Here is a 57,671-nt window from a genome sequence, read left to right on the forward strand (position 1 = left end):
TTTAAAAATAATTAAAAATATTCGTTAATTATCATCTTCAGTTTTCAAAGATTAAAAAAATTAATGGTGAAGGGAGGTGGATTCGAACCACCGTACCTTACGGAACAGTTTTACAGACTGCTGCGTTTAGCCACTTCGCTATCCCTCCGAAATTGCTTAACAATTTCAAATTTATTTACCTTAGATATTATAGCACATATAAAAATGAAAAGCAAGCTTTTTTGATTTTTTTTAAATTTTAATTTGGGTTGTTATTTTTGATAGGAATTTGGGGTTTGGAAAAAGATATTTTGGAATTGGATAATGGTGTTTGAAATATTTTTTTTGCAAAATAAAAAATATATTTATGAAGAAATTATCCTAACTAAATATGTTGCTTTCCAAAAAATGTTTTTTAAAAATTATTTTGCAAACCCTTTATAAAAGGTTTTTATATAAGGATGAAAATTAAGAACTGCAGAAAAAAATATAAAAGTTTTGTTTGTTTTTTACTTAGTTTGATTTTTGAATTGTTGCAAGTATTGATGAAGGAAAAAGTTTTTATAAAGCGTTTTGTTTTAATGCAAAATATTTTTGTTGCATCTTTTTTCTAGTGAGCAAAGTTTGGAAAATAGTATAGGTGTTCCCAACAATCCAATATAAAGACAATATTGGGTTAGAACGCGAGAAAAATACCATCATTAAAATCATAACAACACTCATAATTTTCATACTTTTTTCTGATTGTTTAGCTTTTTGTTTTTGTTCTGAAGTCAAATGATAAGAAGGGTTTTTTAAATAATCTGGTTTTTTAAAACTAATTTTATTCAAAATAAACATCGTTGCTCCCACTAAAAAAGAAAGCAAAAAGATAACAAAAGCATTATTGGGATTAGAAGGGTTTAAATTAATGAATCCTAAAAAGGGCTTTTCAATTAATTTATCAGTTGCAAAAATACCTCCAGGAATAATAAAGCGACTTAAGGTTTGATTAATTGCAATAAATAAGGGAAGTTGCAAGAAAGACAATAAAAAGCCCCAAAAAGAAAAATTATTTTTGCGATAAACTTTGAAAATTTCTAACTGCATTTTTTGAGCTGAGGCAGGATCTTTTTTGAGAGCATATTTTTGCTTTACTTTTTCAATTTCGGGCTGAATTAAACTCATATTCATACTCAAAGTACTTGTTTTAGTATAAATAGGCCAAGTTAAAGTACGGATGAAAATAGTAGCTAAAACAATTCCTAACCCTAAGTTGCCAAAAAACATACCAGAAGCACCAGAAACTAAGAAAGTTGAGAAAAAATATAAAAAAGAGCCAATTGAAATTATTAAAACATTCCAAAAATAACCAAACAGGCTCCATTCCAGTCTAGAAGGAAGTTGAATTGGAACTGAAGAATTAGTTATAAAAAGTTTTCTAGATATTGAATGGTCGTTATTGTTGTTTGTAAATTTAATATCAATGTTAGATGAATCATTATTGGAAGTGTTTTTGATATTTTCTGCATAATGATCTTTGTCAAAATCTAATTTTATATTTTCTAAAGAAAGAGGGATTTTGTTTTCAGATGTTCTAAATTCTAATGCATCTTTTAATTCTTTTTTTTGATATTTATTGTTTTGAATATAATCATCATTAGTGCCTGCAGAAACTGTTAAAAAATCCTTCATTAATTTATTTTTGAATTCGGTTTTTTCTTTATCGTTTTTATTTTTAAAAACATCAGCATCTGGTTTAAAAGTTAAAAAATATTCTTTGTTATTTAATTTAGAAGGATCAAAATTAGAAACACCTTCTACTTCAGGATCTGGTTTTTTCATTAAACCAAAAAAATATTTTGCTTGATTTTTTTTATTTAACATACCTTTAAATTCGTCTTGCATAGCTATTTGAATTTCTTTCTTTTTGTTATTGATAACATAAACCACAAAAATATCAGCACATTCATTTAATTTAGATTCATTTAATTTAGAAGGATCTTTATTTGTAAAATATTCTTCATATTTTTCGTTACTTTTAAAAACAAAAACTTTGTCAAAAACTTCTATTTTTTCACGCTTTGGAGGAGTAAGGAGCCAAAAAAATAACCCGAATAGAAAAATTGCTAAAAATAAAAACTTTTTTTTTGAAGAATGATTTCTAACATCCATTTTAATTAACTCCTTATTTTAGTTATTTGAAAGTAATATGCGAGTTTTAGTAGCAAATTGCAAAAAGAAAGTTTTTAATTGTTGAAAAGTTAGGCTTTTGGCTTGAGCTTTAATAACAATAACAAAAAACATTTTGGGGTTAAGGCAAGGAGAAACACTCCTAATAATTGCTCTTAAACGACGTTTAATTAAATTTCTTTCGTGAGCTTTACCATATTTTTTACCAACACTTAAAGCAAATTTAAAATGAGGAAAGGCAGTTTGTTTGACGTAATAAATAATAAAAAGGGAGTTCCCGTATCTTTTTTTAGATTTAAAAACAGGGGTGATTTCGCTTTCTTTTTTAAGAATATATTTTCTTTTCATCTTCTTAATAATCCTAAAATTCTTAACTTTTATATTCAAAACATCAATTAACCATTTTAAAAAATATAAATTCCACAATTATTAATGATACAATAGCAATAAAAAGAAATTTATCAAATAAACACCGAAAAAGCGGTGTTTATTTTTGGTTTGAATTAATCAAAATCAAGTTAGTTTGATTTCAAACTGTTAGTTGCAAACGTCCTTTAGCTCTTCTTCTAGCAAGAACTTTGCATCCTCCAACAGTTGCCATTCTGGCTCTAAAACCATGAGTTCTTTTTCTTTTGATTTTACTAGGTTGATATGTTCGTTTCATAAAAAAACCTCTTTTCTATTTAATACACTTCCTTAATTATATCTTTTTTAGTATGAAATGTCAAGCCTAAAAGTTTTGAATAATTAAAAAATAGTGGTTGTGGGAGTAAAAATGTAAAAAATAAAATGTTTATAAAAAGAAAGAAAATATTTGGAGAAATGATTTAGTATTAAATGTGTTGAAACTTTTTGGTTGGCTTTTATAACAAATCATTTTTAAAATAATTTCAATAAGCTCTAGCAAATAAGACAGTTTGAAGGGCTTTTTTGTTAGTAACAGGGCAGTTAGCAGTAATTAAATTAGTTTCTAAAATAACTCTGGCAGTAGCTCCTGTTTCTTGTTTAATTTGCAATTCGGCATCAGTTCCTGAAATACTCATTGCTACATAACCACCTTGTTTGAGATAAGTTTTAAATTCTTCATAAGTGGTAGCTTGTTTGCGATTTTGTTCTAAATGTTGCAGTGCTTTTTGATACATGTTATTGTGGATGGTTTCAAATAATTGCGGGATTTGAGATGGCAAATCTTTGGTTTTGATATTTTGTTTGGCGAAGTTATATCTTTGAAAAATAGTAACTTCATCATTTTCTAAACCACGTTTGCCAATTTCTATACGCAAAGGAACACCTTTAAGTTCATATTGACTAAATTTCCAACCAGCAGTTTTGTCTTGTAGATCGAGATGAACGCGATAGTTTTTTTGAAGGATGGAAAAGAGGTTTTCGGATGTTTGTTTTACTGCATCATCTTGAGGTTGCAAAGGAATAATTACAATTTGCATAGGAGAAACATAAGGCGGTAAAACTAGTCCTTCATCATCGCTGTGAACCATAATTAAAACTCCAATTAAACGTGTAGAAACACCCCAAGATGTTTGATGAACATATTTTTTTTGATGGTCGCAATCTTGAAATTGGATTTGAAACGATTTAGCAAAATTAGTACCTAAGTAATGAGAAGTCCCTGCTTGAAGAGCTTGTCCGTCATGCATTAACGCTTCGATAGAATAAGTGATGAGGGCTCCAGCAAATTTTTCTGTTTCGGTTTTTTTGCCACATACAAAAGGAAGGGCTAAAAGGTTTTTGCCTAACTTTTGATAAATATCAAGGATGGATAAAGTTTGCTGCATCGCTTCTTGTTCGGTAGCATGCACAGTGTGTCCTTCTTGCCACAAAAACTCTTTACCTCTTAAAAAAGGTTTAGTCGTTTTTTCCCAGCGAACCACATTGCACCATTGATTATATAACTTAGGTAAATCACGATAAGAAGTGATTGTTTTAGAATAAAATTGCGAAAATAAAATTTCTGAAGTAGGGCGAATCACTAGTTTTTCGGATAAGTTTTTTTTGCCTGTAGTTGTTATCATTGCTGCTTCTGGAGAAAATCCTTGAATATGATTTTTTTCTTTGTGAAATAGTTTTTCTGGAAAAACTAACGGAAAATAAACATTTTGATGACCTGTTTTTTGTAAAGTACAATTAAGATGTTTTTGAATATTTTCCCACAAAGCATAACCATAAGGAAGATAGATAATAAAACCTTTTGCCTCAGAATAAGCTATTAATTCAGCTTTAAGACAAACATCTGTATACCATTTTCCAAAATCAGATGAGCGAGCAGTAACTGTTTTAACTCGTTTCATTGTTTTCATTTTTGCATTACCTTTGTTTAGTTATAATATATTATAAATATTTTAATTAATGTGTTATTTGTGTTGGTTTCAGGAAAAGAACAAACTATAAGCAAAAATATTATAACATGAAAAAATAATAAAAAATAAATATTTAAAAGCATAATGATGACTTGTAAATGAAAGTCTTTTGAAAATATTTATTTTTTAAAGAATCTAACAATTCTTTTATTTCGATTTATAATAATGTTGTTATAGTTTGGAAATGACAAGAAATAATTGCAGTTGAGATGATAATTTGGTAATCCATAATAAAAAAAGGGGGGGATAAAAGTTTTTTTATTGATTAAAAAAATACCAGATATTTATTAAAAAATAAAGGATAAAAAAATAAATTCAAAATGGCGGAGCAGAAGGGATTCGAACCCTTGCACCGATTTCTCGGACTACGTCCTTAGCAGGGACGCCTCTTATAGCCACTTGAGTACTACTCCTAAATTATATTGTATAGATTTGCAAAATAAAAAAATAAATAGGTGAATGTAAGCAAATATAAAAAATAAAAATAAAAAAAGAGGGGATGAAAAAAATAGTAATTGAGATGTGTTAAAAAAATATCCCAAAAGTGGATTAAAAAAATAAAATAAATGGAGGCCCTGAACGGATTTGAACCGTTGATCAAGCTTTTGCAGAGCCATGCCTTACCACTTGGCTACAGGGCCAAAAATCGCTTTAATGCGAGTTTGTTATAATTAAATTAATGAGTGACAAATGGTTTCATTAAAGCTTCAATGTCTTTGACTTCTTTAGGGATGTGTTTGGATAAATTAACAGCCCCTTCTTGAGTGATTAAAATGTTGTCTTCAATTCTTACTCCAATCCCTAAATCTTTTAAATATAGACCTGGTTCGACAGTAATTACGCTGTTTGTTCCAATAACACCTGTATAATTACAAACATCATGAATATCTAATCCTAAGTGATGTCCTAATCCGTGATAGCAATATTGATGGATTGTTTCGCCTTCTTTAAGTAAAGACATTTCTTTTAATCCTTGCAATAAAATATCTTTGCCATATTGGTTTAATTGCGTAAAGGTGTGATTCGGTTTTACCCAAGCAATGATTTCTTTGTTAGCTTTAAGAACTAAATTATAAATATCTTTTTGCAAAGAACTAAATTGTCCGCTTACAGGATAACAACGAGTAATATCAGAGGAATAATGATTATAAGTAACGCCAGCATCAAATAATAAAAGGTCGTTGGGTTTTAATTGGCAGTTAGGTTTGTTATAATGCAAAATTAAGGCATTTTTTCCTGAAGCAGCAATGGTTTCAAAGGATTTTTGAGTTTGGTTATTTTCCAAAAAATAATGAAAAAGAGCAGCTATTTGATATTCATACATTCCAGGTTTTAAGTTTTTTAATAAATAATTAAGGGCTTGATGATTGATATCTAGAGTTTTTTGGATTTGGGTTTGTTCGTAAACGCTTTTTGTTTGACGCAAAGAAAATAAAAAAGAAGAGCTATTATAAACTTGCAAAAAAGGATATAAAGAAGTCATTTTTTGACAATGTTCTAAAGCCCAACTTGCTTTTTGGTCTAAGGTTTGCTTGGATAGGTCAAAATAAAAACCTTCTAAAGAATCCACAAAAGAACCTCTCAAAGGATTTATCATCTGAAATAAAAAAGTTTTAAAAGTTAATATGTTTTTGAGGTTTGATAAATTAATTTGAGATATCAAAGAAGCATCAGAAAAACTCAAAATATCTCCATCCCACAAGGCTTTACTAGGGTTATTTTCTTCTAAAAATAAAAAAGTATGAGATAAATTAGGTGTTTTTACCAACAATAAAATAGTGTTTGGTTGGTTAATTCCTGTCAAATAATAAAAATTATGATCAACTTCAAAAGGAAAAGTTTGATCGCCACTCTTAGTAATTGCTTTTCCAGAATAAAAAAGAGCAGCGGTGTTTGGTTTCATTTTTTGGATGAAATTATTTCTATTGTGCAAAAACATAAAAACACGATTTTCCTTTTTTAAGATAGAAATGAAAAAAATATAAGTTCATAAAGAAAACGGAAAAATGTTTAATATTAAAAAATTGGAATAAAAAAGCAGGCAAAAAACTTGGCAAAATAATTTAACTTTTTATTTGAAAAAATTTGATTTTGGGAAGTAATTTAAACTTTTGCTTTGGGAAATAATTCCAAAAATTTTTAATTTTCAAAATAATGTTTCTTTTTTAAAACATTTAAATAATTTGATTTTGGGAAGTAATTTAAACTTTTGTTTTGCGAATTTCTTGGAAAAATATTGAAAAAATTTGTTTGGCTAAAAGTTTTGCTTTTCTAAATATTAAACATTTGTTTTGTTTTTTATTTTTTTTCTCTATGTAGAGTGTGAGTTCTAGAAAAAGGACAGTATTTTTTTAATTCTAAACGTCCTGGGTTCTTTTTTTTATTTTTATCAGTATGATAATTTTCTCTTTTGCACTCTGTACAAACTAATTTTACTAAATCACGCATGTTAATTTTCTCCTAACTAATTAAGAAATATAGTACTATTATATCAAATTTTTTTAATAAATAATAAAGAGTTTTTAAAATTATTATTTTTTAGTTTTTTTATAATGAGGAGTATTTTTTATTAAGTAAACGTTTTTTAATCCATAAAAGAGTATAAGTCATAGAAACTGTAAAGACAAAAAGGCAAGAAAAGACCAAACAAACAAAGTCATAACCTGAATAAACAAAACGATAAAGTTTGTGATGGCGATTTTCCTTATCTTCTAACTTTTGGGCATTTGCAGGATTATTTAATTTTTGTTTAAAAGGAGAAAAGAAAACATAAGGAAACATTTTAAAAGGATCTCTTTTAGCTGCTTGTTTTTCTGAAGTTATAATTGGTTTGTCTTTTTGCAGATCTTGAAAATAATCTTGCATAGATAAAAAGCCAAATAAACTAAAAAAGGTCATATAAAGCAAGGGATGAATAAAAGCTATCCACATTTTTTTATAAGAAATAGCATAAGAATTGACTTTAAAATAAAAATATAGATAACATAAAGGAGCTAAAGTGTGGTGGAGATGAGAAAGAAAAAAAGAAAGACTAAATTTAGGTTCGTAAAAATGTCTACCTTTATCAATTAAAATGTGAAAAATTAAACCTGCCATCAAAATACTAACTAAACATGCAAAAACTACATAATGATACCATTTTTTTTGTCTTACTTTGGTAAAAAATAAAGCATAAACAATTAATACAAATAAATTACTTTGATGGGTAAAATACCAAACTGTTTTGATAAAAGTGTGGTGCCCAGGATAATAATCTTCTTCGTAATCTAAAATGTTGTCTTCTTTTCCTGTGGTGGCAAAATCAATTTCAGACATAAAAGTAGGGGCTTTGTACTTATATTGCAAATAAATTTGTCCTTTGTTAACACATTCTTTAAAATCACGAAAAAAAACAAGCATTAAAGTACAAATAGACAACATTAAAAAAAGAAAAACAACATTGGAATTTTTAAAATAATTTCTTAAAACAATTTTTTTAAATCTTAATTTTCTTTTCATATCGTTCCTTTTTGGTTTAACATTTAAATATTTACAAATGCAATTCAAATAATGGATAATGAAGATAAGTTATAAATTTGATTAATGATAAATTATTGCTGATGAGATTTATTTTTAGAAACAATAGGTTGAATAATGTTTTGTTCTAAGGCTTGGGGAAAAGGATATTTTTCTTCTCTCATTCTTTTAAATAACAAGTAAATAAAACCTCTTTGATAATCAATGCGAGTAATAACTGCTATTTGGGGTTCGTTTTGAACTTTGGCGCGAGTTCCTATTAAATAATTTTTAGCTGTGGGTTGCAAAAGCACTAACCTACTTCCTTATGGGTTCACTTTATCAAAAAGTGTAAATAAAAAAACAAACTAGTTAGTTTGTTTTTTTATTGTAAAATAATAAAAAACTTAATAGTAAAGATTTTAAGAAACGAAAAGATCTTTAAAACTTTTGCTAAATTTGAAAGTAGGAACCTTTTTAGCTGGAATGTCAATAGTTTTACCAGTTCTTGGATTTTTTCCTTCGCGAGCACTTCTGTTTTTTACTTCAAAGGTGCCAAAACCTGTTAAAGTAACTTTTTCATCTTCTTTGAATTCTTGAAGACTTTGAGAAATAACTTCAATAAAGTTATTAAGAAATTTATCAGCTTCTTTTTGACTAACGCCATTTTTTTCAGCTAATTTTCTTAAAAATTCTAATTTGTTCATTTTTTGCCTCCTTTTCTTTTTATTTACGTACTTATTATAACATCAAAAAAATAATTTACAAGCGCAATCCAACAATTATTTTAAATTATTGGTAATTATTTGCATTTTATTCTTAATTGACTGCGGGGGTGTTTGCAAAATGGATTAAAAAAATGGTGGGTGGGTAAAAAAATAATTTAGAATTCACTTTTGAAAGGTCTTTGCATTAAAGTTGCAAAAACAGTGTCAAAGGGCTTGGATTCAAAAATTAATTGATAAGAGGCTTGAATAATGGGCAGATCTAAATTATGTTTTAATTGCAATTGATAAAAAGCATTAAGAGTTTGGAATCCTTCAATGGTTTGCAAAGAAGAGTCAATAATTTGTTGGTAAGTAATGCCTGCAGCAATTTTAGCACCAGCATTAAAATTTCTGGAGTATTTGCTAAAAGCAGTCACAATTAAATCACCTAATCCTGGAAGTCCTAAAACGGTTTGGGGGTTTCCTTGATAAAAAGTAACTAACCGCGACATTTCTAAAATACCACGACTCATCAAAGCTGCTTGAGAATTAATTCCAAAGTTCTTGGCTACTAAAATACCATTAATAAAGGCTAAAACATTTTTAAAAGCACTGCAAATTTCATTTCCTACCAAATCAGAAGAAGTATATACTTTCAAATAATTAGGGCAAGAAAATAATTTTTGAATTTCCAAGGCAAAAGCGGGATTGGAAGAAGCTGCAGTTAACAGAGTTAGTTTGCGTAAAATAACTTCTTCAGCATGCGATGGACCCATTAAGGAAGCAAAATTAGCTAAAAGAGGGGCAGGAATAACTTGTTTGACAATTTCAGAAACACGCAAAAAAGTTAAAGGTTCAATACCTTTAGAAACATTGACAAACGATTTGGGAGTGGTTAACATAAGGGCAATTTGTTTGAGAAGATGACGCATAAATTTCATAGGAACTGCCAAAACTATCAAATCAGAATAATCAAGGGCTTGTTTAAGGCAAGAAACTGCTTTGACATTTACTAGTGGAGCATTAAAAATGGGATGTTTTCCTTGATTTATTTTTTCCACATAAGAAAGGTTAGTGTCATAGAGTAAAACTTGATTGTTGTTATCAGTTAAAACTTGTGCCAAAGTAGAACCCCAAGCACCACTGCCAATAATAGTAATTTTCATAAAATATAGCTTCTTTCTTGTAATCAAAATAGCAAAAACGGTCATGAAAAAAGTTACAGCAAATATGACAAAAGTTTTTTTGATAATTAAAAATAAGGTTGAATTTTTTTCAACCACTATAATTAAATCATAAAATAAGAACAAATAATAAAATACTTGCAAACAAAATGCAAAAAGAAGGAGAAGGAGAAAAAGGGGGATTCAAAATAGTTTTAAAAATTAGACTTTTTTTTATGAAAAATAATTTTGAGGGGTGTTCCTTCTAAATCAAGGCTTTTTCTAAATTGATTTTTTAAAAATCTTTCATAAGAAAAATGAATATGTTTAGGGTCATTAACAAAACAAAGAAATTCAGGAGCTTTGGTTTTAGTTTGAAAAATATATTGAAACTTAGCTTTTTTTTGATTAAAGAAAGTGGGAGGAGTTATAAGAGTTGCTTCTTGTAAAATATCGTTTAAAAGACTAGTGCTAAACTGACTTTTATAATTGTTAAAAACTTGTTTTAAAATAGCAAAAATTTGAGTAAGACGACTTTTTTTCAAAGCTGATAAGAAAATAACAGGCACATAAGATAAAAAAACAAACTCTTGACGAATTTTTTGCTCAAAGTTCTTTAGGGTATTGGTATCTTTTTCTAACAAATCCCATTTATTGACAATAATAATGCAAGCTTTATGATGTTCTAAAATAAACCCTGCAATATTTTTATCTTGTTCTAAAATACCTTCTTTAGCATCTAAAACTAAACAAGCAATATCTGCTTTTTCCAAAGCACCTAAAGCACGCAAAACGCTGTATTTGTCTTCTTGTTCATAAATTTTACCTCTTTTTTTAATACCTGCAGTGTCAATAATTTGGTATTTTTGCCCATCATTTTCAAAAAAAGTATCAACAGCATCGGTGGTAGTTCCTGCCATATCAGAGACAATCATTCTTTGAGATGCTAAAAGAGAATTAGTAAGGGTTGATTTGCCAACGTTTGGGCGTCCCACAACACAAAATTTAATAATGTTGTTGTCTTTTTCTTGGTTTTGGTTTTGTTCTGGTTCTAACAGTTGTTTTTCTGGGATTTCATAATTAAATTCGGAAGGGGGGCTTTGCAAAGGTGTATCTATTGGAAGGTCTTCTAAAAAGGAAGAATCAGAAATTAAAGCAGCATCGCGCATAAGAAAAACAATTTTATCTAACAAATCACCTATACCTATACCATGTTGAGTACTAATTGCAAAAGGAGTATCAAATCCCAGAGCATAAAATTCATAAGTGTTAGATAATAAATTGTGGTTGTCAATTTTATTAACTGCCAAAAGAACTGGTTTTTTAGTTTTATACAAAAGTTTAGCTAAATAAATGTCATTTTGAGTAAGTCCTGTTTGCCCATCAACTACAAAAACAATTACATCAGCTTCATCAACTGCAAGTTGAGCTTGTAATTTAATTTGTTCCAAAAAAGGAGTTGATTGAATTTCGATACCGCCCGTATCAATAACTCCAAATGTTTTAGTAAGCCACTCGGCAGTAGCATAAATGCGGTCCCGAGTAATGCCTGCTTTTTGATGAGTAATAGCGTGTCTTTTCCCAATAATACGGTTAAACAAACTTGATTTGCCAACATTAGGACGACCCACAATAGCAATTTTAAAAGACATTTAAGTTCTCCTTTTTTTATTAATTAAGGCAATAATTTTGGCAATTAATTCATCAATCGATAATTCGGTAGTGTCTAGTAAAATGGCATCTAAAGCTTTAGATAAGGGAGCAAGTTGGCGATGATAATCTTTATGATCGCGTTCCTTGAGTTGTTTCATAATTTGAGCAATGTCTGTGATTTTTCCTTTTTGGGCATCTTCTTGTTGTTTTCTCAAAGCTCTTTTAGTAATGTTGGCAGTAAGAAAAATTTTTAAATTAGCATCTGGCATTACAACTGTTCCAATATCTCTTCCATCCATAATTAAATTAGGAGTATTGGCACAAATTTCTTTTTGCAATTTCAATAATTTAGTTCTTACAGCAGGAATTAAAGCTACTGAAGAGACATGTTTTTCGACGTCCAAAGACTTAATTTTTAAAGAAACTTCTTCTTGATTAAGAAAAATTTTATTACAAGAATAAGAAAGATTGATTTTATCTAAAGCTTGATTAAGACTTTTTTCATGATGCCATGAAACTTTATTTTCTAACAAATATAAAGTTAGTGCCCGAAACATTGCTCCAGTATCAATGTGATTCCAACCTAATTTTTGGGACAACTTTTTACTAATAGTGCTTTTGCCAGAACCTGCCGGACCATCAATGGCGATTTTAAAACTTTTCATATGCATATATAACTAACTCCTTATAGTGATCTTAAATTTACTAAATTAATGCGGTATTTGAGTAGTTAAGGTTTTTAATTTTTTGATTTCATGAATTTTTAAAGGGCGATAAGCACCTATTGTGAGATTTTCAATAGTTAAAAAAGAATAACGATAACGTTTTAACTTTAAAACTTGATAGCCTAAAGCTTGCAGCATTTTACGAACTTGCCTGTTTTTTCCTTCAGTTATTACTAGCTTTAACCAAGTAGAAGGTTTGGGTGTATAAGAACTTTTCAAAATATCAATTTCTTTACAAACAGCCAAATAATTTTTATCAATGATAATTCCTTTGCGGAATGTGGCAAGGTCTTTTTTTTGCAAACAAGCATTAATTTTAACATGATATTCTTTAGGAATACAAAAGGAAGGATGGGTTAATTTTTGAGTAAGATCGCCGTCATTAGTAATTAAAAGTAGTCCTGTAGTATTAAAATCAAGACGTCCTATCGGATATAATCTTTGTATGCTTGCTTCTTCGATTAAATCCAAAACAGTAGGGCGTTTTTTATTGTCTTTGGCAGTGGAAAGAAATCCATTGGGCTTGTTGAGCAAAAAATAAGAATAAGTGGTTTTGGTGATCAGTTTGTCATCCAAAGTTATAATGTCGCTGGAAGATACTTTGGTTCCTAATTCAGAAATAATTTTGCCATTAACTTTAATGCGTTTTTCTAAAATTAAAATTTCTGCTTTTCTTCTAGATGCCACATTTGCATAAGCCAAAACTTTTTGTAATCTTTGCATTATTTTCCAATCCTTCCTTACTTGATTGTGTGGTTTGATGTTTAAAAACTTATTATTAAAATATTGTTCAAAAATGTCTTTTGTTTTTCTAATAGTTAATAATTAAAAATATTGCAAATTAAAAAAAATAACGCGGATAATATTTATTTTCATCCAAGGTATCATAATAAGCAACAAAATTTTTATTACTATCTTTAACTATAAAAGGTTTTTTAGTAGTTATTTGTCTTTGGTCTAAATGAGTGCCGTTTTTTACTAACTTAATTAAATAATCATTTAAAATAAGTTCATCGTAAGCAGCAAAAAAAGTACTATCCAAAATCAAATCATTGAGTTCTAAATTTTCAATAGTTTTAGCATTTTGTAATAAATGCGTGCTAATTGCAGTTCTTTGCAAACGAAGAAGAGCGCCATAAGTATTTAATTGCAAAGCTAGATCGCGCGCAAGACTTCTAATATAAGTTCCTTTGGAAACATGTGCCAAAAAATCTACTTGGTCGCGACAAAGCAAAGATGTTTTTTCAAAATTATGAATAAAAACTTCTCTTGGAGGAATATCTACAACTTGATTTTTGCGTGCTAAACGATACATTTTTTTTCCTTTAATTTTAACTGCTGAAAACATAGGAGGTATTTGCAAATACTTTTTTTGATGAAAAGATGCAAAACTTTTTTGGATGGTACAATCAGTTAAAGGGGTGTTTTTGGTATCCAACAATTTACCTGTCACATCCAAAGTATCATAATGTTTATTAAAAAGAAAGGTTCCTTGATAAGTTTTTGGTAGTTTATCGAACAAAAAAGCCAGTTTAGTGGCTTTACCCACACAAATAATTAAAAGTCCTGAGGCTAAAGGATCAAGAGTTCCTGTGTGTCCTACTTTGTCAAAATGAAATTTTTTTTTAATTTGAAAAACTACATCATGTGATGTCATCTTTTCTGGTTTGTTGACTAAAAAAAATCCGTTCATAACGTTTGATTTTGCTTTCGGTTTGTGGTAAAATTATTTATAAGAATGTAAAAATTTAAGCAAGTCTTCTTTATTTAGAAACCCACTATGTCTTGCTAATTCTTTTTTATCTTTGTATAAAATAAGGGTGGGAAAGCCAGAAACGCCTTTTTCTAATGCTAATTGTCTAAAAAAATCAACGTCTACTTTGTAAAAAAGAATGTCTTTTTCTAAAAGGCAAACTTCATCCAAAACAGGCAATAATCTTTGACATGGAGGACACCATGTAGCAAAAAAATCAACAACTACCAATTGTTGTGTGGCAGTTATGGTTTCAAAATCTTGTCCTTGATAATTCATTAAATTACTCATTATATTTAAAACTCCTTTTGTTTTTTTGGGGTTTGGGTTTTGGCATACACCATTTATTATAATTTAAAAAATGTTAATTAATAAAGATATGTTTTATTTATTTTAATTTTTAAAACAAAATGAAAAAATGCATTTTTATGAATCATATTTTTTTGGAAATTTGTTCGTTTGAGAATTGTTTTCTAATCCGTTTAATGTTAAGGCAACCATAAAGCAAAAACACAAATGAAGACAAAGAAAGGGTTATTTTAATTAATAAGTTTAACCAATCAAAATATTTTTCTTCTTGGAAAATAAAATCTTTGTATTTAAGAGAAGCTATTTTTTGTTCCAAAATGTTTTGAGAAATAGGTTTTAGTTTGCGATAAAAAGGGACTCCGTTTTTATCAATTAATTTGATATGGTAATAAAAACCTTCCAGCCAACTATTTTTAGCAACATAAGTAATTTTTTTGGTTTCATAATTATCAATTTTATTCAATAAATCAGAAACAGCAATGTTGGAAGTGGAATTTATAAAAGGCAAATGATAATAGCAATCAAAAGAAAACAACAAAATAGAAAACAACAAACTTACCACAATTAAAAAGGGGGTGATAATTTTTTTCTTGAAAATAAAATAATTTTTAGGAATAGCAAACAACCAATAAATGGTTTTAAAAATTAAAATTGTTGATAATAAAAGAAAAAGGACAAAAAGCAAAGTGCAAATAAAATGCCAAATAGTAGTTTTGTTAAAACCTTTTGCAAGTTAGAATGGTTGAATTTTAATTTCTTTCATATCTTTTATTTGTTTGTTTTGTAAAAATTCTTTAATTTGTGGCATTGGAGTGATATTTTGTTCTTGTAATTTTTGAGACAATTCTTTAATTAAAGGTTCATTTAATTTCACTAAAGCTTTGGCATCAGAAAAACATTTTTTTAAAATATCTCTTTGTAAATCTTCTTTATCTTTAACTGATATCGAATTATAACCAAAAAAACGTGTTAGTTCTTGGGATTTGTGGAAAGCCTCAACAAAATCAGAACAAGCTTTATCAATAGTTGTTTCGAAAATCACTTCTTCAGCAGCTTTTCCTGCTAAAAGAACGGTAATTTCTTGGATTAAAGTTTCTTTTAATAAAATATTAGGGGTCTGTTCTTTAGCAAATAAAGTCAATATTTTATCCGAAGAGCGTGGAATTAAAGAAACCGAACTTAAAAAATGAGTGTTTTTGACTTGGCTGATAATTATTTTAGCAGCTGCATGAATAGCAACAATTTCTTTTTCTTTGTGATTATATGTTTTGGAAGAATTTGTTATCCCTAATAAAACGTTTTCTTTAGCTTGAATAATTGTTTCAGAAGAAATTTTTTGCAATTCTTGTTCTTTGTTTTTTTCTGCTTGAAGCATTGAAGCCTCATTTAAAATGGCTTTGAGTTGAGCGCCACTGAATCCTTGGGTTTCTTGGGCTAATTGTTCTAAATTAATATCTTCATCAGCTATTTGTTTGCCTTTAGCACATAATTTTAAAATAGCTTTTCTTGCTTTAAGGTCAGGGAGCAAAACATTAACTACATAATCAAAACGTCCTGGACGAAGCAAGGCAGAATCTAGAGATTCTACTCTGTTAGTAGCAGCTATCACAATGACATTATTTTCATTATCTTTGGATTTAATCCCATCCATTTGATTTAATAATTCTGTAGTTATTTCTTTTTCTTTTTGGCTAAAATCGTTTCTAGCAATACCAAAAGAATCAATTTCATCAATAAAAATAATGCTTGTTTTATGGGTTTTTGTTTTTTCAAACAAATCTCTTACTTTTTTAGCACCATCACCATGAATTCTTTGCAAAAAATCAGTACCACTAAAAGCATAAAAGGATGCGTCTGATTCGCCTGCAAGAGCTTTTGCAAGTAAGGTTTTTCCTGTTCCTGGAGGTCCATAAAACAAAATTCCTAAAGGAATTTTGGCTCCTGCTTCATGATATTTTTTAGGTTCTTTTAAAAAATCAATAAAACGTTGGAGAAGTTGTTTTTCTTCTTCCATCCCTGCCACATCATTAAATTTAGTTTCACTTGAGATTGGCTCAAAATCCGTTTTGTTTTGTTGTTTGGAAGATCTTTTTGTTCTTTTTTTGGCAGTTTGTTTAGCAATTGTTTCTTGTGATTGTGGTTGTTTGGATTCTTTTTCTGGATTAGTTTTTTTGGGTATTGCCCCTTTTACCATTAAATTTGCAAAAAGAAAATAATTCCAAAAAGATATTATAAAAAGGACCAGGCAACATCGCAAAAAGTTCTTTTTTAAAATTATAATCATTGGAGCCATACCCATTCTTCGAGAAATTAAAATTAATTATGAATTCATTATTTTAAATGTGAACATATAAATGTAATAATATAAAGAAGTTTCAAAAAAGTGCAAACTCATTAAAATAAATAAAATTATTGTATGTTAATAATTTAATTATCTAGGTAAAACTTCATCAATTTCCAAACGATTAAATAAAATATGATAATTATCTAATTTTTGACTTGAAAGAAGCCCGAAAGTATCTAAACTTTCAAAAGTAATATCGGAGGCTTTGAGTTGAGTTAAAATTTTATGAGCAGTTTGAGGTAAAAAAGGTTGCAATAAAACTCCTAAAAACCTTAAAGTTTCTACCAAAGAATATAGTGTGTGGTCTAATAGTTGTTGTTTTTCAGGATTTTTAAATAAATTCCAAGGTTCTACCAAATCAATGTATTTATTAGCAAAACGAGCCAAATTCATAATTTCTTTCAAGGCATCTCCTACTTTACAATCTTGCATTTTGAGAAGAACCAAAGGAAGAGTTGCTAAAGCTTGTTTGGATAAATCAAATTTGGGATCTAAATTAGTTGTAATTAAAGTTTTGGATAAATTATTTTGGCGATAACTTTTTACCATCCCAAAAACTCTATGAACTAAATTTCCCAAAACATTAGCTAGGTCATTATTGTGCCTTTCTACTAACAATTCATAAGTGATATTACCATCTTGAGCATAAGGAATTTCTGATAGAACAAAATAACGAATGGAATCCACCGGAAAATATTTTAACAAATCATCAACGTACAAAACGTTACCTTTAGATTTAGACATTTTATTTTTATCAAACAAAATCCATGGATGGGTTAAAAACTGTTTGGGTAGTGAAATTTCAAGTGCCATCAATAAAATAGGCCAGTAGATAAGGTGAAACCTTAAAATATCTTTACCAATAACATGCATATCACAGGGCCAATATCGATTAAACTGACTATTTTTGGATGTAGGATTGTAGTCTAGTCCGGTTAGATAATTGCTTAGAGCATCAATCCAAACATAAATAACGTGTTTGGGGTCAAAAGGAACGGGAATGCCCCACTTGAAAGAAGTTCTAGAAACAGACAAATCTGCTAATGGTTCTTTTAATAAATTTAACAGCTCTTTTCTTTGGGCATCAGGTTTAATTAAGGAGGGATTGTTTTCTAAATATTGCAATAACTGGGCTTGATATTTGGAAAGCTTAAAAAAATAAGTTTCTTCGCTGATTAAAATAGGAGTTTCACCATTAAAAGTTTTTCCATCAATTAAATCTTTGGCAGCCACATAAGATTCTTCAGCAACTGAATAAAGCCCTTGATATTTTCCTAAATAAATATCTCCTTGTTGCCATAACTTGTAAAAGATGGCTTGAACTGTTTGTTTGTGGTGGGGATTGGTAGTTTTTGCAAATTTATCGTAACTTACTTGCATTAAATCATAAATTCTTTTAATTTCCAAAGATATTTGGTCTACGTATTTTTGGGGATTTTTGCCTTGTTGCAAAGCTTTGGCAGCAATTTTTTGTCCGTGTTCATCGGTTCCTGTTTGAAACAAAACATCAAATCCTTCTAGGCGTTTGAAACGAGCAATGGCATCAGCTAAAATAGATTCGTAAACGTTTCCAATGTGCGGAATGCCAGAAGCATAGGCAATTGCTGTGGAAAGAAAAAATTTAGGTTTTTGGTTGGGGGTTGTTTTCATAAAAACTCCTTAAATAAATTGTGACAAAAATATTTTTTAATTGTGGGTTGTTGGGAAAAATCTGCATGTGGTTTGGGAAATCAAATCAAGATTGGGGGTTTTTGATTTTGTATTGGTGATAAATTTCTTTTTTGGTAATGTTTCTTTCTTGAGCAACTTTGCTAAAAGCCTCTTTTTCGTTAAAGCCTAATTTAAGGTAAAAAAGAACGTGATCGTTTATGCTTAGAGCAAGCAAATGTTCGTTGGGGTTGGGGTTACCTGAAACAACAATGACATATTCGCCCTTATTAATTAAATCAAATTCTAAAATAGAGTCAAGATTGCCATTGATAATGGTTTCGAATTTTTTAGTCAATTCGCGTGCTAAAGAAATTTTTCTATTACCATATAATTTATGTATTAAAAGTAAAGTCTTTTTAATTCTATGAGGAGATTCGTAAATAACAAGGCTTTCTGAGGCGTTTTTATATTGGAGTAAATATTTTTCCAAAGCTTGAGACAAACGGGGTAAAAAAGCCAAAAAGATAAAAGGTGAGGGGATGGCAGAAGTCATAAAAGCAGTTAAAAAAGCAGATACTCCTGGAATCGCTACCACATTAAAACCATGTTTTTGCATTTCACAAACCAAAGAAAACCCAGGATCGCTAATAAGAGGAGTGCCTGCATCACTAATTAAGGCAATATTTTTTCCTTGTGATAAAAGTTCTAAAATTTGATGTAGCCTTCTTGTTTGATTGTGTTCATAATAAGAAAGTAAAGGTGTTTGGATTTGATAAGTGTGTAAAAGTTTTTTGGCTCTTCTAGTATCTTCTGCTAAAATTAAAAAAACTTCTTTTAAAGTGGCAAGTGCTCTTAAGGTGATGTCTTCTAAATTGCCTATGGGAGTTGCTACCAAATATAAAGTAGGTTTGGCGTTGCAAAAACTTTGTTGTTGAAATAACATATTTTTTACCTTATTTGTTGGGTTTGGGTGTGTGCAAAATTTTATATTGCTTTAAATAGGGGGGGAGGTGCACATTTTTAAAGATTTAAAATGAAAGTCTTTGGGCTTCTAATTGAATTAACAAAGCCATGAAAAGATTTTCTTGATTAGATAATATATTTTGTTTTTTGTAAATTTGGTGAATAATTTTTAAAATATTAAAAGTGGTTGGAAGGGGTAGGGTTTGATAGTATTTTTGATATTCTGGATTTGTTAAAATTTGTGTTTTGGAAAAATAAATGGGTGTTTTGGAGTTAGGTGTTTTTTCATATAAAATATCAGAAAAAAAACGTAATAACACTGATAAAAAATCATTTAAAAAATGAGGACAAGAGATAATTTTTGCAAGCAGAGGAGAGTCAAAAAATGCTAATTTTAATGAAATTGTTTTTGGGAATTGAATAAGAAAATCCAAAAAAAATTGTTTAAAATTTTGATAATAATCGCTGGCAATAAATAAATCCATTTGATCGGAATTTTTATTTATTAAATTACTTAAGGAAAAATCAAAAGCATCTATTTGGGATTTGGTTTTAGAGTCTAAATTTTGTGATTTTGCATCCACAGTATCAGAGATATTAATAATTTGACAACGAGAAACTATGGTTGGTAAAACTTGTTCTAAATTATTTGTTAATAAAAAACCTATAGTATTGTTGTTGGAAGGATTTTCAAAAAAATGCAATAAACTGTTGGAAGTTTGGGTAGTTATTTTTTCTATTTCTTCAATTACATAAATTCTTTGGGTTCCGAATAAAGAAGTTTGCAAAAAGTTTTTTTGAAATTGCAAAATTTGTTCTTTGGTAAAAAGATGGTTTTGTTTGGTTAAATAATAAAAATTGGGGTATTGCGAATTAAGTAAGGTATCTTTTTTCAAAAGATGAGGGTCATGAGGTTTGAAAATACGATAGGCAAGTCCCAAAACAAATAATTTTTGTTGGGAAAGAGTGGAGCCAACAACTAAATAAAGATGGGCGAGTTTATTATTTTGGATAATTTGGTTAAATTTGGCTAACAAAGATTGGGTTTTGTTCATAATTCTATTTGAAAGACTTCTTTGAGTTTTTGTTCAATGATGTTATAAATGTTTTCCAAGGGCTTGCTTGCATCAATTAAAAAAATTCTTTTTTGTTGGTCTTTTTGACAAAGGTCAAGGTAGCCTTTGCGTACTTTTTTATGAAAAGACAGTTTTTGCAAATCAAACGAATTAATTTCTTTAGGTCTAAATTGTTTGACTCTTTGAATGCCTATTTTAGGGTCTAAATCTAGATAAAAAGTAATGTTGGGCATGTAATTTAGAGCAAAATTATTAATATTTAAAACAAAATCTTGACTTAAACCGCGAGCATAAACTTGATAAGCTATAGTCGAATCTAAATAACGATCACAAATAACTATTTTGTTTTGTTGTAAAGCAGGAATAATTAATTTGCTTAAATGTTCTGCTCTATCTGCTGCAAATAACAAAGCCTCAGTGTAGAAATCTATTTGTTTGTTAGAAGAATGCAACAAAATATTTCTAATTACTTCATTAAATAAACCGCCACCAGGTTCTTTGGTTAAAACACACGAATATTTTTTACTTAATTTTTCAAATAAATAACGTGAATGGGTGGTTTTTCCGGTGCCTTCACAACCTTCAAAAGAAATAAACATTTAGTATAAATTCTCCTTTTTGTGTATTTTTATTTATTGTCACAAAATCAATAAAAAATTTTTTTTAAAACTAAGGCTTTAGCAGGAGCCAAAAGGGTGGCTTTTTTAGTTGTGTTGCCTAATAACATCGCTTGAAATTGTTCCAAAGAAAGTTTATTTTTACCAATTTCAATTAAACTTCCTACCAAAAAACGAATCATATATTTTAAAAAACCGTTTCCATGAAAAACTAAAATATATTTGTGTGAAGTTTCTTTGAGAAAGGCTTGAAAAATGGTTTTAGAAAAATTTTTAGGTTGGGTCTCACTAGTAAAAGCAAAAAAATTATGGGTGCCTTCAATAAATTTTAGGGCTTTGGTGATTTTATCAAAATCAAGTTTGTCAGCAAAAATTTGAAAATGATGGTTAAAAGCGTTGATAGGTTTTTTGGAAAAAACATATTGATAAATTTTTGATTTCGCTGAATAACGAGCATGAAAATTAGGAGTGGCAAAGTTCATTTGTCTAACTCTAATATCAGGAGGCAAAAAATAATTAAGAGTTTTTTGGAAATGTGTGGGTTTTAGAAAAAAAGTGGTTTGGAAATGGAGGGTTTGCCCTTGGGAATGGACTCCTTTATCGGTTCTACTAGCTGCAAAATTAGGGATGTTTTGATGGGTCATTTTTTTTAAAGCTTTTTCAAAAGTTTGTTGTACGGTTATTTTTTGAGGTTGTTTTTGATATCCATAATAACAAGTGCCATCATAGCTTAAAATTAATTTATAAAAAAAGTGTTGCAAAAATGCCTCCTTGTGTAACTACAAAATATTTATTAAGAATTTAAAATGGGAAATAAGGAGTGAAGAAAAAAGGGGTTAATATTAAAAAAACCTCCTTAATCCTTAAGATAAGAAGGTTTTGATAATTTAAGTTTTTTGAGCAAGAACCTAAAAATGCTCGGTTAATTGTTATTAAACAAAAGCAATAATTGCCATTGGAGCACCATCACCACGACGAGGAACAGTTTTAATAACTCTAGTATACCCACCTTGACGATCAAGATATTTAGAGGAGATATCTTTAAATAGTTTTTGCAAAACTGTAGTGTCATCGTTGATTTTTTCATCAAAAAGATGTCTTTTGGCTTGGCGTCTAGTATGCAAAGTATTTTTTTTAGATAAAGTAACCATTTTATCAGCTAATTTTTGTAATTCTTTAGCTTTGGATTCAGTTATCATAATTTTTTCTTGCACAATTAAATCAGTCATTAAAGTTCTTAACAAAGCTCTTCTTTGAGATTTATTGCGTCCTAATTTGCTAAAAGGCATAAAATTTATCTGTCCTTTCTATTTTCTAATGTGTTTTTTAGTTTTAATGTTTGTCTTTGTCTTCTTCAACGCTGTGATGCAAAACTTCTTTAAGATAATCATTGAATTCTAAACCGTATTCTAAAAATTTATCTTTTAATTCTTGGAAAGATTTTCGTCCTAAGCTTTTAAGTTTGACAACTTCTTTTTCACTTAATTTTACTAAAGCAGCAACTGTGTCAATCCCTGCTCTTTTAAGACTGTTAAAAAGCCTTACAGATAAATCTAGTTGTTCAATTTCTAAATCTAGTACGTAATTGTGAGCTTCTTTTTTAGATTCAGAAACAAATTCTACATGAGCAGGTTTTTGGCTTAATTCTACTAAAACATTAAAATGATCTACTAAAATGCTAGCTGCAGTTGCTAAAGCTTCTTTAGCTAAAAGAGCGCCGTTAGTGGTAATTTCAATAGTTAATTCGTCTTTGTTGCCTAATTTTTTTTCTACTTGATAAGAAACATTGACAACAGGAGTAAATAAAGAATCAATTGCAATAACGCCTACTTGATTTTCGCCGTGAACTTTGTTGTCTTTGGCGCCAACATAACCAATGCCTTTTTTAATGGTAACTGTCATATGAAAGCAAACATCATCAGAAAGGGTGGTAATGTAATGATCGGGGTTGATGATTTTAACTCCTGCAGGCAGTTCGAAAGAAGAAGCGGTTAGGCGTTGTGGTCCTTTGGCAATTAGTTCTAGTTTTTCTTCAAAATCATCTGATTCGTCGTCTACGGCAAAAACAATTTTTTTTAAATTTAAAATAATTGTCATGACATCTTCATAAACGCCAGGAATAGTGGTAAATTCTTGTTCTACTCCTTGAATTTTAACATTTACAATAGCAGTACCAGGCAAAGAAGATAACAAAACTCTTCTTAGAGCGTTTCCTACAGTAATGCCGTATCCTCTTTCTAAAGGTTTAATGGTGAATTTCCCAGAAATAGGATTTTCATCAATTTCTTCAACAAAAAAAGGTTTAATAAATTTAATATTTTTCATAATTACTCCTTGAAATGTCGAACAAGATTATTATCCTCTAGGAGGTTTTGGCGGTCGACAACCATTATGTGGTACTGCAGTAACATCTTTAATAGCAGTAATTTCTAATCCTGATGCTTGCAAAGAACGGATAGCTGCTTCTCTTCCGGGACCTGGTCCTGTAATGAAAGTTTCTACTTTAACCATTCCGTGTTCCATCGCTGCTTTGGCAACTGCTTCAGCGGCTAATTGTGCTGCAAAGGGAGTTGATTTACGACTTCCTTTAAAACCCAAAGCACCTGCACTACTCCAAGTAACAGCATTACCGTTAAGATCAGTGATAGTAACGATAGTGTTGTTAAAAGTGGTATGAATATGTGCAATTCCTAAAGGAACATTTTTTTTAACTTTGCGTTTGGTAGTTTTTTTTCTTGCCAATGCCTTTCTCCTTTATTATTTTTATTATTTAGTTAATTTTATTATTTTTTCTTACCAGCAATTGCTTTAGGTTTACCTTTAACAGTGTGAGCATTGTTTCTGGTTTTTTGTCCTCTTACAGGCAATCCTTTACGGTGGCGTAGCCCTCTGTAAGCTCCAATTTCCATTAAACGTTTAATATTTAAAGTAACTTCACGTCTTAGGTCGCCTTCTACGTTGTATTTAGTAATTTCACTACGTAAAGCTGATAATTGCTGTTCGGTTAAATTTTTAACTCTAATATTTTGGTCAATGTTTAACTCGTTTAAAATTTTATGAGATAATTTATTGCCTAAACCATAAATATAAGTTAGTGCAATTACTACTCTTTTGTCGCTTGGAATATCTATTCCTGCAATTCGCGCCATAAATATCTCCTTTTATCCTTGTCTTTGATTGTGTCTACGATTTTTTTTATTGATAACATAAATGCGTCCTTTACGACGAACAATGATATCATCTTCACTGCGTTTTTTAACTGAAGCTCTAACTTTCATAATCTTTTCTCCTTACTTAAAACGATAAGTGATTCGTGCTCGTGTAGGGTCGTATGGTGATAATTCAATTCTTACTTTATCACCAGGTAAAATGCTTATGTTGTTGATACGTATTTTACCAGAAACATAAGCGATAATCGTTTTTTTATTTGGAAGCTCTACTTTAAATTTATCATTTGATAATAATTCAACAACTTTAGCTTCGATTTCAATTTTGGATTCAGTTTCGTTTAAATTGTTTTTTGACATTCAAAGTGATTCCTTTAATTTTGATTTCTGGGTTTGGGGGTGGTTGTGATGTAATTTGGTAAAATGAAAAACATATTATGCAAGTATTTCGTATCCTGTAGGAGTTACTAAAACTGTGTGTTCAAAATGAGCACTTAGACTTTTGTCTGTGGTAACTACAGTCCAATTATCTTGCAAAATAGCAATTTCGGGATTTCCTAAAGTAAACATGGGTTCTACACAAAAAGTCATTCCTGGTTGTAGGATTGTGCCTTCGTGGGGTTTGCCAAAATTAGGAATATAGGGTTCTTCGTGCAAAGATGTACCAATACCATGTCCGGTAAATTCTTCTACGATGCCTAAATTATTGTTTTTGGCAAAAAGTTCAATGGCATGAGAAATGTCAGAAAAATGATTTTGGGGTTTAATTTGCAAAAGACCTTGAAATAAGGCTTTTTGAGTAAGTGCAAGCAAGTTTTGAGTAGTTTGGCAAACAGTTCCTACAGCATAAGAATAAGCACAATCAACATAATAACCTTGATAGTTAATTCCTAAATCTAAGGTAATGATATCACCTTGTTTAAGGATGGTTTTTTTGGAAGGAATGCCGTGAACTACCACTTCATTAACTGAGGCACAAATATGTTTGGGAAATCCGTTGTAACCTTTAAAAGCAGAAATAACACCTTTTTTTTGATAAAAATTCTTAGCTAATAAATCTAGATCAAAAGTTGACATTCCTGGAATAACAAAGGAAGCAAGCAATCTGTGGGCTTCGTTAATGATTTTTCCTGCTTGTTTCATGATAGCAATTTCATGAGGAGTTTTGATGGAAATCATTTGCGGTCTGTTTCTAAAACTTCTAAAATCATTTTAGTAACTTGATCGATGTTTTGCATACCATCTACTTCAAAAAGTTGATTTTGTTCACGATAATATTGCACTAATGGCAATGTTTCTTGATTAAACACTTTGAGGCGTTTAAGGAAGGTTTCTGGTTTGTCATCTTCTCTTTGAATTAAGGTTTTTTGGTCTTTGTCACAAATGCCTGGAATTTTGGGAGGAATGTTTTCGATGTGATAAACCTTACCACATTCGGGACAAATTCTCCGTCCTACAATTCTTTTCATTAAATCTTGGGTGCCAGCGTTAAAATAGATGACTTTAGTTAAAAATAAATGAGAGTTTTTGAAAAAATCATCCAAAAAACGAGCTTGCAAAACATTGCGGGGAAAACCGTCTAATAAAAAATCTTTAGTAGCGATGTCCTTAGACAAGTAATCAGCTATCATTTGGTTAGTAATGTCGTCAGGAACTAAAAGTCCTTGAGCAATAAATTTTTTACTTAAAATGCCTAATTCAGTATTTTCTTTAAAATTTTTACGAAAAATATCGCCTGTTGCAATGTGGTTAATTTTTAAAATATCTGATAAAACAGAAGCTTGAGTCCCTTTACCAATTCCGGGCGGTCCTAATAATATTAGTATCATATTGTCTTGTTTGCTTAATTAAAATAATTTTTGATATTCTTTTTTGTTGGCAGTAGCTTCGATGCGTTGGATAGTTTCAAGGGCTACACTAACAATAATAAGCAAACTGGTTCCTCCTAATTTCATATCTTTCAAACCTAAAAAATGTTCCACAAGAATAGGTGTTACAACAAGAGCAGCAATAAAAACAGTTCCTAAAACAGTGATTTTAAATAAGGTATTAGCTAAATAACGAGTAGTTTGTTCACCTGGTCTTAAACCTGCAATATAGGCATCTTGTTTGGATAAATGTTCTGAAATATCTTCAGGATTGACATTCATAAAAGCAGAAAAGAAAGAAAAAACAATTACTAACAAGACTAAAAAGCCTATGGCAAAAAAGTTAATTTGGTTTTCAGGAAAGTTAGTTTTGGCAAAAAAATCTACTACTTCTGTAAATTTTGTATTCCCAATAACTCCTGCTAACATCTGGAAAGGTTGCAATAAAGCAGATGCCAAAATAACTGGCATAACTCCTGCACTATTAATTTTTAATGGAATGTAGCTTTTTCCTTGCACTTGATTGCGCGCATAATTGATAGGTATTTTTAAAGATGTTATTTGCACAACTACAGTAAAAATTAAAAATAAGAGAAGTAAAAGAACAATACATGCAAAATTAAAAGTTTTCAAAGTTAAAAAATTGTTTTGAGATAAATATGATTCGTTCAGATTTACAAATAGATTAATTAGGCTGTGGCTCATCGAAACAACAATTAAAATAGAAGTCCCATTTCCAATACCTTTGGAATTGATAAGGTCAGCAAACCAAATTAAAATAGCAACTCCTGCAGTAGCAATTAAAGCTAACAAAAACAGTTGGCTTGTACTTATTGATATGAAAAAAAGTTTTGAATAACTGTTCAAAAAAGCAAAAGATTGCCCAAAAGCAAACAATAAGGCAAGACTACGTGTTAAAAGATTAAGTTTGCGTTTGCCCATTTGTCCTTGGTCTTTCCATTCGCGACAAATAGGAAGAAGTTTTTGCAAAAATTGCACTACAATGGAAGCAGTGATGTAAGGAGTGGTTCCCAATCCAAAAAGAGTACCAGCATTTATGGAAAAAAACCCAAAAAGTTTGGACAAATCAAGGGATTTAGTATTAATAAAAGGAAGAGGCCAAGAAGTTCCTAAACAAACAATAGAAATAATAAATAAGGTAAAAAAGATTTGAAACATTAATTTACGATTACCTAAAACTAATTTTAATTGACGTTTCATCTTTAAATTACCTCTATATTTCCACCAACTGCTAAAATGGCTGCTTGAGCTTGTTTGGAGAATTTTGAAGCTTTTACGACTAATTTTTTAGTGAGAGTTCCTTGCGCCAAAACTTTAATACCACATAATTGGTCTTTAATTATTTTTTTTTCTAACAATAATTGAGGAGTAACAACGGTATCTTGAGGAAAGGTTTCTAGAGTTTTAAGGTTAAGAAGGGCGTATCTTTTTTGGGCAAAGTTGTGAAATCCTCTTTTAGGAATTCTTTGAAAAAAAGGGATTTGTCCGCCTTCAAAGCCGGGACGCAAAGTTTTTCCTGAACGTGCTAATTGTCCTTTGTGTCCTTTACCAGAAGTTTTACCAGTGCCACTACCAGGTCCACGTCCTAAACGTTTAGTGGATTTACGAGCATTAGTGACCGGTTTTAGTGTGTGTAACATTATTTTTGCTCCTTTGTATCAGAAACTTTTTCAACTACAACAAGATGACTGATGGTTTTAATCATTCCATGGATGGCTGGAGTGTCATCTTTAATAACTTGATTGTTAATTTTTTTCAAACCTAGACAGTGAGCGGTTCTAATTTGATTAACACGACAAGCAATAAGGCTTTTGGTTAGAACAATTTTTAATTTCATTGTTCTTTTTTCGCTAAAGTGATGCCTCTTAATTTAGCTACTTCTTCTTTAGTGCGTAAACTTTGTAATCCATCCATTACTGCTCTTATTACGTTAATAGAGGTGCGTGAACCAAAAGTTTTAGTACGAACATCATTAATGCCTACTAATTCTAAAATAGTTCTAGCAGCTTTTCCTCCAGCAACAATTCCAGTTCCTTTGGAAGCTGGTTTTAAAAAAAACTTAGACGCTCCAAAACGTCCAATAGTATCATGAGGAATAGTAGTTCCTGTAATAGGAATGCGAACTAATTGTTTTTTGGCTTTTTCTAAAGCTTTTTTAATAGCTTCTACAATTTCTTTAGCTTTAGCGGTGGCGAAACCAATTTGCCCTTTTTTATCGCCAACAACTACCAAAGCAGAAAAACGAAAACGAGCACCGCCTTTAACTACTTTAGTAATACGATTAATTTTAACAACTTTTTCTTCTAAAAGAGGGGCTTTTTTGTTAAATTCTTTCTTTATTGCTTTCATTTTGCTTTTCTCCTTTAAAACTGTAAGCCTGATTTACGACAAGCATCAGCTAAGGCTTTGATTTTGCCGTGATACAAATACCCTGATCTATCAAAAACAACATTTTTAATGCCTTGGGCTAAGGCTTTTTTAGCGATAAGAGCGCCTACTGCTTCAGCGGCTTTGATGTTGGATCCCAAAACATTGGCTTCTTTGCTATTAGCGCTGCATAGAGTTGTTTGTTGGGTGTCATCAATTATTTGCACATAAAGAAATTTATTAGATCTAAAAACATTTAAACGTGGTCTTTGTGATGTGCCTGAAACAATTTTTCTAAGGCGAAGATGACGTTTTTTACGAAGCACGTTAGAGGATTGTTTGGTTATCATAACTTATTTTTAGTCCTTTCTTGTTTTTTTAGCACTTTTCCCAGCTTTTTGTCTAACGTATTGTCCTACGTAGCGGATTCCTTTACCTTTGTAAGGTTCTGGTTTACGTAGTTTTACGTTTTTGGCAGCAAATTCGCCGACAAGTTGTTTGTCAATTCCTTTGATAACAATTTCTGTGTTTTGGTTAACTACCACTTCTAGATTATCAGGAATGGCAACGCTTACAGGATGAGAAAAACCCAAAGATAAAATTAGTTGTTTATCTTTAATTTGAGCACGATAAGCTAACCCTACAATTTTTAAGGTTTTTTGAAAGCCTTTGCTTACGCCTTCTACCATATTGGAAAGTAAGGCTCTAGTGGTGCCGTGAATTTTTTTCATAAAAATTTCATCATTAGGGCGTTTTACTGTGATGACTTTGTTTTCATTAGTGATTGTTAATTTGTGATTGAATTGATATTCTAATTTTCCTTTAGGGCCTTCAACTGAGATAAAATTTCTATCTTTGATATCAACTTTAACCGCATTAGGGACTTCAATTGCTTTGTTTCCTACGCGTGACATAATTTTCTCCTTTATCTCCTTTAACTACTTTTGATTTGGCAATTAATTACCAAATATAAGCTAAAACTTCGCCACCAACTTGAGAAAGGCGAGCTTGAGCGTCTGTTAGAATTCCTTTAGAAGTAGAAACCAAAGCAACTCCTAAACCGTTGAGCACTTTAGGAATTTGTTCTGCTGATGCATAAACTCTAAGTCCTGGTTTGGAAACTCTTTTTAAGCCTTTAATAACTCTTTCTTTGTTGGGAGCATATTTCAAACTAATAATTATTTCGCGAGATGACTGAGGTAGATAAAAATCTTTAATAAAACCTTCTTTTTTTAAAACTGCTAAAATTTCTAATTTTAACTTAGAAGCAGGTACTAACACTTTTAAATGTGACATTTGATTGGCATTACGAATGCGTGTCAGCATATCTGCAATAGGGTCTGTCATAACCATGTTTGAGCCTCCTTTTTACCTTTACCAACTGGTTTTTCTGACTCCAGGTAATTTACCTTGATGAGCTAACTGCCTAAAATTAATGCGGGAAATGCCGAATTTACGAATGTATCCGCGTGGTCTTCCATCAATAGAATCTCTGTTTTTTAAACGTACAGGTGATGCTTTGGCAGGAATTTGAGACAATCCAGCATAGTCAGCTTTTTTTTTAAGTTCTAAGCGTAGTTTGGCATATTTTAAAACTAGCTCTCTTTGTTTTTGATCTTTTACGATTTTGGATTTTTTAGCCATAAGTAATAGTTCCTTTAATTTTTAAACGGCATACCATAAAGCTCTAAAAGCTTTTTGGCTTGAGTGTTATTTTTGGCAGTAGTTACAATGATGATATCCATGCCACGAATTTTTTTAACTTTGTCGATATTAATTTCTGGAAAAACGATTTGTTCTTTTAATCCTAGAGCGTAATTACCTCTGCCGTCAAAAGATTTACCAGAAATGCCTCTAAAATCTCTTACGCGGGGGAAAACTAAACGAGTTAGTTTGTATAAAAACGCCTCTTTGCGGGCTCCTCTTAAAGTCACTTTAGCTCCAATTGGCATGCCTTCACGTAATTTGAAATTAGAAATAGCTTTTTTGGCTTTAGTGATAACAGGGATTTGTCCGCTTAATAATTTTAATTCTTCTACTACATCATCCAAAACTTTAACATTAAAAATAGCATCGCCTACGCCCATATTGATGACAACTTTTTCTACTTTTGGGACTTGCATAACGGATTTATAATTAAAAGTTTTCATTAAGGTGGCAGTGATTTTGGAATAGTCTAGAGTATTTTCTTTTTTCATTGACATTGATGCAAAGCCTCCTTAATTTTTTTCGTCTAATGTTTGATTTGATTTTTTAGCATAACGAAATTTTTTACCTGATTTTATGCGAATTCCTACTTTAGTGGGAGTTTGTGTTTGGGGGCAAACTAAAGCTACATTAGAAACATGAATGGGAGCTTCTTGTTTAACGATGGTGCCCTTTTCTTCGTTTTGGGAAGGGGGTTGGTGTTTGGTTTTGATGTTGACACCTTCAACAATAATTTTTTGAGTTTTGGTAAAAACTTTTAATACTTTGCCTGTTTTAGTCATTTTTTTACCTGATTCGTCTGTTACAAAACGATCTTTGCCAGCTAAAATAGCTACTGTTTCTCCTACTTTAATACGCATTGAGTTGTCTCCTTACAAAACTAATTCAGCTAAAGAAACTATTTTGGAAAATTTCTTATCACTCAATTCTCTAACTACTGGACCAAAAATACGGGTGCCAATAATATTTAAATCTTCTTTTAAAAGTACTACAGCATTGTCGTCAAATTTAATGTAAGAGCCATTTTTACGTCTTAGACCTTTTTTGGTGCGTACAATGACAGCTTTTAGAACGTCATGTTTTTTAACTGTACCAGAACCTGATTTAACAGTTACTAATACAATATCTCCGATATTTACATGACTACGACAAGTGCCTCCTAAAATACCAATAACTAAAACTTTTTTAGCGCCGCTGTTGTCAATTACAACTAAACGACTTTCTCGTTGAATCATCTCAAAATCTCCTTACTTTGCGCTCTTTGCATGGGAAAGAATTTTGAATAATCGAAATCTTTTAGTTTTAGAAAGAGGTCTTGTTTCCATAAAATTAACTAAATCGCCTGGTTTGGCCTCTTGATTTTCATCATGGACGTGGAATTTTTTCGATTGTTTCACTCTTTTGCCATATAAAGAGTCTTTTTTGTAAATATCAACAATAACAGTAATGGTTTTATCCATTTTATCTGAAACTACTTTACCTACGAAAGTTTTTCTAAAATTGCGTTGCATTATTGTTGTTCCTCCTTGATAGTTTCTACAGTGTCATCTAAATCAGGGGTAGTTGGTTGTGGGGTTGGGCTTTGATTTGCTAAAACAGGTTTGGCAGTGGAAGTGACAAAAGTTGGAGTAGTGGCTGTTTGTTGATTGCTTTTTTGGGTTAGGATTGTTTTGATGCGAGCAATGGTTTTTTTAAGCTTTTTGATTTTGGCAGTGTTAGTGAGTTTGCCTAAAGCTAATTGAAAACGCAAATCAAACAGTTCTTGTTTTAACTTGTCTACTTTGTTTTCTAATTCTTCTGGATTTAATTTTAAAATTTCTTGAGTTTTCATACTTCAGCACCTTTTTTAACGATTTTAGTTTTAATCGGTAGTTTGTGAGACGCAAGTCTTAAAGCTTCCATTTCTACTTTGGAAGAATTAGTGGTGTCTTTAACTTCGAACAAAACTTTACCTGTTTTTACCACAGCTACCCATTCTTCAGGAGAACCTTTACCAGAACCCATTCTTACTTCTAAAGGTTTTTTAGTTAAGGATAGATGTGGGAAAATGTTGATCCACACTTTTCCTGTTCTTTTCATGTAACGTGTCATTGCAATACGAGCGGCTTCAATTTGTTTGTTAGTGATAAAAGCACCTTCTTTGGCAACCAAAGCGTGGTTTCCGTTGGCAATAACGTTTTTACCTTTGGATTTTCCTTCAAAACTAACGCGGTGAGGACGACGATATTTAGTTCTTTTTGGCATTAACATGATTATTGTTGCCTCCTTTGAAATTGCGAGGGCGTCTGTTAGGAGTGTTAGAAGATTGGGAAGCAAACGGTTTTCTAGTGTCTAGAATGGTTTGTCCTGGTAAAACTTCACCGTGGAAAATCCATACTTTAATTCCTAAAACTCCATAAGTAGTGTGAGCTTCAACAGCAGCGTAATCGATGTCTGCTCTTAGAGTGTGTAGAGGAACTCTGCCTTCGGCATGTCCTTCGCTACGAGCTATTTCAGCACCACCCAAACGACCAGAAATTAAAGTTTTTACTCCTTTGGCACCAGCTTTTAGGGCTTTTTGGATTGCCATTTTTTGAACACGGCGGAAAAACATACGATTTTCTAGTTGTTCAGCCATATTGTGAGCAATTAATAAAGCGATTTTATCAGAGTTTTTAACTTCTAACACGTTAAGATTAACGTCTTTTTGGGTAAGTTCTTTGAGTTTGGCAACTAATTTGTTGCGTGTATCGCCATCTTTTCCAATAATAACGCCTGGTTTAGCGGTGTGGACAGAAATAGTGATACGGTTTTTATTTTTTTCTTTTAGGCGTTCAATGTCAATTTGACTGATAGCACTTTTTTTAGTAAAATTATTGATTAGTTTACGAATTAAAAAATCTTCTTTAATTAAATTAGGAATTTCTTTATCATTAACACACCATTGAGATTCCCAAGTTCTAATAATGCCTAATCTTAAGCCGTTAGGATTAGTTTTTTGACCCACTTTGTTCTTCCTCCTTTGATGTTTGCAAGTTTGTGTTAGAAGTTATTACTAAAGTAATGTGGCTGGTTCTTTTTTTAATCATATCACCAGAACCTTTAGCTCTTGGAAACATACGTTTTAAACGCAAACCTTCGTTGACAAAAACTTCTTTAACATAAAGTTGTTCGCGGTTTAATTTTAAATTATTAACAGCATTGGAAACAGCACTGTTTAAAAGTTTTAAAATAACGGGAGCAGCTACTTTAGGGGTAAAAGTTAAAATGGCTTGAGCTTGTGCAATATTTTTTCCTCGAATTAAATCAACAACTAAACGTGCTTTTCGAGGGGCGATTGAAACTTTTCTAGCAATCGCTTTGGCGTTTTTGGTTTCCATAGTTATTCCTTCCCATTATTTTATTTTTTTTGCATTTTTTTGTCTTTTTTGTTGTGTCCGCGGTAAGTACGTGTAGGGGAAAATTCACCTAACTTATGTCCTACCATGTTTTCTGTAATGTAGACTGGAATGTGTTCGCGTCCGTTATAAACAGCGATTTTGTGTCCTACAAAAATAGGTGTGATTGTAGAACTTCGTGACCAAGTTTGGATCACTTTTTTGTTTTTTAAGTTTTTTTGTTTTTCTATTTTTGCTAATAGATGGTTAGCAACAATAGGTCCTTTTTTAACTGAACGTGGCATATTAACAACTCCTTATTTTGTACGACGTCTAATAATTAAAGCATTAGATGCTTTTTTACGGTCACGAGTTTTGACCCCACGAGCTTTTTTGCCCCAAGGTGTCATTGGTGATTTGCGTCCAATAGGAGCTCTACCTTCACCACCGCCATGAGGGTGATCGTTCGGGTTCATCGCAGAACCTCTTACTGTTGGTCTTATTCCTAAGAAACGTTTTTTGCCTGCTTTACCGTAATTAATTAGTTTATAAGATTCGTTGCCGATCTCTCCAATAGTAGCACGACAAGTTCCAAGAACTTTGCGAACTTCGCCTGATTGAAGACGTAATAGCACGTATTTGTCTTCTCTACTAATAATTTGACAAAAAGAACCAGCACTACGAGCAATTTGTCCGCCTTTACCTGGTTTTAATTCGATGTTATGAACGGTGGTTCCTACTGGAATATTCATTAAAGGAAGGCAATTGGCAACTTTAATATCTGCTTCTTTACCAGAGACAATTTGCATCCCTACTGTAAGTCCTTTAGGAGCAAGAATGTATCTTTTTTCGCCGTCTACATAGTGAATTAAAGCGATGTTAGCACTGCGGTTTGGATCGTATTCAATGGTAGCTACTTTGCCAACAATGTTATCTTTGTTTCTTTTAAAATCAATTAAACGGTATTTTCTTTTAACGCCGCCGCCACGATGTCTTACTGTAATTTTACCTTGGTTGTTGCGTCCGGCTTGGTCTTTATGAGATACCAATAATCTTTTTTCAGGAGTTTGAGTGGTGATTTCTGAAAAAGCAGAAACACTCATATTACGACATCCATTTGTAGTAGGCTTATATTTTTTAATTGCCATAATTTATACCTGCCTTGTATTTTTTTAATCGTTAATCGTTGTTTTGGTTGGGTTTGAGTTTATTCGTTAGCAAGGATTTCGATTTTTTGTCCCGGAGCTACTTTACAAATAGCTTTTTTATAACCAGAAGTGTAGCCTTCGAATTTACCTTTTCTTTTGAATTGTGGTAAAACGTTGCGAGTGTTAACTGATAAAACTTTTACTTGAAAAATGCTTTCTAAAGCTTTTTTAATTTCTACTTTATTAGCTGTTTTGGTAACTTTAAAAGTGTATTTATTTTGTCTTTCGATCAATTTATTAGTTAATTCAGTAATGATTGGTGCTTTAACTAAATCATAGTATTTATTCATTATTTTAAAACCTCTTCAAAATAGTTAACAGCAGCAGCAGTTAGGACTAATTGTTTGCAATTAAGGATTTGATAAACACTTGCATGAGAAGCTGTTTCTAAAGTAATATAAGATAGATTGCGAGAAGCCAAAGCTAATTGTTCTGTCATTTGAGTAACTACAATTAAGGATTTGGAAGTGATGTTTAATTTTTGTAACATTTGTTGGAAATCTTTAGTTTTATGAGTTGCTAAATTAATGTTGTCTACAACTACTAATTGATTATTTTTAGCTTGGAGTGATAAAGCTGATTTTAGAGCCAGACTACGTACTTTTTGGTTTACTTTAACAGAATAATCTCTTGGGGACGGTCCAAAAGTAACTCCACCACCACGCCATAAAGGAGAACGAATAGAGCCATGACGAGCACGACCAGTTCCTTTTTGTCTCCATGGTTTTTTACCTCCACCAGCAACTAAAGCGCGAGTTTTGGTAGCATGTGTGCCTTGACGCATTGCAGCTCTTTGAGCATTTACAACGTCGTATAAAACTTGTTGATTAGGTTTGATGTCAAAAACAGTAGTTGCTAAAACCTTTTCAGAAACGAAGTCGCCTTGTTGATTAAGAATATTAATTTTTGGCATGCGTTTGCTCCTTTGTCAATTTTTTTACAGCAGATTTGATAATTACAAAACCTTTATTAGGTCCTGGGACATTGCCTTTTATTAAGAATAAGTTTTTTTCAGTATCAACCGAAAGAATAGCTAAATTTTGGATAGTAACAGTTTCGTGTCCCATGTGTCCTGGTAGTTTTTTACCTTTTAATTTACCTTTAATAGGGCCCATTGAACCTGGACGACGGTGATAACGAGACCCATGACTTTCAGGACCTCTGCTTTGATTGTGTCTCTTAATAGAACCAGCAAAACCTTTACCTTTGGAAGTTCCTGTTACATCAACTAAATCACCTACTTGAAATAAATCGTTTGTGATTAGGGCGCCTACTGCTAAATTAGCTAGGTTTGAATTGACATTCGAACTAAAATTAATTTCTTTAATGAAGCGCTTAGGGGCAGTAGTTGCTTTTTTAAAATTTCCTAACATAGGTTTAGAAGTGTTTTTTTCTCTTTTGTCGCAAAAACCTATTTGAGTAGCTTGATAGCCGTCTTGGTCAACGTTTTTTTGTTGTAAAACAACGTTAGGTGTAACATCTACTATTGTTACTGGAACTAATTCTCCTTGTTCGTTAAAAACTTGAGTCATTCCTATTTTTTTACCTAAGATTCCTTGAGCCATGTCATTCCTCTTTCTTTTTTTAATTTTGGTTTAAAGTTTGTAAAAAGTTTTTTAAAGTGATTTTCAAAAGTTGATTGAAATTGTGATTGTGATTCAACCAAATGAAATGGTTTAAATGAAATGGTTATAAAAAAGTAAATATTTATTCATATTAAAATGAATAGTGCCTAAATTTTGCTTTTGCTATTGGTTTTTTTTAACAAAATATCAATTGAAGGTGGCAAACTAATGTGCATTAAAGATTCAATTGTTTTTTTATTAGGATTGATAATTTGAATTAAACGTTTGTGAGTGCGTCGTTCAAATTGTTCTCTTGAATCTTTGTTAACGAAAGGGGAACGCAAAACAGTAAATACTTCTTTTCTGGTAGGAAGAGGTATTGGACCTTCAATATTTGCTCCTGTTTTAGTGACAATATCAATAATTTTTTTAGCTGCTTGATCAATTAAATGATGGTCGTAGGCTCTTAGAATTATTTTGATAATTTCTTTTTCTTTTTTGTTCACTTATATTCTCCTTTTTTAGAAATGTTTGAAAATATTGCCTATTAGACAAATATTTTGCTTAAATAATTTTTTTCTTAGACAACTGACATTGGTGTTTGGTTTTTTGGATTAAAAGAAAAAATATTTAAAACAAGCCTTTTTATTATACCTTAAAAAAGATTTTATTGCAAGTCATTTTAATTACAAAAGTTAAAAAAGTAATTAATAATGTTTTTTAAAATAAAAAAAGCTGTTTCAAATAAGTAAAATGGTGAAAAGATTTATTTATTTATTTTGGATTTTGTTTGTTAAAAAATACAATAAGTTAATTCAAATATCCTCATTAAGTTAATTCAAATATCTTTATATTAAAAGATAAAATGATTTAATGAAAAGGTTCATTTTTATATTTATATTTATTGATAACTTTTTTAACAAATTTAAAAAACTGTTTAAAAGGGTTAATTTTGGCAAAACACATATAACCATTAAATATTATAATTAAAACCCAAATAATAACTAATATAACAACTCTTAAATAACTTGTATACATTTGTTTTTTAGTAAGTTGTAATAATAAATTATAATTTGATAGTATATTTATATTAAATTGTAATGAATCTAGATATTGTTGTAAAACTTTTTGAGTATTTAGATTTTCAAAAAACGTATATATCAAAAAAGTAACAATCATTCCAAATACACTTAATAATAAAAAATTTATGTTTTTAATAAAGAAGATATGTTTTGTTTAATATCAGACATATTTTTTACTTATAATTATTTAAATGATTTAGCTTTAGAATAACAGAAATAACCATTAAATCCTACTAACGCCAATACAAAGAAAAACTCTACAAAAAAGAAATCTTGTTTTTTAGTTACTTCTTGTTTGTCTTGGAGGCTTTTTGATCTTTCTCATGTTTTTCTAATTTGGCACGATAATCTTTTAGAGTTTCTATATTAGCCATATAATCTTCATATTTATTCTCCTTTTGAAATTTCGTTTCATTATCTTTATAAGTTTTAGAAAATAATGCCTTATCTGCTTCTTGATATTTTTTTGATGCTTCTAAAACAACATAAGACCCAAACACACTTAAAAATACAAAAATAACAGTAAGTAAAAAGTGTTATAATGATTTTTTTAATAACATTTATGTTTCTCCTTGATTTTATTTATTTTTTTATCTTATACACTTAAAAATAAAATAATTCTTTTAAAATAAATCAAATAGTAACTATCAAAAAATAAATAAATCCAAAATAATATTAAAACTATAAATTAAAATAATATCAAATAAGAAAAAACAATATCGTCATCTAAGAAAAAAATTATTTAAACAAAATAATTTGTCTAATAATGATAAATTAATTGTCAGTTGTTTTTTGAGATTTAGAAGGTTTGTTTTCCAAAATAAGTTTTCCTTTGTAATAACCACTATTTTTAGTAACTCTGTGAGACAAAGTAAAAGTATTAGTTTCTTTGCAAAGTACTAAAGCAGGATTGCTTAACTTATAATGAGTACGTCTTTTTCTTTTTGCCGTTTTTCCGGTGCGTCTAAAAGGAACAGCCATTTTATCAAATCCTTTCTTTATAATTTTTTGTTTTTAGCATTTATTATAAATAATAATAAAACTTTTAACAAATAAAAGGTTAATCAAAACCCAATTAATAACTGCAAAAATTATTATTAGCACTTTAATCAAGCTTAAAAAATTAATAATCATGCCAAAGCGTGCAAAAATTAATTTTAAACCTAAGTTTATTCTATCTTAAAAAAGCTGTTTTGTCAATCTATTTTGAGCTTTTTTTACTTTTTTCTTATTTATTTGCTACTTTAATTATTATTTTGTCAAATTACAACAATATAACTAAATTAATTTAAGTTTTTTTAATAAATTAATTTTGTTGAAATCCCATTTTTATGTTTCACCTCCGTAAAAGGTTTTGAAAACAAAGAAACTACTAAAAAATGGTTCTTAAAAGTATTTTTACCAACATTCAAAGTTAACGACGTAGACAAAACTGACAAATTTAGAGTTGGAGTAAAAGTTAAAACACAAGATAACAATGATTTTGAAGTATATACCAAAGACTCCAAATTTGCTCTTACCAAAGATAACAAATTTGTTTCAGCAGAAGTTCAATTAGAAGTAGAATTATTAACTCTTGATGGTTTAGTTGAAAATAACACCGATACTGCTGATTTTGAATTAACTATGCAATATGAAGTAGTGGATGAAAATGGTAATGTAATTGCAGAAAATAACAAACTAACAGAAGCTCAATCAGCTAAATCCAAAATAAATTACACTAACACATACTAACAAACACTTTCCATTAACAAACATGTATAAATTGAATAAATTACTCTTTAATAACATTATTTTATAATCTTTCATTAACTTAAATAAATATCAAATAATCAATTCAAAGACTATTAAATAATTAATAGTCTTTGATGTCTTAAACTCTTTATCTTTTTTGATGGTTTAACTAACTAAAAACCTAATGAATACTTTATAATTAACTTAAATAATTAAAAAACCGTCAATTTTAGAAAGAAAGAAGGAGATATTTTTCCAAAAATTTATCAATTTTCTAAAAAAAGGCATTAACTAAAATGTTTTTATCCAATACTTATAACAAAAAACACTTTTATTTTTAATTATTATAATATTTACTTTATTTATTATTATCCCTCATTTTACCAAAGCTCAATCAAATCTTAAATTAAGATATGATTATAAAACAAGTATAAAATAAGTTTGAGAAAAAAAGAAAGACAAGCACAAACAACAACACAAGTACAAGAAGAGCCAACATAAGAACAACAAGGACCAAAATTACACCTTGTAGAAATTGAAGGGGATTGGGATTCCCACCTGGACAAAGTAATAAAACATATTAAAGAAAAGATTAATCCTAATTTTAATGGAACATTAACCAAAAGAAAAACAATGAATAGAATAAAAGATGGGAATATATCGTTCGAAATTGCTACAGGAACATGCGAGCCAAGTACAATTTGTTTATATCATGATGGAGAAATTCGAGGTGACCTAGATAAAAAATATACTTATCAAGAACTAACAAAAATGACAGGCAAATATACAAATTTGTATATTTTTTACCATGACATAGAAAATAACAAAAAATTAGATGGAGCTAAAAACCTACTTCTAGATGAATTTCAGGAATGGTAAGGCGTCTGAGAGATTGGGCAAACACTCAACAATAAACAACAATAAATCTTTTTTAATTATATATATTAATTTATATTATCTTTTTGGTAGCTTAATAATTTATACTTATAATTAATATTAACTACCTTTTTTAAAAGAAAGGAGTCTGTTTTTTACATTAACAAAATTAACAAGACTTCTAAAAAAAGACCAAATATAAACTTTAATTCCTTTTTAATGCTTATAATTATAAATATATTAATACTATTACTTAACATTAATTCTTATTTTATTAAAGCACATTCAACATTTAAATTAAACTATCAAATCAAAAGTACTTTTAAAATAAAAGTAAAAAAAGAGACTCTAAATAATACAATTCGTAACATTAAAGTAAAAAACACTAATAAAACTCTTATCTTTATACATAAAAATATTGATACTAATTATTACAAAAAAGTCTCATTTCACAAAACAATTAATCAAAACAAAGGCGAATTAATGTCTAAGTCAATTCTTAATTGTCCCCAAAATATTATATTTATCTATCATGATGGAAAAATGCCATTTATTAAGGATAAAACACATACCTTAGAAGCAATCATAAACATGAAAAATAAATACAATAATTTATATATTTTTTACTATGAACCAACTTTAATCCAAAAATATCTCTATCCTAAAAAAACAACTTGGTATAAACCTTATCGTAAGAAATAATTATTTCCATATTTAAAATAAATTAAATTAATAAACTATTTAAAAAATAAAAATAATATAAATAATTAAAAAAACTATCCTTCAGGATAGTTTTTTTGTTTTTAAGATCTAAATATAAAAGCTAAGTGTTCTTTTTTACATCCCAAATTAATTTGGTTTATGTTATGATAAAGGTAAATGATAAAATAATTTAGAAATTATTTCTTTGAAAAACCAAAATAATATAACATTACAAAAAAAATTAATAATAAACTAAAATTAAGTGTTTTTATATTGTTTAATCAATATTTAGATTGAAGGAAAAATTTTATGTCATCATATTATAATAGATTTTTGGCTTTATTCTTAAAACGCAATAAAACATTATCAAGCGATTTTTTCTCTCCTTTTTTATACCAATTAACAAATAATATCACAAACCTAAAAAACATCCAAGAAAAAAACACAACCCCAAACATTATTACAAACAACCAAAACAAACAATTAAATCAAAGGCTACAAACCCTAAATAACAAACACAATACCCAAACAAAAAAATTACAAGAAAAATACCATCACATATTATTAAACATTTACGCACAAATAGAAAAACTCCAAACCCATAAAAAAACAATCCTCGAAAAATACAACTCACAACAACAAAAAACCCAAACTCTTTTAACCCAAGAACTTATTTATCAAAAAAACAAAAACAACGATAAAAACCTCCAATTAAAAGAAATCTTACAAAAAGAACTCAAGGAAATTACTAAAAAAAACAATCACAAAGAAACTACTCTTATAACTAATCTCAACAACAAAAATAACAACATTAATAATTTATTAATTCAAATTGAAAAAGACAAACAAAAATTAGAAATCAAAAACCAAAAACAAAACCAAGAATCCAAACAAAACTTTTATACTACTGATTTTAACCTCAATCAAAAAAACACCAATTTATTAAAACAACTAGAAACAACTCTTAATTTACAAGAAAAAGACAAAGGCAAATCAATTTGCATCTTAGAACAAATAAAGACTACAAAAGAACAAACTTATAAAAAAACCATTACCAAAACTCACAAACTATACCAAAATAAACTAAGTATAAACGACAAAAAACTAGACACCATCAAAGATGCTTACCAACAAGAAAAAACTATCATCCAAGCACAAATACAAGCTTTTTTTCTCCAAATAAGACCTTTTCCTTTTATAAATATACCAATTCTTTCCAATTACCAAATTGAAACATCCAAAAAAGCTCTTTTTTACAAACAACAAACAAACTGCCTTTCTTACCAAAACCAAAAATCTTTATGGAGCCAACAATATCACCTCATCAATCTTTTACACCAACAAGCAATTAATATGTGGCATTTAGAACACCACAAACAAAACAAATACAAACACATCTACCAACAAACCTTAGAAAAAATTTATCATCTCATCCACCAAAAAAAAAATTATTTATTCTCCCAAAAAATAAACGGTATCAAAGAACAAATAAAAACAGTTCTTAACTTACATCTCCAAGAAACAGCTATCTTTGATAATCAAAAAGACTATCAAGAAACTTTCTTTGCTTATCAAAAAACTCTTTTAGCCTTACAACGTAAACAAAACAATTACCAAATAGATTATCATTATCATTTCTTTGCAAAAAAACAAGAATTTGACCTTAAAACTAAAAGTATTGCCCTACAACTAAAATTAGAAAAAACCAAAATCCAACATTATTATTTAGAACAAATAACTACTTTAAAAAAAGAAATTAACAACTTCCAAAACCAATTAACACTTAATAAAATATTTCAAAAAGATGATTTTCTAACCTTCAAACTTACCCAAGAAAAAGAAAAACATCTCTTTTTACAAGACATCACCTTAATGCAAAAAGACATCTATTTATTATTACAAACCCAAAATATAGAACTTTTACAAACTTTAAATAATTTACTCAACACTTTTCCATCTTGGCAAAAAGAAAGCACATTATTAGAACAAACTTTACAACAAATCCAATTACAAATTAATACTTTTACAAGTAATTATCAAACTAAAACTTGTCTTATCGAACAAATAATCTTAGACCAAATAAAAACTATAATTGAAACTAACTTATTTCCTATCATTCAAAAACAATTTAATCAAACAATTAATCTTTTACAAAAAAAACACCAATTAAACCAAACTACCCTACAAAATGAAATTAATCTTAACGAACAAATAATAGCTTTTTATGACAAACAATTAACCTTTCTTAATCAAAAAATACACACTGACAAAAAGAAAGGAATACAAGGATTTTTTCACAAATACAAACAAAAAGGAACTGACCTATATCCCCTTTTATACCAAATCAAAACTCACAAAGAACGTTATGAAAAAATTATCAAAAACCTCACTACAAAAAAAGATAAAGCAACCAACAAACACCAACATATTTTAGAAAAAACAACTAACAAACACCAAAAAAAAATCAACAAAACCAAACTTAAAATAACCAAACTTTTAACTTTATGGCACTATTTAAAACCTGCCTCCAAAAACATTGCTCTTACTCCTTTAATCAATTTCAAAATATCAAACAAATCTTTTTTCAATGCTTGCCAAAAAACAATCACAAATGTTATCCAAGATATTTTATTCTATAATAATTATCAAAAAAACATTTATCAATGTTTAAATACTTTGCTCCAAGAACAAATAAAAAAAGAACAAAAATTAATTCAAACAACTACAAATACCACTAACACAACTAAACACCTTAACAAAGTTTTTTACAACCAAAATGAATTAATAAAAAATGTTATTAATGTTTCTTTGGAAAAAACATTTAAACAAAATCAAATATCTTTATTACAAGAAATTACTAAAACAATTAAATCCAAAGAAAAAAGTTTAACCCAAACAACTAATTTAATGAAAGAAAAATTAGGATTATTAAACGAAAATATAAGTGATGCTCTTATCAATTTTAATTTATCATGGCAACAAACACAAAAAGAATTACGCCAAAAACTATCAAACCTTAAAAAAGAAGCTCTCCTCAATTTTGAAAAAAAAGACAAATTATTTTTCGAACATAAAAAAATAGCCATCAAACAAAAAAACAACCAAATCTTTAAACATTTCAACAAACAAAAAGAAAAAATATCCCAATTATTTACTCACAAACAAAAAGCTAATCACAAAAAAATAACCAAAATAGAAAAACAAATCAAAAAAACCAAAAAAAACTTACTTACTAAAATCAAACTAACTAATTTCCAAACCAAACTCAAAACTATCTTTTTAAAATGGTCTTTTTTTTGGCAAAAACAAAAAGGAAAATTCAAAATAAAACATCACCAAAAACAAATTACCAAACAAATCAAAAAAACTATTGCCCTTGATAAAAAAATTTCTTAAAGCAAAAAAATATTGATATTATAAAATATTATAAAATGAAATTATAATTTATAAATAAATATAATAACAAATTTCTTAAAAAATATAGGAATAAAACAGTTTACCAAAACCACCCAAAAAAATCATTTATTACAACAATATTTAAAATCTATTTGCATTTTTATTTTTTTTAGTGTATAATTAAAGTAATTATTATTTTGTGATAAATATTAATTTCTTAAAAAAACATTTTAAATAATAATTTATCAAAACAATAATAATTAAGGATTAAGGCAAAAAGTAAATTTTTCAAAAAATGAAGCAAAAAACTAAGAAAGGAAGCAAAAATGACATCCTCAAATCAAGTTTTAATTGAAATTAAAAACTTATCCAAAAACTTTTCTATCAAAAAAAACTTTTTAAAACCAGATACCTTACTAAAAGCCAACCAAAATATTAATTTATCCATTTTCAAAGGCGAAACATTAGCCGTAGTTGGAGGCTCTGGTTCAGGAAAATCAACTTTAGGACAAGTTCTTCTACAACTTGTAAAACCTACTTCAGGCAATGTTTTTTATCACAAAGAAACAATCCCCAAAACTAAGGAAACACAGACAAAAGACATTGAAGAAATTGATTTAACTACTTTAAGTAATAAAGAAAAGCGCTTTTTAAGAAAAGATTTACAAATTATTTTCCAAGATCCTTTTTCTTCTCTTAACACTCATCTCAAAATATCAGATATCATTGGCGAAGGACTTTTAATCCACAAAATGACAAAAGGCAAAAAAGACCCCAAATATCAAACAATGATTCTAGCTATCATGAAAAAATGTGGCATTGATACTTCTCTTTATGACCGTTATCCTCATCAACTTTCAGGGGGACAAAGACAAAGAATTGCAATTGCAAGAGCTTTAATTATTAAACCTAAATTTGTTGTTTGCGATGAAATAGTATCAGCATTAGATGTATCAATTCAAGCCCAAATTTTAAACCTTTTAAATGATTTAAAAAAAGATTACCAACTAACTTTCTTGTTTATTACTCATGATTTAGGAGTTGCTCGTTTTTTAAGTGACCGCATTTGTGTAATGCATTTAGGAAAAGTAATTGAAATAGCACCTTCAGAAAGCCTTTTTAAAAAACCTTATCATCCCTACACCAAACAACTTCTAAATGCTATCCCTAAATTAAAAACTCAAAATAAAGCTTTAGAAGAAATGCCAATCACCTACGAAACTAACAAATTTAGATTTTTATTTCACACTCAAAAACAAGACCTAGATTGGTATCAAGTAGCCCCTAATCATTTTATTTCTTGCACTTTAAAAAATAAAGCTACTAAAATATAAAGGAGTAAAATATGAGTTTATTAAAAGTTAGTAATCTACATACTTATTTTGAAACCCAAAAAGGTCTAATCAAAGCAGTTCGTGGTGTTTCTTTTGAAGTCCAAAAAGGCAAAACTTTAGGAATAGTTGGAGAATCAGGAAGTGGAAAAAGTCAAACAGCGATGTCTATTTTGCAATTATTTGAAAAAAATCAAAAAATATATCATGGTGAGATTATTTTTAATCAACAAGTTATTTCTAAATTTAATGAATTAGAAATGCAAAAAATAAGAGGCAATGAAATAGCTATGATTTTTCAAGATCCAACCACTAGTTTAAATCCTGTTTTTAAAATTAAAAATCAAATTATAGAAGTTTTAATGTTGCATCGTAATATCAATAAACAAGAAGCTTATCAAAAAAGTTGTCAAATTTTAGAAAAAGTCAAAATACCTAATGTTGAAAGAATCATGAATTCTTATCCGTATCAATTATCAGGTGGAATGAGTCAAAGAGTCATGATTGCAATGGCGTTAGTTTGTCAACCTAAACTTTTAATTGCTGATGAGGCCACTACTGCTTTGGATGTAATTGTGCAAAAAGAAATTCTTAATTTAATTAAGGATTTACAAAAAGAAGAAGAAACTACTGTTTTATTTATTACTCACGATTTAGGGGTAGTCTCTCAAATAGCTGATGATGTAATTGTGATGCATCAAGGAAAAATTGTGGAAAATGCACCAACTCAACAAATTTTAAATAATCCACAACATCCTTATACTAAAAATTTATTAGCTAATTTTTTGAAAACAGGTCTTAGTTAAAATTAGGCAAAAAGTTTACAAAACAACAATTATTTTTTTTCATTATTAAAATTTTATCAACTATTAAATAACCAAAATATTTTTAAATTAAAATTAAAAAATAAAATTTTCAAACTTTAAATTTTTTTACTTGTCTATAAATTATCTTTTTTATTTTAAAGACAAGTAAAATACTTAGAAAAAAATATTTCTGAGTTTTTTCTTGTTTTTTTTTTTTTTGGTGTATAATTATAATTAATAGTAATTGTTTTTTAAAAGTTGCTATTATAAAAACAAAAAAAGGAGAAAAAGTAAAAATGGAACAATCTAGATTTAAAAATTTTTTAAAAAACATAAAAAAAGGATTAATTATCGGAAGCAGTATAACAGTTGTTTTAAGTATAATTATTACATTACTTATAATTAAAAAACCTTGGAGTAAAAAAGGTTTTAATTTTGATAAAAATACAGTAAATATTGCTGTTCCTGCAGATACTAAAGGTTTCGATGTCGCTTCAGAAAGTGTAACTAGTTCTTCTTATTCACATCATGTTTTGTCAATGATACATGACACTTTATTACACAAAAATAAAGATGGAAATTTAGAGTCTAGATTGGCTTGGATTCCTGAAAAAAACGGTAATGAGTTAACTTTTACCTTAAAAGATAATATTTTCTTTCATAATGGTAAATCTTTAAATACTGATGATATTATTTTTACTTTCAAAAGAGCGCAAAACAACAAACATAAACAATTTTTAGAAATTCAAGAAATTATAAAAATAGATAATAAAAAATTTAAAGTTGTTTTAACTGATGATAATTTGTGGTGGGATTTTAAATTTTGTAACTTTTTTAGAGTCTTAAGTGAAGAAACTATTAAAAATGCGGGAACAAATGAAGCTGATATTCAAAAAGCTTTACAAGTAGGCGCAGGCCCTTATAAATTAGTTAATTATGAAAAAGATGATAAACTACAATTTGAATTATTTGATTCTTATTATAATAAAGAAAGAATCCAAAATAGTCCTAAAAAAATTAATTTTTTTGTTTCTAAAGACGATGATACTAATTTACAAAAATTAGAAACAGATGAATTTGATGCTATTAATTATCCTGGAATGAAAATTAAAGATGTTAGACAAAAACTTGGCGATAAAGTAAAAATAGTAGAAAATGATTCTGTTAGTTGTTCTTATATGTATCTTAACAAAAAAAACACTCCTTTAGAAATTAGAAAAATAATCAGTCAAACAATTGACACTGACAAAATTAAACAAGAACTAGATTTACAATCCCAAGTTTTAAATAGTTATTTGCCATCTTCTTTGATAGGTTATAATTCAAATTTAAAATATAATTTAGATTTTGAAAGTGCTAAAAATTGTGTTAATAAATTAGAACCAAAAAAGAAAAAATTAAAAATAGCCGCAAGCAAAGGACCTTTAACTTTTCAACCTAAAATTATTGAACAATTAAAAAATGTGGGTTTTGATGTTGAATTTATACAAGAAGATTTTAATATAGTGATACCAAACATGACAAAAGATAATTCGGATATTAACATACTTTTTTTAGGAGAAAACCATGAAATGTATTATGGCCATAAAGCTTTAGTTGATTATTTTTTTACTAATAATAATGAAAATAATTTTTGCCATATTAATCAAGATGACTTAGAACAAATTGAAAATAAATTAATTAAAGCACAAAAAACTTCAAATAAAGAAGAATATACTAATTTAGTCAAAGAAGTAAGCAAATATATCCATGATCAAGTTTATGTCATTCCTTTATACACCGCTCCTTCTTATTTTATTACTTCTAAATCTATTAAACAAGGATTTACAACAGATGCTTTTTCTAAATTAGAATTTACCGATATTAGAAAAGAAAAATAAAAAATAATTAAACTTATTTTTTTGTACCAGTACCTTTTTATAATTAGATTTTTGATTTTTTCAATTATTATTTTATCTTTTTGATTAAACTTATTAATTTTTCAAAAACTGATAATGAAAATTGCCAAACCCTCTTTTTACACCGTTTTAATTTTGAAATTTTGAAATTTTGAAATTTTATTTTTTATATATTTTGGGGGTTTGGTCTTTATTTATGTATTTTACTATTTTTTACTCTTGATTTTATAAAAATATTTTATTATTTAGATATAAAATATTAAATTAAACTAAATATAAACTTATATTCTAAATTTTTGAGGTGCTTTTTTTTGGCAAAATATATTTTAAAAAAAATTTCTTACACTTTTATATTATTTACAACAGTCATATTTCTGATTTTTTTTACTGTGAAATTAGTTCCTGGTGATCCTGTTTCTGCCATGTTCGGGCAGAAAGCTCCAACCAAGGAACAAAGAGTAATTTTAGAAAAAGAATTAGGCATAGACAAACCTTTATTGCAACAATTTTCAAATTATCTGCAAAATATTTTTTTTAAATTTGACTTTGGTAAATCTTATACCGGAAATAAAGAAAGTGTTTTAATTCTTTTTTACAAAGCTTTTAAAAATACTTTTTTATTAGCTTTTTTAAGCTGTTTTTTGGGTTCTTTGATAGGAATTTTAGTTGGAGTTTTAGCTGCCTTTTACAAAGATACGAAAAAAAGTTTTATTCTTGATTTAACAGCTATTATTTTGATTTCAGCTCCTACTTTTGTTATTGGTTTTTTGTTACAAATAACTTTAGGGTATTATGCTGGTTTTTTTCCTATCTCTGGCTTTGATTCTCCTTTGCAAATGGTTCTTCCTATTTTAACTTTATCTTTGGCAATAGCTGCTTTGATTTTCAAAACTACACAAACAACAATGCTAGATTGCCTAGAACAACCATATATTACTGTCGCTTACGCTAAAGGCCTTTCAAAATCCAAAATCATTTTTAAACACGCTTTAAAAAATGCTTTAATTCCGATTATTGCCCACATTGGTTTAATCCTTAGTTTTTTAATTGGTGGTTCAATTATTGTTGAATATATATTTAACATTAAAGGTGTTGGAAATCTTATGATGACCTCTTTTGAAGAAAGAAATTATCCTGTAATTCAATGTTGCATCATTTTATTAGCTTTATTAATTGCTATTTGGAATTTATTTTTAGATTTAATTTATCTTTGGTTAGATCCAAAAATAAATAAAAAGGGGTAAAAATGTGTTAGAAAGTAAGAAATTTAATAATGAAATTAGTGAATTGTAAAAAAAACTTTAAAATTTTATATAAAAATAAAAATATTTTATTTGGTAGTCTTTTTTTAATTATTTTATTTTTAACCATTCATTTACTGCCTTTAACTAAATTTTACAAAGACCCTTATAAGTCTTCTTTTAAACGTTTACAAAGTTTTAGTTTTACAAATTGGATTGGGACCGATTCTACTGGTTATGATTTATTTAGCCGTGTTTTGGCTGGAGGCAAAATTTCTTTAACTATTGCTTTTTATGTTGTTATACTAAGCAGCTTAATTGGTAGTTTTTTAGGAATAATCTCTGGTTATTTCCGCGGCATTATTGATAATATCATTAATTTTATATGTGATATTTTAGTTGTTTTTCCAGACATTATTTTAGCTATTATTATTATGTTTTTTTTAAAAAAAAGCAAACTGTCTTTAATTATTGTTTTAAGTATTTCTAATATTCCTGGTTTTATCCGCATTATTAGAGCAACTACTTTAAAAATTAAACAAAAAGATTTTATCAAAGCTTCAAAAGCTCTAGGAGCTAATCAATTTTTAATTATCGTCAAACACCTTGTTCCTCATCTTTACCCCATTATTATCACAAGAATAAGCGTTGGTATGGCAACTGTCATTCTTACTATTTCAGGGCTAGGTTTTATTGGTTTAGGGCTTGATCCTACTCTTCCAGAATGGGGTAATATTTTAAGTTCTTCTAAAAGTGATATGCGTTTTTATCCTCATTTATTTTTTGGACCTTTTATTATTATTCTTTTAACCAGTCTATCTTTTAATTTAATAGGTAAAGGTTTGGTCCAAATTTTTAATCCAAAAGATGTAAATTAGAAAATAAAATATTTGCAAACTTACACACCATTAAAATCGCAATAAACAAAATAATAATTTATTAAAAATTAAAGTTTGATTTATACTTAAATCAAACTATTTTTTTCAACTTTAATAAAAAACAAAGCTTTTTTCAAAAATTAACCTCTCATAAACCCATCGCAAAAAACATTTGTTTACAAATAATATAAATAACTAAGGAATCCTTATATGTCAATTAATTATCAAAAATTAGAACAAAGATTTGAAAAAATTGGTCGTTTAGAAAATATTATCAATATATTAAACTGGGATATGGCTTGCAACATTAAAAAGGGCTCCCAAGAAAGCCGCACTTTAGAAATCATCGATTTAACCCAAATTATAAAAAAACTATTAACTTCACAAGAAACCAAAAATTTGCTTTTACAAGCACAACAAGAACAAGAAACTCTCAATTCTTGGCAACAAGCTAATCTACGAGAAATAACATCCAAAATACAATCCGAAGAAATAATCCCTGAAAAACTACAAAATAATTTAATTTTAGCAACTACCAAATCAGAGCTAATGTGGAGACAAGCCAAAAAAAATAATGATTATAACAGCTTCAAACCTTATTTTCAAAAAGTACTCAATTACACCAAAGAAGTAGCAAATCTCAGATCCCAAAAATTAGGCGTATCTTTGTATGATGCTCTCATCGATCAATATGACCCTGGAATGACTGCTACCAAAATCAAACAAATATTTAACGTCATCAAAGAAAAATTACCACCTTTAATGAAAGCTATTTTGCAAAAACAAGAACAACAAAAACACCTTTACAAAGATATTGCAATGACTTTAGAAAACCAAAAAAAATTAAATCAAATCATTATGCCCAAAATAGGATTTGATTGCAATTATGGTCGCCTAGATGAATCCATCCACCCTTTTTGTGGAGGCACTCCTTATGATGTTCGCCTTACTTCCAATTATAATACAAACAATTTTTTAGATAGTTTTTTAGCCACTATACACGAAGTAGGACACGGTTTATACGCCCAAAATTTACCCCAACAATACAAAAATCAACCAGTAGGCACTCCACGAAGCTTTTCTTTTGATGAAAGCCAATCTTTATTAATGGAAAAACAAGTTGCTAAATCTCAAGAATTTTTAACTTACTTAGTAGATATTTTAAAAACAGAATTAAATTTTTACAATCCTTCATTAACTCCACAAAATTTATTTAAACAAGCCAACCAAGTAAAACCTGATTTTGTTCGTATTTATGCTGATGAAGTAACTTATCCTTTCCATGTTATTTTGCGTTTTGAAATTGAAGAATTATTAATTTCTGATCAGTTGTCTTTGGATGATTTACCTCACTTTTGGAATTGCAAAATGAAAGAATATCTAGGAATTACCCCACCCAACGTAGGTCTTGGATGCTTGCAAGATATTCACTGGCCTCAAGGAAGTTTTGGTTATTTCCCTAGCTATTTAAATGGAGCTATTTTAGCATCCATGATAATGAAAAACATTCAAAAAGCAAATCCTAATATTAAAGAGGACTTTAAAACAGGCAAATTTGAAACTTTAAATCAATATTTAGATCAAAAAATAAGAAACTGGGGTTCTTTTTATACCAACCAAGAATTTGTGTTCAAAGCAACAGGCATGCCCCAAATTAACCCTGAAACCTTTTTACAATATTTAGAAAATAAATATTTGAATAATTAATTTAAGAATATAAAAAAAGACTCTTTCAAAAAGAGTCTTTTTTGTTTTTTAATATCATCTACATTTATGGCATTTATAATGACAAAATCTTTTTTTAATTTCTACAAACAACAAAGGCAACAAAGATAGTAATAAAATGATTACAAAATCTTTTGTTGTTAAAGAAATTAATTGAAATAAATCTCTTAAAAAAGGGACAAAAATTATGATTAATTGCAAAAATACACTAATGGCAAACGCTTTAATCAAAAAGGAATTTATTTTTAACTTAAAAACAGAAGTGCAAAAACTTCGCAAATTCCATACATGAATCAATTGTGAAAACGCCAAAACCATAAAAGCAAAAGTTTGAGCATATCTTATTTTATCACTATCATGATTATAATATCCTATTAAAGAAGCCACAAAAGCCAAAAGACCAATTAAAAATCCTTCCAAAATAATTTTTTGATAAGTTTTTTTATTTAGCAAACTTCCTTTAGGATTATAAGTTTTTGGCGACATAGAATTTGTTTCTTGTGGTTCGATTCCCAAAGCCATTGCTGGCAATGAATCAGTAACTAAATTAATCCAAAGAATTTGTAAAGCAGTCAAAATTTTAAAATCACACCCAAAAAAGAAAATTCCTAAAAAATTACCAAGCAAAATCAAAATAATTTCACCAACATTACAACTCAAAAGAAAAACTAAACTTTTTTTAATATTATTAAAAATATTTCGCCCTTCTTCTAAAGCATTCGTAATAGTAGCAAAATTATCATCTGTTAAAATCATATCTGATGCCATTTTACAAACATCAGTACCTGCAATTCCCATAGCAATTCCCACATTGGCTTGTTTAATGCTTAAAGAATCATTTATGCCATCTCCTGTCATTGCCACCACAAAACCTTTTTTTTGCCAAGCTTTCACAATTTTTAATTTATGATGAGGATTAGTTCTTGCATAAACTTTAATTTGCAATAATTTTTCCAAAAATTCTTCCTCTGGCATTTGAGCTAATTCATCTCCTGTAATGGCTAAATCTTGAGGTTGGGATAAAATATTTAATTTTTTGGCAATCACAAAAGCAGTTTTTAAATGATCCCCTGTAATCATAATCGGAGTGACGCGTGCTTGATTGCATTTAAAAATGGCTTGCATAACTTCTTTTCGAATGGGATCTTCCATCGCCACTGCCCCTAAAAAAATAAGATCTTGTTCAAAAATATCAGGATTGTTTTTAAGATTCGTCTCTAAATCAAGAGAAAATACACGATAAGCAATTCCCAAAACTCGCAAAGATTGCTCACTTAATTGACTAATTTGTTTTTCTAATATTTTTATTATTTTAGTATCTTTTGCAATGGTTTGTTCTTGATATTGAACTTGACTACATTTTTGCAACAAAACTTCTGGAGCACCTTTAGTAATGGCATAAATAAATCTGTCTTTATGATGAAAAGTAGTCATCAATTTCCTTTGGGAATCAAAGGCAATTTCTGCAAATCGAGGATATTGCTTTTGGAGTAAAAACGCATCATATTGATAAAACAAAGCTAAATTAATAAAGGCTTTTTCAGTAGGATCAGCAATAATTTCTAAGTTGTTTGAAGTTTTATCGTTGGTTGTTTTTGCAACACTAATCAAAGCATCATTACATAAAATACCAAATAAAAGCAACTTTTCTAAATTAAAGGGTTTGGGTTCATTAATATTTTCCACACAAAAGGGACTTATTTTTTCCAAAGAATTACAAACTATAATTTTTTTAACAGTCATATTATTTTGGGTTAAAGTTCCTGTTTTATCAGTACAAATAACATTAACAGCCCCCAAAGTTTCTAAGGTTTTTAAATTTTTGACAATAGCTTTTTTAAGAGCAAGTTTTTTCATTCCCAAAGCCAAAATTAAAGTCATAATAATTAATAAACTTTCAGGAATAGCAGCAACTGCAAGAGCAATGGCATCCAAAAAAGTATGTTTCAAAATGTGAGAGCTAAAAGTTGAGCTGTAAATGTTTTTAAAAATCGTCCACAAGCCATTAAGGAAAATAATAATACCAATTATCAAAGTTAACTTTTTAGTTAATTTGGCAATATTTTGTTCTAATGGTGTTTTTTCTTGTTGGGGTTGAGAAATAAACTGGGTAATTTTTCCAATTTCAGTTTGCATTCCTGAAGCAAAAACCACTCCTTTAGCTCTTCCTTTTAAAATAACAGTATTCATAAAAGCCATGTTTTGATTAGTAAGAGCTGCATTTTGGAGACAAACACAAGCACTTTTTAAAACAGCTTGCGATTCTCCTGTAAACAAAGATTCATCTACATATAAATTAAATGTTTCTAAAAGTATCATATCAGCTGGAATAATATCACCAGTTTCTAAAATGACAATATCTCCTATCACTAAATTTTGCATAGGAATTAAAAGCGGTTTGCTATCTCTTATTACTTTGGCATTAAGGGAAGCTTTTTTTGATACATTAGCTAAAACTTTTTGGGTTTTAGTTTCGTAATAAATACTTAAAAAGGCGTTAAGAAGGACAATAATCAAAATAAAACAGCCTTCCAAAAGTTCTTCTTTGTTTCCTTGTAAAATACCAATCACGAAATTAATTGTAGCTGCTAATAGAAGGACAATAACTAAAAAATCTTTAAATTGTTGTTGGAATAGATGCCAAAAAGTGGGTTTGGTAAGGGATTGAATTTGATTTTTACCGTTAATTTGAAGTCTTTGCAAGGCTTCTTGGGAGGTAAGCCCTTTTGTGATTTTGGTTTGTAACAATGCTTGCGATTGTTCAGGGTTTTTTTGACTAAATGAATGTTTCATTAAAATTCCTTTAATTTAATATAAATACAAAAAATATTTTGTGCAAAGCAAAAAGTAAAAATTTCAATTTGTTTTGAATGTATTATGAAATTGAGTTTTACAACTAATAAAAATAAGTGAAGCGTGCAAATAAAATAAAAAAACTAAACTGTTTTAGCAGTTTAGTTTTGTTTCTTTTTGGGGAACAGAAGTTATCAATCCCATAAATAAGGCAGATAATTTAATACGTAAAACAGTATAAAAAAGTGATAAAGATATTTGTGTAGTAAGTTCTTTGAGACCTGTTTCTTTATAAAAATATTTAATAATAAAAACACCCACAGCACCAAAAATCATAAGAGTATAGCCAAACATTTCTACTACAAAAGAGATATCTTTTTTCTTATAAACAGATAAATATTTAGCAACAATATCAAGTCCTCCAGTAGAAGCACCAATTCTTACAGGAATACCATTAAAAATACCTATTAAAATACCTGCAAAAAAAACTCTGGTAAGATCGCTTAAAAAATCACTTTCAGTTTTGAATATTCCAAAAAATCGTTCAGTATGATATAAAAAACCTTGTTTAACTTGGTTTTCAATAAAAAACACTGAAACAAAAAGAAGGACAGTTGCAAATGCAGTAGTAATGGTAAAATATTTACCCAAATAACGACGAGAGATAAAAAACAATAAGAAAACATTAACAACAAAGTAAAAAGTACCAGCAATAACTATAATATTATTGGTTTCAATCTTTCCTGCTTTATGTAATAATTTACCTATTACATTGCCTAAACCAATAATCCCAGTAGGAAAAAGATCAGTTTTATATCCGCCATCTCGGGTGCAATCAAAAGCCCAAACAGAAACTAAAACATATACTATTAAGGATAAGGATAAAATTAATATTTTTTTAAATTCTTGAACATATTGAATTTTTTTCTTTATTGGAGGAAATTTTTCAATATTTTCCATACTATTTTTCATAATAAACCTATTTCTTTTATTTTAATATATTTTGGCAACGCGTGCACAAAGGAGTAAGGGGTTTGGTGATTACTACATTCCAACATCTTTGACAAGCATACCCAGAAGCTTTGGCAACTTTAACATCAAAAGTATCTTTTAATTGAAGTGTTACTTTAGAGACTATAAAAAGTTGATGCAATTGATCTTTAATTTGTAAAACATCCAAAGCATGCATTTCTTCTTGGGTTAATGATAACGTAATATGGGCTTGCAAAGAAGAATTAATAAGCCCACTTTGTCTTGCTTTTTCCAAATATTGTAAAACGTTTTTTCTTAATGTTAAAAATTTATGATATTCTAATAAAAGATGAGAAGTTGGACGTGCTTTGAGTTGTGGCATTTTTTCTAAATAAATATCTTTTTCCACAGCAAAAGGAAAAAAGCCGTAAACTTCTGAAGTGGTGTGAGGAATAATTGGAGTTAAAACTTGTAAAAGCGATAATAACAAATCATAGATAGTTGATTGAATCATCTTTCTTTCTTTGTGATCTTCTTTTTCGATGTATAAAATATCTTTGGCAAAATCAAGATAAAAAGCACTGATTTTATTAGTAATGAAGGGGAATAGATGCCTTAAAACACCTTCAAAATTATAAGTATCATAAGAATGTAGTACGTTTTTTAACACTTCTTCAAAATCTAGCATCATTGCTTGATGGATAAAAGTTCTTTGTTCAAAGGCAATATAATTAGTATCTTTTTTAAAATTATCTAAATTACCTAACATAAAACGGAAGGTATTTCTAATTTTGCGATAAAGATCTTCTACTTGTTTTAAAATGGAAGGATTAATGCGCACATCAAGATTATAATTAGTGTTTGCAACCCATAAACGAATAATATCTGCTCCTTTTTGTTCAGCAACAGTTAATGGATCGATGACATTGCCCAAAGATTTAGACATTTTTTTGCCTTCACCATCAAAAACAAAACCATGAGTAATAACAGTTTTATAAGGAGCTTGATTTTGAGTGGCTACAGAAGTAATTAAAGAAGAATTAAACCAACCACGATATTGATCAGAGCCTTCCAAATAAACATCACTTTGTAAAACTTGATTACGTTTTTTAAAAACACTATAAGAAGTTCCTGAGTCAAACCAAACATCCATAATATCTAGTTCTTTGGTAAACAAATTGTTAGGACTTTGGGGATGAGTGTAGTTTTCAGGAAGTAGTTTTTTAACATCCCATTCATACCAAATATCCATTCCATGCTGTTCGAATAAATCAGCTACATGATTAATTAATTTTAAATCTAGAATGGGTTGATGGGTTTCGGTGTAAAAAATAGGAATGGGAACGCCCCAAGTTCTTTGACGACTAATATTCCAATCCTCACGATTAGTAATCATATTAGTCATTTTTAATTCTCCCCAACGTGGAATCCACTTAACTTTTTGGGTTTCTTCTAGCAAAAGAGATTTAATTTTTTTAATAGAGGCAAACCATTGAGGAAGTGCAAGAGAAATAACTGGTTTTTTAGTGCGCCAATCATGAGGATAGGAGTGCAAAATTACATCTGCTTTAAGCAAAGAATGGTCTTTTTCTAAATCAGAGATGATAGCTTCGTTGGCTTTGGTGTAAAATAGACCTTGATATTTGGAAACATCTGTCATCATACCTTTTTTATCAATACTACAAACAACATCTAAATTATATTTTTGACCTACTAAAAAATCGTCCAAACCGTGTCCTGGAGCGATATGGACTAGTCCTGTTCCTTCTTCATCCAAAACGTGTTGTGATAAAATTATTTTTCCGAATTTGGAAACAAGGTGATTTTGGTAAGTTAAATGTTCTAAGGTTTTTCCTTCAAAAGTGGCAACAACTTTGATGTTTTCTTTGTTCCAAGCAAAAACTTTTTGAAGAAAAGGAATGTTTTTGGTTCCTACCAAATAGCGTTTTTGTAAAACTTCAATTAATTGATATTCTTTTTCGGGATGCACCGCAATT

At 29.0% G+C, this 57,671-nt stretch carries 66 protein-coding genes and 3 tRNA genes (1 of these 69 running past the window's edge); 9 read left to right on the forward strand and 60 right to left on the reverse strand.

Going from position 1 to position 57,671, the window contains the following annotated elements:
- Window positions 1-64: 64 nt before the first annotated feature.
- The 57 genes from AACP42_RS00005 to rpmF all read right to left on the reverse strand — a co-directional run bounded on the left by AACP42_RS00005 (window position 65) and on the right by rpmF (window position 38,303).
- Window positions 65-148 (reverse strand) — tRNA-Tyr (locus AACP42_RS00005).
- A 392-nt stretch (window positions 149-540) separates the two neighbouring features.
- Window positions 541-2,133, reverse strand: coding sequence for a YidC/Oxa1 family membrane protein insertase (locus AACP42_RS00010; protein WP_212775500.1), 1,593 nt, complete (start codon window positions 2,131-2,133; stop codon window positions 541-543).
- Between the two features lie 18 nt (window positions 2,134-2,151).
- Entirely contained in the window at window positions 2,152-2,499 is a 348-nt protein-coding gene (gene rnpA / locus AACP42_RS00015) for a ribonuclease P protein component (protein WP_212508864.1), read from the reverse strand.
- A 181-nt stretch (window positions 2,500-2,680) separates the two neighbouring features.
- The gene (rpmH, locus tag AACP42_RS00020; RefSeq protein ID WP_024563646.1) at window positions 2,681-2,815 is read right to left on the reverse strand and encodes a 50S ribosomal protein L34; all 135 of its coding nucleotides are present in this window, start codon (window positions 2,813-2,815) and stop codon (window positions 2,681-2,683) included.
- A gap of 226 nt (window positions 2,816-3,041) precedes the next feature.
- Window positions 3,042-4,466, reverse strand: a complete 1,425-nt coding sequence (gene proS, locus AACP42_RS00025; protein WP_212775499.1) for a proline--tRNA ligase — start codon at window positions 4,464-4,466, stop codon at window positions 3,042-3,044.
- 381 nt (window positions 4,467-4,847) lie between these two features.
- Window positions 4,848-4,939, reverse strand: a tRNA-Ser gene (locus AACP42_RS00030).
- A gap of 154 nt (window positions 4,940-5,093) precedes the next feature.
- Window positions 5,094-5,167, reverse strand: a tRNA-Cys gene (locus tag AACP42_RS00035).
- Between the two features lie 35 nt (window positions 5,168-5,202).
- Window positions 5,203-6,465, reverse strand: coding sequence for an aminopeptidase P family protein (locus tag AACP42_RS00040; RefSeq protein ID WP_212775498.1), 1,263 nt, complete (start codon window positions 6,463-6,465; stop codon window positions 5,203-5,205).
- A gap of 359 nt (window positions 6,466-6,824) precedes the next feature.
- A complete protein-coding gene (gene rpmG / locus AACP42_RS00045; protein ID WP_212775497.1) occupies window positions 6,825-6,974 on the reverse strand; it encodes a 50S ribosomal protein L33 in 150 nt (49 codons plus the stop codon).
- A 99-nt stretch (window positions 6,975-7,073) separates the two neighbouring features.
- Window positions 7,074-8,024, reverse strand: coding sequence for a hypothetical protein (locus AACP42_RS00050; protein ID WP_212775496.1), 951 nt, complete (start codon window positions 8,022-8,024; stop codon window positions 7,074-7,076).
- Between the two features lie 92 nt (window positions 8,025-8,116).
- Window positions 8,117-8,335 (reverse strand): hypothetical protein, encoded by a 219-nt coding sequence (locus tag AACP42_RS00055; RefSeq protein WP_180365488.1) that lies wholly within the window; start codon window positions 8,333-8,335, stop codon window positions 8,117-8,119.
- 108 nt (window positions 8,336-8,443) lie between these two features.
- Entirely contained in the window at window positions 8,444-8,728 is a 285-nt protein-coding gene (locus tag AACP42_RS00060; protein ID WP_212775495.1) for an HU family DNA-binding protein, read from the reverse strand.
- Between the two features lie 176 nt (window positions 8,729-8,904).
- Window positions 8,905-9,894 carry an NAD(P)H-dependent glycerol-3-phosphate dehydrogenase gene (locus AACP42_RS00065; protein WP_212508870.1) on the reverse strand — a complete coding sequence of 330 codons (990 nt, stop codon included), beginning with the start codon at window positions 9,892-9,894 and terminating at the stop codon, window positions 8,905-8,907.
- A 212-nt stretch (window positions 9,895-10,106) separates the two neighbouring features.
- Complete coding sequence (gene der / locus AACP42_RS00070) at window positions 10,107-11,543, reverse strand: ribosome biogenesis GTPase Der (RefSeq protein ID WP_212775494.1); 1,437 nt, start codon at window positions 11,541-11,543, stop codon at window positions 10,107-10,109.
- A complete protein-coding gene (gene cmk / locus AACP42_RS00075) occupies window positions 11,544-12,209 on the reverse strand; it encodes a (d)CMP kinase (RefSeq protein WP_212775503.1) in 666 nt (221 codons plus the stop codon).
- A 45-nt stretch (window positions 12,210-12,254) separates the two neighbouring features.
- Entirely contained in the window at window positions 12,255-12,992 is a 738-nt protein-coding gene (locus AACP42_RS00080; protein ID WP_212775493.1) for a pseudouridine synthase, read from the reverse strand.
- Window positions 12,993-13,110: 118 nt separating this feature from the next.
- Window positions 13,111-13,962, reverse strand: a complete 852-nt coding sequence (truB, locus tag AACP42_RS00085; protein WP_212775492.1) for a tRNA pseudouridine(55) synthase TruB — start codon at window positions 13,960-13,962, stop codon at window positions 13,111-13,113.
- Between the two features lie 33 nt (window positions 13,963-13,995).
- The gene (locus tag AACP42_RS00090) at window positions 13,996-14,313 is read right to left on the reverse strand and encodes a thioredoxin family protein (protein ID WP_034172118.1); all 318 of its coding nucleotides are present in this window, start codon (window positions 14,311-14,313) and stop codon (window positions 13,996-13,998) included.
- 142 nt (window positions 14,314-14,455) lie between these two features.
- A complete protein-coding gene (locus tag AACP42_RS00095) occupies window positions 14,456-14,839 on the reverse strand; it encodes a hypothetical protein (RefSeq protein WP_212775491.1) in 384 nt (127 codons plus the stop codon).
- A 225-nt stretch (window positions 14,840-15,064) separates the two neighbouring features.
- Window positions 15,065-16,525, reverse strand: a complete 1,461-nt coding sequence (locus AACP42_RS00100; RefSeq protein ID WP_212775490.1) for an AAA family ATPase — start codon at window positions 16,523-16,525, stop codon at window positions 15,065-15,067.
- Window positions 16,526-16,762: 237 nt separating this feature from the next.
- Window positions 16,763-18,325 (reverse strand): methionine--tRNA ligase, encoded by a 1,563-nt coding sequence (metG, locus tag AACP42_RS00105; RefSeq protein WP_212775489.1) that lies wholly within the window; start codon window positions 18,323-18,325, stop codon window positions 16,763-16,765.
- Window positions 18,326-18,410: 85 nt separating this feature from the next.
- Window positions 18,411-19,268, reverse strand: coding sequence for a 16S rRNA (cytidine(1402)-2'-O)-methyltransferase (gene rsmI / locus AACP42_RS00110; protein WP_212775488.1), 858 nt, complete (start codon window positions 19,266-19,268; stop codon window positions 18,411-18,413).
- Between the two features lie 85 nt (window positions 19,269-19,353).
- Window positions 19,354-20,343, reverse strand: coding sequence for a DNA polymerase III subunit delta' (locus tag AACP42_RS00115; RefSeq protein WP_212775487.1), 990 nt, complete (start codon window positions 20,341-20,343; stop codon window positions 19,354-19,356).
- Entirely contained in the window at window positions 20,340-20,963 is a 624-nt protein-coding gene (gene tmk / locus AACP42_RS00120) for a dTMP kinase (protein WP_212508878.1), read from the reverse strand. The genes AACP42_RS00115 and tmk overlap by 4 nt, the downstream gene beginning before the upstream one ends.
- A 47-nt stretch (window positions 20,964-21,010) precedes the next feature.
- Window positions 21,011-21,742 carry a tRNA pseudouridine(38-40) synthase TruA gene (truA, locus tag AACP42_RS00125; RefSeq protein ID WP_212508879.1) on the reverse strand — a complete coding sequence of 244 codons (732 nt, stop codon included), beginning with the start codon at window positions 21,740-21,742 and terminating at the stop codon, window positions 21,011-21,013.
- Between the two features lie 171 nt (window positions 21,743-21,913).
- Window positions 21,914-22,270, reverse strand: coding sequence for a 50S ribosomal protein L17 (gene rplQ, locus AACP42_RS00130; RefSeq protein WP_011160603.1), 357 nt, complete (start codon window positions 22,268-22,270; stop codon window positions 21,914-21,916).
- Window positions 22,271-22,313: 43 nt separating this feature from the next.
- Window positions 22,314-23,306, reverse strand: coding sequence for a DNA-directed RNA polymerase subunit alpha (locus AACP42_RS00135; RefSeq protein WP_212775486.1), 993 nt, complete (start codon window positions 23,304-23,306; stop codon window positions 22,314-22,316).
- 30 nt (window positions 23,307-23,336) lie between these two features.
- Window positions 23,337-23,723 carry a 30S ribosomal protein S11 gene (gene rpsK, locus AACP42_RS00140; protein WP_212508881.1) on the reverse strand — a complete coding sequence of 129 codons (387 nt, stop codon included), beginning with the start codon at window positions 23,721-23,723 and terminating at the stop codon, window positions 23,337-23,339.
- A 41-nt stretch (window positions 23,724-23,764) separates the two neighbouring features.
- Window positions 23,765-24,130: a 30S ribosomal protein S13 gene (gene rpsM / locus AACP42_RS00145; protein ID WP_011160600.1), complete on the reverse strand. Its 366-nt coding sequence runs from the start codon at window positions 24,128-24,130 to the stop codon at window positions 23,765-23,767.
- Window positions 24,131-24,142: 12 nt separating this feature from the next.
- Window positions 24,143-24,259 (reverse strand): 50S ribosomal protein L36, encoded by a 117-nt coding sequence (rpmJ, locus tag AACP42_RS00150; protein WP_011160599.1) that lies wholly within the window; start codon window positions 24,257-24,259, stop codon window positions 24,143-24,145.
- Window positions 24,260-24,271: 12 nt separating this feature from the next.
- Entirely contained in the window at window positions 24,272-24,508 is a 237-nt protein-coding gene (gene infA / locus AACP42_RS00155) for a translation initiation factor IF-1 (protein WP_212775485.1), read from the reverse strand.
- 75 nt (window positions 24,509-24,583) lie between these two features.
- The gene (gene map / locus AACP42_RS00160) at window positions 24,584-25,327 is read right to left on the reverse strand and encodes a type I methionyl aminopeptidase (protein WP_212775484.1); all 744 of its coding nucleotides are present in this window, start codon (window positions 25,325-25,327) and stop codon (window positions 24,584-24,586) included.
- Entirely contained in the window at window positions 25,324-25,977 is a 654-nt protein-coding gene (locus AACP42_RS00165) for an adenylate kinase (protein ID WP_212775483.1), read from the reverse strand. Before AACP42_RS00165 ends, map begins: the two co-directional genes overlap by 4 nt.
- Before the next feature lie 18 nt (window positions 25,978-25,995).
- Complete coding sequence (gene secY / locus AACP42_RS00170; protein WP_212775482.1) at window positions 25,996-27,237, reverse strand: preprotein translocase subunit SecY; 1,242 nt, start codon at window positions 27,235-27,237, stop codon at window positions 25,996-25,998.
- Window positions 27,238-27,239: 2 nt separating this feature from the next.
- Window positions 27,240-27,677, reverse strand: a complete 438-nt coding sequence (rplO, locus tag AACP42_RS00175) for a 50S ribosomal protein L15 (protein WP_069028283.1) — start codon at window positions 27,675-27,677, stop codon at window positions 27,240-27,242.
- Window positions 27,677-27,874 carry a 50S ribosomal protein L30 gene (rpmD, locus tag AACP42_RS00180; protein ID WP_212508886.1) on the reverse strand — a complete coding sequence of 66 codons (198 nt, stop codon included), beginning with the start codon at window positions 27,872-27,874 and terminating at the stop codon, window positions 27,677-27,679. Before rpmD ends, rplO begins: the two co-directional genes overlap by 1 nt.
- Complete coding sequence (gene rpsE, locus AACP42_RS00185; RefSeq protein ID WP_212775481.1) at window positions 27,871-28,386, reverse strand: 30S ribosomal protein S5; 516 nt, start codon at window positions 28,384-28,386, stop codon at window positions 27,871-27,873. The genes rpmD and rpsE overlap by 4 nt, the downstream gene beginning before the upstream one ends.
- Before the next feature lie 14 nt (window positions 28,387-28,400).
- Complete coding sequence (gene rplR / locus AACP42_RS00190) at window positions 28,401-28,754, reverse strand: 50S ribosomal protein L18 (RefSeq protein ID WP_042068032.1); 354 nt, start codon at window positions 28,752-28,754, stop codon at window positions 28,401-28,403.
- A gap of 9 nt (window positions 28,755-28,763) precedes the next feature.
- Window positions 28,764-29,318, reverse strand: a complete 555-nt coding sequence (rplF, locus tag AACP42_RS00195; protein WP_212508888.1) for a 50S ribosomal protein L6 — start codon at window positions 29,316-29,318, stop codon at window positions 28,764-28,766.
- Window positions 29,319-29,364: 46 nt separating this feature from the next.
- Window positions 29,365-29,757 (reverse strand): 30S ribosomal protein S8, encoded by a 393-nt coding sequence (gene rpsH, locus AACP42_RS00200; RefSeq protein WP_011160589.1) that lies wholly within the window; start codon window positions 29,755-29,757, stop codon window positions 29,365-29,367.
- Between the two features lie 21 nt (window positions 29,758-29,778).
- The gene (rpsN, locus tag AACP42_RS00205) at window positions 29,779-30,048 is read right to left on the reverse strand and encodes a 30S ribosomal protein S14 (RefSeq protein WP_011160588.1); all 270 of its coding nucleotides are present in this window, start codon (window positions 30,046-30,048) and stop codon (window positions 29,779-29,781) included.
- A 14-nt stretch (window positions 30,049-30,062) separates the two neighbouring features.
- Window positions 30,063-30,608, reverse strand: a complete 546-nt coding sequence (gene rplE / locus AACP42_RS00210) for a 50S ribosomal protein L5 (RefSeq protein ID WP_227807361.1) — start codon at window positions 30,606-30,608, stop codon at window positions 30,063-30,065.
- Between the two features lie 15 nt (window positions 30,609-30,623).
- Window positions 30,624-30,971 carry a 50S ribosomal protein L24 gene (gene rplX, locus AACP42_RS00215; RefSeq protein ID WP_212775480.1) on the reverse strand — a complete coding sequence of 116 codons (348 nt, stop codon included), beginning with the start codon at window positions 30,969-30,971 and terminating at the stop codon, window positions 30,624-30,626.
- Window positions 30,972-30,983: 12 nt separating this feature from the next.
- Window positions 30,984-31,346: a 50S ribosomal protein L14 gene (rplN, locus tag AACP42_RS00220; protein WP_212775479.1), complete on the reverse strand. Its 363-nt coding sequence runs from the start codon at window positions 31,344-31,346 to the stop codon at window positions 30,984-30,986.
- 12 nt (window positions 31,347-31,358) lie between these two features.
- Window positions 31,359-31,622, reverse strand: a complete 264-nt coding sequence (gene rpsQ / locus AACP42_RS00225) for a 30S ribosomal protein S17 (RefSeq protein ID WP_425311172.1) — start codon at window positions 31,620-31,622, stop codon at window positions 31,359-31,361.
- Complete coding sequence (rpmC, locus tag AACP42_RS03085) at window positions 31,622-31,942, reverse strand: 50S ribosomal protein L29 (RefSeq protein ID WP_069028291.1); 321 nt, start codon at window positions 31,940-31,942, stop codon at window positions 31,622-31,624. Before rpmC ends, rpsQ begins: the two co-directional genes overlap by 1 nt.
- A complete protein-coding gene (gene rplP, locus AACP42_RS00235; RefSeq protein ID WP_011160582.1) occupies window positions 31,939-32,361 on the reverse strand; it encodes a 50S ribosomal protein L16 in 423 nt (140 codons plus the stop codon). The genes rpmC and rplP overlap by 4 nt, the downstream gene beginning before the upstream one ends.
- A complete protein-coding gene (rpsC, locus tag AACP42_RS00240; RefSeq protein WP_212775478.1) occupies window positions 32,339-33,097 on the reverse strand; it encodes a 30S ribosomal protein S3 in 759 nt (252 codons plus the stop codon). Before rpsC ends, rplP begins: the two co-directional genes overlap by 23 nt.
- Window positions 33,081-33,470, reverse strand: coding sequence for a 50S ribosomal protein L22 (gene rplV, locus AACP42_RS00245; protein ID WP_212508891.1), 390 nt, complete (start codon window positions 33,468-33,470; stop codon window positions 33,081-33,083). Before rplV ends, rpsC begins: the two co-directional genes overlap by 17 nt.
- Before the next feature lie 20 nt (window positions 33,471-33,490).
- A complete protein-coding gene (rpsS, locus tag AACP42_RS00250; protein WP_212508892.1) occupies window positions 33,491-33,772 on the reverse strand; it encodes a 30S ribosomal protein S19 in 282 nt (93 codons plus the stop codon).
- Between the two features lie 12 nt (window positions 33,773-33,784).
- The gene (gene rplB, locus AACP42_RS00255; RefSeq protein ID WP_069028295.1) at window positions 33,785-34,615 is read right to left on the reverse strand and encodes a 50S ribosomal protein L2; all 831 of its coding nucleotides are present in this window, start codon (window positions 34,613-34,615) and stop codon (window positions 33,785-33,787) included.
- 59 nt (window positions 34,616-34,674) lie between these two features.
- Window positions 34,675-34,965 carry a 50S ribosomal protein L23 gene (rplW, locus tag AACP42_RS00260; RefSeq protein ID WP_212508893.1) on the reverse strand — a complete coding sequence of 97 codons (291 nt, stop codon included), beginning with the start codon at window positions 34,963-34,965 and terminating at the stop codon, window positions 34,675-34,677.
- Window positions 34,965-35,588: a 50S ribosomal protein L4 gene (gene rplD / locus AACP42_RS00265; RefSeq protein WP_011160576.1), complete on the reverse strand. Its 624-nt coding sequence runs from the start codon at window positions 35,586-35,588 to the stop codon at window positions 34,965-34,967. Before rplD ends, rplW begins: the two co-directional genes overlap by 1 nt.
- Window positions 35,575-36,240 (reverse strand): 50S ribosomal protein L3, encoded by a 666-nt coding sequence (gene rplC, locus AACP42_RS00270; protein ID WP_212775477.1) that lies wholly within the window; start codon window positions 36,238-36,240, stop codon window positions 35,575-35,577. Before rplC ends, rplD begins: the two co-directional genes overlap by 14 nt.
- Before the next feature lie 167 nt (window positions 36,241-36,407).
- On the reverse strand, window positions 36,408-36,746 hold the full coding sequence (rpsJ, locus tag AACP42_RS00275; protein ID WP_212508896.1) for a 30S ribosomal protein S10: 339 nt from the start codon (window positions 36,744-36,746) through the stop codon (window positions 36,408-36,410).
- Between the two features lie 860 nt (window positions 36,747-37,606).
- A complete protein-coding gene (locus AACP42_RS00280) occupies window positions 37,607-37,822 on the reverse strand; it encodes a hypothetical protein (RefSeq protein ID WP_212508897.1) in 216 nt (71 codons plus the stop codon).
- Window positions 37,823-38,096: 274 nt separating this feature from the next.
- Window positions 38,097-38,303, reverse strand: a complete 207-nt coding sequence (gene rpmF, locus AACP42_RS00285; protein WP_212508898.1) for a 50S ribosomal protein L32 — start codon at window positions 38,301-38,303, stop codon at window positions 38,097-38,099.
- 1,386 nt (window positions 38,304-39,689) lie between these two features.
- Between rpmF and AACP42_RS00290 the strand changes: the two genes are divergently transcribed.
- The 9 genes from AACP42_RS00290 to AACP42_RS00330 all read left to right on the forward strand — a co-directional run bounded on the left by AACP42_RS00290 (window position 39,690) and on the right by AACP42_RS00330 (window position 51,891).
- Window positions 39,690-39,935, forward strand: a complete 246-nt coding sequence (locus AACP42_RS00290) for a hypothetical protein (protein WP_212775476.1) — start codon at window positions 39,690-39,692, stop codon at window positions 39,933-39,935.
- Between the two features lie 480 nt (window positions 39,936-40,415).
- The gene (locus tag AACP42_RS00295) at window positions 40,416-40,634 is read left to right on the forward strand and encodes a hypothetical protein (RefSeq protein ID WP_212508910.1); all 219 of its coding nucleotides are present in this window, start codon (window positions 40,416-40,418) and stop codon (window positions 40,632-40,634) included.
- A gap of 309 nt (window positions 40,635-40,943) precedes the next feature.
- Window positions 40,944-44,030 (forward strand): hypothetical protein, encoded by a 3,087-nt coding sequence (locus AACP42_RS00300; protein ID WP_212775475.1) that lies wholly within the window; start codon window positions 40,944-40,946, stop codon window positions 44,028-44,030.
- Window positions 44,031-44,356: 326 nt separating this feature from the next.
- On the forward strand, window positions 44,357-45,364 hold the full coding sequence (locus tag AACP42_RS00305) for an ATP-binding cassette domain-containing protein (protein ID WP_041624692.1): 1,008 nt from the start codon (window positions 44,357-44,359) through the stop codon (window positions 45,362-45,364).
- A gap of 11 nt (window positions 45,365-45,375) precedes the next feature.
- On the forward strand, window positions 45,376-46,167 hold the full coding sequence (locus AACP42_RS00310) for an ABC transporter ATP-binding protein (protein ID WP_212775474.1): 792 nt from the start codon (window positions 45,376-45,378) through the stop codon (window positions 46,165-46,167).
- A gap of 296 nt (window positions 46,168-46,463) precedes the next feature.
- Window positions 46,464-48,047: an ABC transporter substrate-binding protein gene (locus AACP42_RS00315; RefSeq protein WP_212775473.1), complete on the forward strand. Its 1,584-nt coding sequence runs from the start codon at window positions 46,464-46,466 to the stop codon at window positions 48,045-48,047.
- Between the two features lie 329 nt (window positions 48,048-48,376).
- Window positions 48,377-49,309: an ABC transporter permease gene (locus AACP42_RS00320; protein WP_212775472.1), complete on the forward strand. Its 933-nt coding sequence runs from the start codon at window positions 48,377-48,379 to the stop codon at window positions 49,307-49,309.
- 29 nt (window positions 49,310-49,338) lie between these two features.
- The gene (locus tag AACP42_RS00325) at window positions 49,339-50,184 is read left to right on the forward strand and encodes an ABC transporter permease (RefSeq protein ID WP_212775471.1); all 846 of its coding nucleotides are present in this window, start codon (window positions 49,339-49,341) and stop codon (window positions 50,182-50,184) included.
- A gap of 210 nt (window positions 50,185-50,394) precedes the next feature.
- On the forward strand, window positions 50,395-51,891 hold the full coding sequence (locus tag AACP42_RS00330; RefSeq protein WP_212775470.1) for a carboxypeptidase M32: 1,497 nt from the start codon (window positions 50,395-50,397) through the stop codon (window positions 51,889-51,891).
- A 54-nt stretch (window positions 51,892-51,945) separates the two neighbouring features.
- Here the strand turns inward: AACP42_RS00330 and AACP42_RS00335 are convergent, their stop codons facing one another.
- The 3 genes from AACP42_RS00335 to ileS form a co-directional block, all read right to left on the reverse strand.
- Window positions 51,946-54,702: a cation-translocating P-type ATPase gene (locus tag AACP42_RS00335; protein WP_212775469.1), complete on the reverse strand. Its 2,757-nt coding sequence runs from the start codon at window positions 54,700-54,702 to the stop codon at window positions 51,946-51,948.
- A gap of 153 nt (window positions 54,703-54,855) precedes the next feature.
- The gene (locus tag AACP42_RS00340; protein WP_212775468.1) at window positions 54,856-55,674 is read right to left on the reverse strand and encodes a YitT family protein; all 819 of its coding nucleotides are present in this window, start codon (window positions 55,672-55,674) and stop codon (window positions 54,856-54,858) included.
- Between the two features lie 16 nt (window positions 55,675-55,690).
- On the reverse strand, window positions 55,691-57,671 hold the 3' portion of the coding sequence (gene ileS, locus AACP42_RS00345; RefSeq protein ID WP_212775467.1) for an isoleucine--tRNA ligase. It continues 722 nt past the right edge of the window; only the last 1,981 of its 2,703 coding nucleotides appear in the window; the start codon falls outside the window, past its right edge; it ends in the stop codon at window positions 55,691-55,693.

Origin of the sequence: Hydrangea phyllody phytoplasma (genome assembly GCF_036985185.1) — a bacterium.
In the GTDB taxonomy this organism is placed as follows: domain Bacteria; phylum Bacillota_I; class Bacilli_A; order Acholeplasmatales; family Acholeplasmataceae; genus Phytoplasma; species Phytoplasma asteris.

Bases quoted from the DNA above. Each gene is read 5' to 3' on its own strand.
- AACP42_RS00010 (WP_212775500.1), bottom strand. From the start codon at position 2,133: ATGGATGTTAGAAATCATTCTTCAAAAAAAAAGTTTTTATTTTTAGCA.
- rnpA (WP_212508864.1), bottom strand. From the start codon at position 2,499: ATGAAAAGAAAATATATTCTTAAAAAAGAAAGCGAAATCACCCCTGTT.
- rpmH (WP_024563646.1), bottom strand. From the start codon at position 2,815: ATGAAACGAACATATCAACCTAGTAAAATCAAAAGAAAAAGAACTCAT.
- proS (WP_212775499.1), bottom strand. From the start codon at position 4,466: ATGAAAACAATGAAACGAGTTAAAACAGTTACTGCTCGCTCATCTGAT.
- AACP42_RS00040 (WP_212775498.1), bottom strand. From the start codon at position 6,465: ATGTTTTTGCACAATAGAAATAATTTCATCCAAAAAATGAAACCAAAC.
- rpmG (WP_212775497.1), bottom strand. From the start codon at position 6,974: ATGCGTGATTTAGTAAAATTAGTTTGTACAGAGTGCAAAAGAGAAAAT.
- AACP42_RS00050 (WP_212775496.1), bottom strand. From the start codon at position 8,024: ATGAAAAGAAAATTAAGATTTAAAAAAATTGTTTTAAGAAATTATTTT.
- AACP42_RS00060 (WP_212775495.1), bottom strand. From the start codon at position 8,728: ATGAACAAATTAGAATTTTTAAGAAAATTAGCTGAAAAAAATGGCGTT.
- AACP42_RS00065 (WP_212508870.1), bottom strand. From the start codon at position 9,894: ATGAAAATTACTATTATTGGCAGTGGTGCTTGGGGTTCTACTTTGGCA.
- der (WP_212775494.1), bottom strand. From the start codon at position 11,543: ATGTCTTTTAAAATTGCTATTGTGGGTCGTCCTAATGTTGGCAAATCA.
- cmk (WP_212775503.1), bottom strand. From the start codon at position 12,209: ATGAAAAGTTTTAAAATCGCCATTGATGGTCCGGCAGGTTCTGGCAAA.
- AACP42_RS00080 (WP_212775493.1), bottom strand. From the start codon at position 12,992: ATGCAAAGATTACAAAAAGTTTTGGCTTATGCAAATGTGGCATCTAGA.
- truB (WP_212775492.1), bottom strand. From the start codon at position 13,962: ATGAACGGATTTTTTTTAGTCAACAAACCAGAAAAGATGACATCACAT.
- AACP42_RS00090 (WP_034172118.1), bottom strand. From the start codon at position 14,313: ATGAGTAATTTAATGAATTATCAAGGACAAGATTTTGAAACCATAACT.
- AACP42_RS00100 (WP_212775490.1), bottom strand. From the start codon at position 16,525: ATGGTAAAAGGGGCAATACCCAAAAAAACTAATCCAGAAAAAGAATCC.
- metG (WP_212775489.1), bottom strand. From the start codon at position 18,325: ATGAAAACAACCCCCAACCAAAAACCTAAATTTTTTCTTTCCACAGCA.
- rsmI (WP_212775488.1), bottom strand. From the start codon at position 19,268: ATGTTATTTCAACAACAAAGTTTTTGCAACGCCAAACCTACTTTATAT.
- AACP42_RS00115 (WP_212775487.1), bottom strand. From the start codon at position 20,343: ATGAACAAAACCCAATCTTTGTTAGCCAAATTTAACCAAATTATCCAA.
- tmk (WP_212508878.1), bottom strand. From the start codon at position 20,963: ATGTTTATTTCTTTTGAAGGTTGTGAAGGCACCGGAAAAACCACCCAT.
- rplQ (WP_011160603.1), bottom strand. From the start codon at position 22,270: ATGCCTTTTAGCAAATTAGGACGCAATAAATCTCAAAGAAGAGCTTTG.
- AACP42_RS00135 (WP_212775486.1), bottom strand. From the start codon at position 23,306: ATGAAAAATATTAAATTTATTAAACCTTTTTTTGTTGAAGAAATTGAT.
- rpsM (WP_011160600.1), bottom strand. From the start codon at position 24,130: ATGGCGCGAATTGCAGGAATAGATATTCCAAGCGACAAAAGAGTAGTA.
- rpmJ (WP_011160599.1), bottom strand. From the start codon at position 24,259: ATGAAAGTTAGAGCTTCAGTTAAAAAACGCAGTGAAGATGATATCATT.
- infA (WP_212775485.1), bottom strand. From the start codon at position 24,508: ATGTCAAAAAACAATTTAAACGAAACTGAATCCAAAATTGAAATCGAA.
- map (WP_212775484.1), bottom strand. From the start codon at position 25,327: ATGATTTCCATCAAAACTCCTCATGAAATTGCTATCATGAAACAAGCA.
- AACP42_RS00165 (WP_212775483.1), bottom strand. From the start codon at position 25,977: ATGATACTAATATTATTAGGACCGCCCGGAATTGGTAAAGGGACTCAA.
- secY (WP_212775482.1), bottom strand. From the start codon at position 27,237: ATGAAACGTCAATTAAAATTAGTTTTAGGTAATCGTAAATTAATGTTT.
- rplO (WP_069028283.1), bottom strand. From the start codon at position 27,677: ATGTTACACACACTAAAACCGGTCACTAATGCTCGTAAATCCACTAAA.
- rpmD (WP_212508886.1), bottom strand. From the start codon at position 27,874: ATGAAATTAAAAATTGTTCTAACCAAAAGCCTTATTGCTTGTCGTGTT.
- rpsE (WP_212775481.1), bottom strand. From the start codon at position 28,386: ATGAAAGCAATAAAGAAAGAATTTAACAAAAAAGCCCCTCTTTTAGAA.
- rplR (WP_042068032.1), bottom strand. From the start codon at position 28,754: ATGATAACCAAACAATCCTCTAACGTGCTTCGTAAAAAACGTCATCTT.
- rplF (WP_212508888.1), bottom strand. From the start codon at position 29,318: ATGTCACGCGTAGGAAACAAAGCAATTGAAGTCCCTAATGCGGTTAAA.
- rpsH (WP_011160589.1), bottom strand. From the start codon at position 29,757: ATGGTTATGACAGACCCTATTGCAGATATGCTGACACGCATTCGTAAT.
- rpsN (WP_011160588.1), bottom strand. From the start codon at position 30,048: ATGGCTAAAAAATCCAAAATCGTAAAAGATCAAAAACAAAGAGAGCTA.
- rplE (WP_227807361.1), bottom strand. From the start codon at position 30,608: ATGTCAATGAAAAAAGAAAATACTCTAGACTATTCCAAAATCACTGCC.
- rplX (WP_212775480.1), bottom strand. From the start codon at position 30,971: ATGCGTATTAAAGTAGGAGAAACAGTAGCTATTTTAGCTGGCAAAGAT.
- rplN (WP_212775479.1), bottom strand. From the start codon at position 31,346: ATGATTCAACGAGAAAGTCGTTTAGTTGTAATTGACAACAGCGGCGCT.
- rpsQ (WP_425311172.1), bottom strand. From the start codon at position 31,622: ATGCAACGCAATTTTAGAAAAACTTTCGTAGGTAAAGTAGTTTCAGAT.
- rpmC (WP_069028291.1), bottom strand. From the start codon at position 31,942: ATGAAAACTCAAGAAATTTTAAAATTAAATCCAGAAGAATTAGAAAAC.
- rplP (WP_011160582.1), bottom strand. From the start codon at position 32,361: ATGTTAATGCCAAAAAGAACTAAATATCGTCGTCCTCACCGCGTTAGT.
- rplV (WP_212508891.1), bottom strand. From the start codon at position 33,470: ATGGAAACCAAAAACGCCAAAGCGATTGCTAGAAAAGTTTCAATCGCC.
- rpsS (WP_212508892.1), bottom strand. From the start codon at position 33,772: ATGCCACGTTCAGTTAAAAAAGGACCTATTGTTGCTAACCATCTATTA.
- rplB (WP_069028295.1), bottom strand. From the start codon at position 34,615: ATGGCAATTAAAAAATATAAGCCTACTACAAATGGATGTCGTAATATG.
- rplW (WP_212508893.1), bottom strand. From the start codon at position 34,965: ATGAATAAATACTATGATTTAGTTAAAGCACCAATCATTACTGAATTA.
- rplD (WP_011160576.1), bottom strand. From the start codon at position 35,588: ATGCCAAAAATTAATATTCTTAATCAACAAGGCGACTTCGTTTCTGAA.
- rplC (WP_212775477.1), bottom strand. From the start codon at position 36,240: ATGGCTCAAGGAATCTTAGGTAAAAAAATAGGAATGACTCAAGTTTTT.
- rpmF (WP_212508898.1), bottom strand. From the start codon at position 38,303: ATGGCTGTTCCTTTTAGACGCACCGGAAAAACGGCAAAAAGAAAAAGA.
- AACP42_RS00290 (WP_212775476.1), top strand. From the start codon at position 39,690: ATGAATAGAATAAAAGATGGGAATATATCGTTCGAAATTGCTACAGGA.
- AACP42_RS00295 (WP_212508910.1), top strand. From the start codon at position 40,416: ATGTCTAAGTCAATTCTTAATTGTCCCCAAAATATTATATTTATCTAT.
- AACP42_RS00300 (WP_212775475.1), top strand. From the start codon at position 40,944: ATGTCATCATATTATAATAGATTTTTGGCTTTATTCTTAAAACGCAAT.
- AACP42_RS00305 (WP_041624692.1), top strand. From the start codon at position 44,357: ATGACATCCTCAAATCAAGTTTTAATTGAAATTAAAAACTTATCCAAA.
- AACP42_RS00310 (WP_212775474.1), top strand. From the start codon at position 45,376: ATGAGTTTATTAAAAGTTAGTAATCTACATACTTATTTTGAAACCCAA.
- AACP42_RS00315 (WP_212775473.1), top strand. From the start codon at position 46,464: ATGGAACAATCTAGATTTAAAAATTTTTTAAAAAACATAAAAAAAGGA.
- AACP42_RS00325 (WP_212775471.1), top strand. From the start codon at position 49,339: ATGAAATTAGTGAATTGTAAAAAAAACTTTAAAATTTTATATAAAAAT.
- AACP42_RS00330 (WP_212775470.1), top strand. From the start codon at position 50,395: ATGTCAATTAATTATCAAAAATTAGAACAAAGATTTGAAAAAATTGGT.
- AACP42_RS00335 (WP_212775469.1), bottom strand. From the start codon at position 54,702: ATGAAACATTCATTTAGTCAAAAAAACCCTGAACAATCGCAAGCATTG.
- AACP42_RS00340 (WP_212775468.1), bottom strand. From the start codon at position 55,674: ATGAAAAATAGTATGGAAAATATTGAAAAATTTCCTCCAATAAAGAAA.